The organism is Lachnospira sp., from assembly GCF_016290755.1.
In the GTDB taxonomy this organism is placed as follows: domain Bacteria; phylum Bacillota; class Clostridia; order Lachnospirales; family Lachnospiraceae; genus Lachnospira; species Lachnospira multipara.
Window position 1 is genome coordinate 1 of sequence record NZ_JAEEVD010000019.1, and the last position, 41,469, is coordinate 41,469.

Annotated in this window: 34 protein-coding genes and 1 pseudogene; 32 read left to right on the forward strand and 3 right to left on the reverse strand. The window is 36.5% G+C overall.

The genetic code is table 11. The features are described 5' to 3' along the window. Positions 1-280: 280 nt before the first annotated feature. The 9 genes from QVA17_RS06305 to yihA all read left to right on the forward strand — a co-directional run bounded on the left by QVA17_RS06305 (position 281) and on the right by yihA (position 11,583). On the forward strand, positions 281-1,438 hold the full coding sequence (locus tag QVA17_RS06305; RefSeq protein ID WP_287387127.1) for a putative bifunctional diguanylate cyclase/phosphodiesterase: 1,158 nt from the start codon (positions 281-283) through the stop codon (positions 1,436-1,438). A gap of 60 nt (positions 1,439-1,498) precedes the next feature. Next, positions 1,499-2,833 (forward strand): dihydroorotase, encoded by a 1,335-nt coding sequence (locus QVA17_RS06310; protein ID WP_287387130.1) that lies wholly within the window; start codon positions 1,499-1,501, stop codon positions 2,831-2,833. Between the two features lie 183 nt (positions 2,834-3,016). Next, positions 3,017-3,568 carry a DJ-1 family glyoxalase III gene (locus tag QVA17_RS06315; protein ID WP_074521753.1) on the forward strand — a complete coding sequence of 184 codons (552 nt, stop codon included), beginning with the start codon at positions 3,017-3,019 and terminating at the stop codon, positions 3,566-3,568. A gap of 5 nt (positions 3,569-3,573) precedes the next feature. Further along, positions 3,574-4,701, forward strand: coding sequence for a D-alanyl-D-alanine carboxypeptidase family protein (locus QVA17_RS06320; RefSeq protein WP_287387133.1), 1,128 nt, complete (start codon positions 3,574-3,576; stop codon positions 4,699-4,701). A gap of 140 nt (positions 4,702-4,841) precedes the next feature. Beyond that, a complete protein-coding gene (gene tig, locus QVA17_RS06325) occupies positions 4,842-6,131 on the forward strand; it encodes a trigger factor (protein WP_027432195.1) in 1,290 nt (429 codons plus the stop codon). A gap of 371 nt (positions 6,132-6,502) precedes the next feature. Continuing rightward, positions 6,503-7,087 (forward strand): ATP-dependent Clp endopeptidase proteolytic subunit ClpP, encoded by a 585-nt coding sequence (gene clpP / locus QVA17_RS06330; protein WP_027432196.1) that lies wholly within the window; start codon positions 6,503-6,505, stop codon positions 7,085-7,087. A gap of 24 nt (positions 7,088-7,111) precedes the next feature. After that, positions 7,112-8,383 carry an ATP-dependent Clp protease ATP-binding subunit ClpX gene (gene clpX, locus QVA17_RS06335; RefSeq protein ID WP_287387135.1) on the forward strand — a complete coding sequence of 424 codons (1,272 nt, stop codon included), beginning with the start codon at positions 7,112-7,114 and terminating at the stop codon, positions 8,381-8,383. A 98-nt stretch (positions 8,384-8,481) separates the two neighbouring features. Beyond that, positions 8,482-10,830: an endopeptidase La gene (lon, locus tag QVA17_RS06340; protein ID WP_027432198.1), complete on the forward strand. Its 2,349-nt coding sequence runs from the start codon at positions 8,482-8,484 to the stop codon at positions 10,828-10,830. A gap of 66 nt (positions 10,831-10,896) precedes the next feature. Further along, positions 10,897-11,583: a ribosome biogenesis GTP-binding protein YihA/YsxC gene (gene yihA, locus QVA17_RS06345; protein ID WP_287387137.1), complete on the forward strand. Its 687-nt coding sequence runs from the start codon at positions 10,897-10,899 to the stop codon at positions 11,581-11,583. A 121-nt stretch (positions 11,584-11,704) separates the two neighbouring features. Here the strand turns inward: yihA and QVA17_RS06350 are convergent, their stop codons facing one another. The 3 genes from QVA17_RS06350 to QVA17_RS06360 form a co-directional block, all read right to left on the reverse strand. Next, positions 11,705-12,220, reverse strand: a complete 516-nt coding sequence (locus QVA17_RS06350; RefSeq protein ID WP_027432199.1) for a DUF4364 family protein — start codon at positions 12,218-12,220, stop codon at positions 11,705-11,707. Positions 12,221-12,335: 115 nt separating this feature from the next. Continuing rightward, positions 12,336-13,322, reverse strand: a complete 987-nt coding sequence (locus tag QVA17_RS06355; protein WP_287387138.1) for a TIGR01212 family radical SAM protein — start codon at positions 13,320-13,322, stop codon at positions 12,336-12,338. Next, positions 13,322-14,473: an NAD(P)-dependent malic enzyme gene (locus QVA17_RS06360; RefSeq protein WP_027432201.1), complete on the reverse strand. Its 1,152-nt coding sequence runs from the start codon at positions 14,471-14,473 to the stop codon at positions 13,322-13,324. Before QVA17_RS06360 ends, QVA17_RS06355 begins: the two co-directional genes overlap by 1 nt. Before the next feature lie 322 nt (positions 14,474-14,795). On the opposite strand from QVA17_RS06360, the gene rho reads away from it, so the two are divergent. The 23 genes and pseudogenes from rho to QVA17_RS06475 form a co-directional block, all read left to right on the forward strand. Then, complete coding sequence (gene rho, locus QVA17_RS06365) at positions 14,796-16,721, forward strand: transcription termination factor Rho (RefSeq protein ID WP_287387139.1); 1,926 nt, start codon at positions 14,796-14,798, stop codon at positions 16,719-16,721. A 295-nt stretch (positions 16,722-17,016) separates the two neighbouring features. Then, positions 17,017-17,220: a 50S ribosomal protein L31 gene (gene rpmE, locus QVA17_RS06370; RefSeq protein ID WP_027432203.1), complete on the forward strand. Its 204-nt coding sequence runs from the start codon at positions 17,017-17,019 to the stop codon at positions 17,218-17,220. Between the two features lie 198 nt (positions 17,221-17,418). Beyond that, positions 17,419-18,975 (forward strand): DUF1385 domain-containing protein, encoded by a 1,557-nt coding sequence (locus QVA17_RS12525; protein ID WP_330635157.1) that lies wholly within the window; start codon positions 17,419-17,421, stop codon positions 18,973-18,975. A gap of 75 nt (positions 18,976-19,050) precedes the next feature. Beyond that, a complete protein-coding gene (gene prmC, locus QVA17_RS06380) occupies positions 19,051-19,917 on the forward strand; it encodes a peptide chain release factor N(5)-glutamine methyltransferase (protein WP_287387140.1) in 867 nt (288 codons plus the stop codon). A 94-nt stretch (positions 19,918-20,011) separates the two neighbouring features. Continuing rightward, complete coding sequence (prfA, locus tag QVA17_RS06385; protein WP_074521881.1) at positions 20,012-21,082, forward strand: peptide chain release factor 1; 1,071 nt, start codon at positions 20,012-20,014, stop codon at positions 21,080-21,082. A gap of 164 nt (positions 21,083-21,246) precedes the next feature. Further along, positions 21,247-21,696 carry a hypothetical protein gene (locus QVA17_RS06390; protein ID WP_027432206.1) on the forward strand — a complete coding sequence of 150 codons (450 nt, stop codon included), beginning with the start codon at positions 21,247-21,249 and terminating at the stop codon, positions 21,694-21,696. Positions 21,697-21,757: 61 nt separating this feature from the next. Next, positions 21,758-22,366 (forward strand): HdeD family acid-resistance protein, encoded by a 609-nt coding sequence (locus tag QVA17_RS06395; protein ID WP_287387142.1) that lies wholly within the window; start codon positions 21,758-21,760, stop codon positions 22,364-22,366. A 56-nt stretch (positions 22,367-22,422) separates the two neighbouring features. Then, the gene (locus QVA17_RS06400; RefSeq protein WP_287387143.1) at positions 22,423-23,070 is read left to right on the forward strand and encodes a ribonuclease H family protein; all 648 of its coding nucleotides are present in this window, start codon (positions 22,423-22,425) and stop codon (positions 23,068-23,070) included. 197 nt (positions 23,071-23,267) lie between these two features. Then, positions 23,268-24,176: a quinolinate synthase NadA gene (gene nadA, locus QVA17_RS06405; protein WP_287387144.1), complete on the forward strand. Its 909-nt coding sequence runs from the start codon at positions 23,268-23,270 to the stop codon at positions 24,174-24,176. Positions 24,177-24,202: 26 nt separating this feature from the next. Further along, positions 24,203-25,534, forward strand: a complete 1,332-nt coding sequence (locus tag QVA17_RS06410) for an L-aspartate oxidase (protein WP_027432210.1) — start codon at positions 24,203-24,205, stop codon at positions 25,532-25,534. A gap of 15 nt (positions 25,535-25,549) precedes the next feature. Continuing rightward, complete coding sequence (nadC, locus tag QVA17_RS06415; RefSeq protein WP_027432211.1) at positions 25,550-26,407, forward strand: carboxylating nicotinate-nucleotide diphosphorylase; 858 nt, start codon at positions 25,550-25,552, stop codon at positions 26,405-26,407. Between the two features lie 118 nt (positions 26,408-26,525). Then, entirely contained in the window at positions 26,526-27,086 is a 561-nt protein-coding gene (locus QVA17_RS06420; RefSeq protein WP_287387147.1) for a transcription repressor NadR, read from the forward strand. A 162-nt stretch (positions 27,087-27,248) separates the two neighbouring features. After that, positions 27,249-27,992 (forward strand): alpha/beta hydrolase, encoded by a 744-nt coding sequence (locus tag QVA17_RS06425; RefSeq protein ID WP_287387149.1) that lies wholly within the window; start codon positions 27,249-27,251, stop codon positions 27,990-27,992. Positions 27,993-28,009: 17 nt separating this feature from the next. After that, the gene (locus QVA17_RS06430) at positions 28,010-29,398 is read left to right on the forward strand and encodes a sodium-dependent transporter (protein ID WP_287387151.1); all 1,389 of its coding nucleotides are present in this window, start codon (positions 28,010-28,012) and stop codon (positions 29,396-29,398) included. 874 nt (positions 29,399-30,272) lie between these two features. Beyond that, positions 30,273-31,715: an aminotransferase class I/II-fold pyridoxal phosphate-dependent enzyme gene (locus QVA17_RS06435; RefSeq protein WP_027432215.1), complete on the forward strand. Its 1,443-nt coding sequence runs from the start codon at positions 30,273-30,275 to the stop codon at positions 31,713-31,715. Between the two features lie 14 nt (positions 31,716-31,729). Then, complete coding sequence (speE, locus tag QVA17_RS06440; protein ID WP_027432216.1) at positions 31,730-32,587, forward strand: polyamine aminopropyltransferase; 858 nt, start codon at positions 31,730-31,732, stop codon at positions 32,585-32,587. Positions 32,588-32,605: 18 nt separating this feature from the next. Then, a complete protein-coding gene (locus tag QVA17_RS06445; protein WP_074521768.1) occupies positions 32,606-33,865 on the forward strand; it encodes a saccharopine dehydrogenase family protein in 1,260 nt (419 codons plus the stop codon). Positions 33,866-33,936: 71 nt separating this feature from the next. Continuing rightward, positions 33,937-35,166, forward strand: a complete 1,230-nt coding sequence (gene nspC / locus QVA17_RS06450) for a carboxynorspermidine decarboxylase (RefSeq protein ID WP_287387157.1) — start codon at positions 33,937-33,939, stop codon at positions 35,164-35,166. A gap of 143 nt (positions 35,167-35,309) precedes the next feature. Further along, positions 35,310-36,443, forward strand: coding sequence for an agmatine deiminase (gene aguA, locus QVA17_RS06455; RefSeq protein WP_287387158.1), 1,134 nt, complete (start codon positions 35,310-35,312; stop codon positions 36,441-36,443). Positions 36,444-36,491: 48 nt separating this feature from the next. Beyond that, positions 36,492-37,130 carry a hypothetical protein gene (locus QVA17_RS06460; RefSeq protein ID WP_287387160.1) on the forward strand — a complete coding sequence of 213 codons (639 nt, stop codon included), beginning with the start codon at positions 36,492-36,494 and terminating at the stop codon, positions 37,128-37,130. Positions 37,131-37,151: 21 nt separating this feature from the next. Beyond that, positions 37,152-38,036 carry an N-carbamoylputrescine amidase gene (gene aguB / locus QVA17_RS06465; RefSeq protein ID WP_103953377.1) on the forward strand — a complete coding sequence of 295 codons (885 nt, stop codon included), beginning with the start codon at positions 37,152-37,154 and terminating at the stop codon, positions 38,034-38,036. A 9-nt stretch (positions 38,037-38,045) separates the two neighbouring features. Next, complete coding sequence (locus tag QVA17_RS06470; protein ID WP_287387161.1) at positions 38,046-40,676, forward strand: TetM/TetW/TetO/TetS family tetracycline resistance ribosomal protection protein; 2,631 nt, start codon at positions 38,046-38,048, stop codon at positions 40,674-40,676. Positions 40,677-40,753: 77 nt separating this feature from the next. Further along, positions 40,754-41,469: pseudogene (locus tag QVA17_RS06475) on the forward strand (SGNH/GDSL hydrolase family protein); the annotation flags it as partial.

A 41,469-nucleotide genomic window follows, 5' to 3' on the forward strand; every position in this document is an offset into this window, starting at 1 on the left:
TAAGGTTAAGGTTTGGATAGAGAGTGAGAAATCACTGAACAAAACGAGGGTTATTCTTTAAGGATAATCAAACGGATGAATATATTTAATGTGCAGTTTTGAATAAACAAGAACTTAAAGCTTAGAGATTTTTCTCTAAGCTTTTTTTCGTTTACAGAAAAGCTTAGAAAAGCCATAAACACAATTCTAATAAATACAAAATCCACTTTTCAAAATATAAATCAAGGAGTATAATAAATTTAAGCAATATTTTAAATTATATATACTTTAGAGGTTTTATATGGGAGATAGGGGAAAGAAATCTGAGACTGCCGAATATATGGCAGCAAAGAAGATTCTTGACTACGTTCTTAGCAATATTGAGTTAGGAATTATTGTAAGGGACGTGGAGTCTGGTAGAGTTGTATTTGCCAATGAAAAGGCAAGTTCTGATATTGCTATTGAGACAGTTATTAGAGAGACCTACGATGAAGCTATAGTGAATAACGGAAAGCTTAAAGAAGGCTTTAAATACAATAATGTCAAATATTATTCAAAATACGGACGTTGGTTCGAGGTTAGATTAAAAGAAATGGCATGGGTTGATGCTAAATCTGTAGTTGTTGCTACAGCCCTTGATGTAACTGATAGCAAACGCCAAGATAAAAGAAAATATAATAAACACGAGGAATTTATAAAAGAAGCAGTAGAGACAAGAAGAGATGAATTTGTGTTGTTTTATCAGCCTTTAGTGGATGCTAATACAAAGGAATGCATTTCCTGTGAAGCACTTATTCGCTGGGATTCTAAGTCTCTTGGATTTTTATATCCTGGCGATTTTATTCCTATGGCTGAATATTTAGGTCTTATTACAACTATTGGTGAGTATGTAATGGAGACTGCCTGTATTCAGTGTAAAGACTGGAATGATAGAGGTTTTAAGGATTTTAGAGTAAGTGTGAACCTATCAGTGGTTCAGCTTATGCAATTTGATATAGTGGATTCTATTAAGGAAATTATAGAGAGAACAGAAGTTGATCCTTCTAATATTTATGTAGAGGTTACAGAATCCTTTGCAATAAATGATATGGAAAGGGTTATAGCAATTTTAAAAGCCCTTAGGGGACTTGGAATTAAGATAGCTCTCGATGATTTTGGCACAGGTTATTCATCTCTTAATTATATAAAGAGATTACCACTAGATATAATAAAGATTGATAAAACCTTTATTGATGACTTAATAGAAGATGAGTATTCAAGAGCATTTGTTAAGCTTATTGTGGATCTTTCTAAGACTCTTAAAACTAAAGTTGTTGCCGAGGGCGTGGAGACCGAGGAACAATATATAATGTTAAGGGATTTTGGAGTAGATTATATTCAGGGCTTTTATTTTGGAAAGCCAATAGATGCTATAAGTTTCGAGAAGGAGAATTTATCTAAGCTTAAAAAGATAAGCTAAATGTGTATTAAAAAATATGCTAATAGAAATTACTAGAATAAAGAGGGGGAGATGGTAAAAATGAAGATTTTAATTAAGAATGGTAGGTTAATTGATCCAGCAAATAAGATTGACGACCAAATTGATATTTTAGTCGACAATGGTATTGTTAGCCAAGTAACTAACAATATTGATGAGGCTTTAGCTTCAGGGGAAGATGACACAATTATCGACGCTAGTGGACTTTATGTTTGCCCAGGATTTATCGATTTGCGAGTACATTTTCGCGAGCCAGGATATGAACATAAGGAGACAATAAGAAGCGGTTCAAGAGCAGCTGCAAGAGGCGGCTTTACAACAGTTTGTACAATGCCAAAGACCAAACCTGCTATGGATAGTGAGGAGAGAATTAGGGAGGCTATTGAAAAGGCTAAGGAAGTTACAGACATTAATGTTCTTCCTGTTGGTGCTATTACAGCAAGTGATGAAGGCCAGTATATTACTGATTTTGCAGGTATGAAGGAAGCAGGAGCTGTGGCAGTTTGTGAGGATGGAAATTCTATTATGGATGCAAGAATTGCAAGACAGGCACTAAAGCAGGCTGCAGAGGTAGACATTCCTGTATTTGCTCATTGCGAAGATAGAAATCTTATGGCTAGAGGTGTTATGAATGCCGGGGAGAGAGCCAAGCAATTAGGACTTTATGGCATTTTAGATGCAGTTGAAGAAACTATGGTGGCTAGAGACATTTTACTTGCTAAAGACACTAAGGCTAAGCTACACATTTGTCATTTATCAACAAAGACTGCCGTGGACATGGTTAAGCAGGCTAAGGATTTAGGTTTAAATGTAACAGCAGAAGTTACACCACAACATTTAATATTAACTGAGGACGACGTGGATGGCTCTGATGCAAATTATAAGAGTGCTCCTCCATTTAGAAAGAAAGAGGATAGAGACGCGCTTATTAAGGGTCTTAGACTTGGAATCATCGATGCAATTGCTTCAGATCATTCGCCACATCACTATTCAGAGAAGGCAGAGGGATTTGTGGAGGCACCATTTGGTCTTTCAATGCTTGAGACTTCAATTAGTTTAGTTATGACTGAACTTGTACAAAAGGGCTTACTTACACCAGTTCAGATGGTGGATAGAATGAGCGTTAGACCAGCTAAGATTATTGGTCTTGATAGAGGAAATCTAAAGGCTGGTAAGGTGGCTGATATTACAATCATTGATCCAAAGGCAAGCTATGTCATTGACTCTAATATGTTCGCATCAAAGGGCAAGAATACACCATTTGAGGGTAAGAAGGTAAACGGTAAGGTTCTTTACACAATTGTTAATGGTAGAATTATTTATTCTAACAAGGATGGCAATGAAATCATTATTGATAAGGACATTTTAAGAGACTAAATTTATATAAAAGGTTGAACTTATTTAGGGGATAAGGAAAAATTAGATATGTGTGTGGAAAAGAGGTTGTGAGATGTAAATTTCATGACCTCTTTTTCGTGAATATTCGCGTATTTTATTGAGAAAAATACTTAAAAATGGTATTCTAGTATAGGTGTAAATTACATCAAGGAGGAGATAACTATGAAGGTATGTGCATTTTTAACAGATAATTTTGAGACAGTAGAATGCCTAGCTGTCGTTGATATATTAAGAAGAGCTGGAATAGAGGTTGATACAATTTCTATTACTGCTAAGAAGGAGGTTGTAAGTGCTCAGGGCGTTACAATCGTGGCTGACTATTTATTTGGTAGCTATGAGTTTGACGGTACTGAGTTATTATTCTTACCGGGCGGCCCTGGAACTAAGAACTATTTTGACCGAAAGGTTTTACTTAACCTTTTAAAGGAACACTACGAGAATGGTGGCCGTTTAGCTGCTATTTGTGCGGCTCCTAGCGTATTTGGCAAGTTGGGTTTCCTAGAGGGTAAGAAGGCAGTTTGTTTCCCTGGCTATGAAGATAGCTTAGAGGGTGCAATTTGCCTTAATGATAGTGTAAATGTTGTCACTGACGGCAATATTACAACTTCAAGAGGCATGGGAACATCTATTGATTTAGGACTTGAGCTTGTAAAGCTTTTAATAGATGTTAATACAGCTAATGAATTAGCTAAAAAGATTCAGTATGAAAGGTAATTTAGATGGACGAGTATAATTTAGATGATGAGCTTGAGCTTGCTAGATTATCCGTTAAAAAGCGTGAGAAAGTCATTGCTGCTATAAAAAGAAAAAGAGCTAGACAGCTCCGAAGACAGAAATTTTTGCTAGTTTTAATACTCGGAATTATAACAGCTGGCATTACGTTTGTCGCCATTAAAGGCGGGGGTAGTGAAGTAAGAGGATTAGAAAGCGATAAAGGGCAAGAAGAACTTGCTGCAGATGAAATTGCAGTGGAAGAAGAGACAAAAGAGACTTATCCATACGCTAATATTTCAACTAATTATGTAGAAGTAACAGATGAAGATATAGATAGTGCTTATGGTGCTATTTTAGATGTGACTAATAATGAGATTATTGCTGGTAGACTTGCAGATTCTATTATTGAACCAGCCTCTATGACAAAGGTTATGACACTTATTATTGTATTAGAGAATATCGATGATATTGATAATACAACTTATACCTTTGATGATGCGATTTTAAGACCGTTAGTTAAAGATGGCGCATCAAGAGTTGGCTATGAAGGTGGCGAGACAGCAACAATTAAGGACTTGCTTTACGGCCTTATATTAACATCCGGTGCTGATTGTGCAGAGGGCCTTGCTATTGCAACGGCAGGTTCCACTGAAAACTTTGTGGCCATGATGAATGAAAAGGCTAGCGAATTAGGTCTTAAGAATACACATTTTATGAATACTTGGGGAGTCTCAGAGGATGGGCATTACACCACTTGTCAGGAGATGGCTATGATAATGTCTTATGTAATTAAGAATGAGACTGCTAGAGAAATTCTTGGAACTGAAACCTATACCACAGCAGGAACTAACAGGGTTCCTGAAGGTTATTATATAAGAAGTACTATGTGGACAAGAATGTATGGTACTGAAGTTACTGGTGTTCAGATTTTGGGCGGAAAGACAGGTTATACTGATACAGCAAGAAATTGCTTAGTAAGTTATGCTTCAAAGGATGGCAACATTTATATTTGTGTTACAGCCTACGGAAGTGGTAGATATAAGCCAATTTTTGACTGCTTTAATTACTACGGTAGATACTTGCCAACCTCGGCTACTACAGTTGATGAAAATGTTAGCGAAAGCACAAGCTAATAGCGGTTTAGCAGAGGAAATCAAATCTGGAATAATTTAAAATAAATTTTACTGGTAATATTAAAATAAGTATGCTATAATCCCATGGTATGCACTTTTAAGGTCTAGAAGTGACCTAATTTAAGGAGGATTTTATTAAAATGAGTTTTACAGTTGAAAATTTAGAAGAGAAAAACATGGTAAAGCTTGTTATTGAGTCAACTTCTGAGGAATTCGAAGCTGCTCTTAACACAGCTTATAATAAGAATAAGAACAAGATTAGCCTTCCTGGTTTCAGAAAGGGTAAAGCTCCAAGAGCAATGGTTGAGAAGATGTATGGCAAGGAAGTATTCTTTGAGGATGCTGCTAATGAAATTATTCCTGATGCATACGCTAAGGCTGCTGATGAATCAGGTTTAGAGATCGTTTCTCAGCCTAAGATTGACGTTACACAGCTTGAAGCTGGTAAGCCATTTGTATTTACAGCTACAGTTGCTTTAAAGCCTGAAGTTGAATTAGGTACATATAAGGGTATCGAAGTTTCTAAGACAGAAGTAGAAGCTACAGATGCTGATGTTGAAGAAGAATTAAAGAGAGTACAGGACCAGAACGCAAGAATCGTATCTGTTGAAGATAGAGCAGTTAAGGACGGCGATCAGACTGTAATCGATTTTGAAGGTTTTGTAGATGGAGAAGCTTTTGAAGGTGGTAAGGGTGAAAACTACTCACTTACAATCGGTTCACATTCATTTATCGATAACTTCGAAGAACAGCTTATTGGTATGAACGTAGGTGATGAGAAGGACGTTAACGTTACATTCCCAGAAGAATACCATGCTGAAAACTTAAAGGGTAAGGCTGCTACATTCAAGGTTAAGATCAATGAAATCAAGGAAAAGCAGCTTCCAGAATTAGATGATGATTTTGCACAGGATGTATCTGATTTCGATACACTTGCTGAATATAAGGATGATTTAAAGAAGAAGATCACAGAGCGTAAGGAAAACCAGGCTAAGGCTGTTAAGGAAGATGAAGCTATCGCTAAGTTAATCGAAGATTCTAAGATGGATATTCCAGAAGCTATGGTTGAAACACAGGTTAACAGAATGGCTCAGGATTTCGCTCAGAGATTACAGGCTCAGGGTCTTTCACTTGATCAGTACTTCCAGTACACAGGTGCTACAGCTGATAGCTTAGTAGATGAAATGAAGCCAGAAGCATTAAAGAGAATTAAGTCTAGATTAGTTCTTGAAGCTGTTGTTAAGGCTGAGAACATCGAAGCTACAGAAGAAGAATTCCAGGCTGAGTTAGAGAAGATGGCTAGCCAGTATGGTATGGATGTAGCTCAGATTAAGGATATCATGGGTGATTACGAAACACAGCAGATTAAGGAAGATTTAGCAGTTACTAAGGCTGTTGAATTAATCGTTTCTTCAACTGTTGAAAAGTAATTATTTCTTGAACGCAGTGTAAGCAATCCCCTGCTTCAAAAGCGTAAGCTTTAAGCGGGGGATTGCTTACTAGTGTCAGAAGGGGTTAAAGCCCCTTCTGACAGGTGGCACAAAGTGCCACTGCGTTCATGAGGAAGTAGCGAAGCGGATTCCGAATGTCCGCTTTACAGATAATCAAGATAATTAGTAAATTTATTTAGTTTGTAAATGAATAGGTAATAAGCACTAATTTTTATAAAAAGATAAAAATTAGTGCTTATTTTTATTTAAAATTTATGGATAGTTAGCTCTAATTGTTGTATAATTTAGTAAGTAGTTGATTATATCAAATAAATAAATAACGCTAATGAGGGCGTTTAAAGGAGGAAATAATGAGTTTCGTACCATATGTCATTGAACAGAATAGTAGAGGAGAGAGATCATACGATATCTATTCAAGATTATTAAAAGATAGAATTGTATTTTTAGGAGAAGAGGTAACAGATGTATCTGCTAACTTAGTAGTAGCGCAGATGCTTTTCTTAGAGGCTGAAGATCCAAGTAAGGATATTCATTTCTATATCAACAGCCCAGGTGGCTCAGTTTCAGCAGGTTTTGCTATCTATGATACAATGCAGTATATTAAGTGTGACGTTTCAACAATCTGTATTGGTCTTGCAGCAAGTATGGGTGCCTTCCTTTTATCAGGCGGTACAAAGGGTAAGAGACTTGCTCTTCCAAACTCAGAAATCATGATTCACCAGCCTTCAGGCGGTGCAAGAGGTCAGGAAACTGAAATCAGAATCGTAGCTGAGAACATTTTAAAGACACGTAACAAGTTAAATGAAATTTTAGCTGCTAATACAGGTAAGTCTGTAGAAGAAATCGCTAGAGATACAGAACGTGACAACTACATGTCAGCACAGGAAGCCCTTGCTTATGGACTTATTGATAGTGTAGTTGATAAGAGAAACTAATAAATTAAATAGGAGAGTACAAATATGGCAGGAAGAACAACAGATGATGGTGGTAAGCTTAGATGCTCCTTTTGTAATAAGACACAGGATCAGGTAAAGAAGCTTATTGCTGGACCTAATGGCGCTTACATTTGTGATGAGTGCGTAGGAATCTGCAGTGACATTCTTGATGAGGAGTTTGATGCTAGCGAGCTTGATGCCGTTGATGGATTAAATATCAACTTACTTAAGCCAAAGGAAATCAAGGAATTTCTCGATGAATATGTAATCGGCCAGGAAGAAGCTAAGAAGGTTTTAGCAGTTGCTGTTTACAATCATTACAAGAGAATTATGTCAGGAAGAGACCTAGATGTAGAGCTTCAGAAGAGTAACATTCTCATGCTTGGACCTACAGGTTCTGGTAAAACTTTCCTTGCTCAAAACTTAGCTAGACTTCTTAATGTTCCATTTGCAATTGCAGATGCTACAACACTTACAGAAGCTGGTTACGTTGGTGAGGACGTTGAGAACATTTTACTTAAGCTTATCCAGGCTGCAGACTATGATGTAGATAAGGCTCAGTACGGAATTATCTACATCGATGAAATTGATAAGATTACTAAGAAGTCGGAGAATGTATCTATTACAAGAGATGTCTCAGGTGAAGGTGTACAGCAGGCACTTCTTAAGATTTTAGAGGGTACAGACGCTTCAGTACCACCTCAGGGAGGACGTAAGCATCCACAGCAGGAATTAATTCCTATTAACACAACTAATATTTTGTTTATTTGTGGTGGTGCTTTTGACGGTCTTGAAAAGATCGTCGAATCAAGAATGGACCAGAGCTCAATCGGATTTAACTCTGAGCTTCATGAGAAGTCAGAAGAGACAGTTGGTGAGATGTTCCATAAGGTATTACCTCAGGATTTAATTAAGTTTGGTCTTATTCCTGAATTTGTAGGTAGAGTACCAGTTGTAGTAGCACTTGATTCCCTTGATGAAGATGCTTTAGTAAGAATCTTACAGGAACCAAAGAATGCTATTATTAAGCAGTATCAGGCTTTATTTAACCTTGATGAGGTTGAACTTGAATTTAGAGAAGATGCTGTTAAAGAAATCGCTCATAAGAGTTTTGAAAGAAAGACTGGAGCTAGAGGACTTCGTTCTATCCTAGAATCAGTTATGAACGAGATTATGTATGAGATTCCTTCAGATGATACAATTTCAAAGTGCATCATCACTAAGGAAGCAGTTGAGGGCACATCGAAGCCTTTAATTGAATACAGAACAGAACAGGTTTCAAAAAAAGCACAGTAAGTGATTAATAGTGATTGGCAGAGTCTATCTGTCAATCACTACTTTTATAATAATACAGAAATGAAATTATAATTTAATTTTTAAATGGGCAGGAAAGTATGAAAAATGTTAATTTACCGTTCATACCATTAAGAAATTTAACCGTATTACCAGGTATGACAATGCAGATAGATATAAGTAGGAAAAAATCAATTATGGCTACTAACAAATCAATGGGTCAGAATCAGACAATCTTTTTGGTAACACAGATTGACCATGAAGTTGTTGATCCTGACATAGATGATTTATATAAAGTTGGCTGTATTGCTAAGATAAAGCAGGTTGTAAAGCTACCTAACAAGATTTTACGAATTCAGGTAGAAGGACAACTAAAGGCTGAACTATGTGATATTGAGGATAGAGGGGATTATTGTTTGGCAAATGTAGCTCCTTTTGTGTCACATTTTTCAAAGCCAGATGAAGTAACTAATAAGGCTATGGTAATGGCGCTACATGAACTTATAAAGCGCTATGCAATCGCTGATTTGAAAATGAGTCGCGACCTTTTAAGCGATTGGCTTGCAATTAAGGATGCAAACAAGTTAATGGAAGCGATTTTAAAAGATTATCCAATGGACTATACTCAAAGACAGGTGTTTCTTGAAGTTACAGATATCAATGAGATGTATGAGCTTCTAGCTAAGACTATGCTTGAGGATTGCGAGGCTTTTGCTATTAGAGAAGAGCTTGCAATTAAAGTTAAGAATAGAGTGGATAAGAACCAGCGTGAATACATTTTAAGGGAGCAGATTGGAGTCCTAAATGAGGAGCTAGATGGAAAGCTTGTTTCTGAAATTGACGACTTTAAGCAAAAAATTGAGGCACTTGATGCAGCTGATTACGTTAAGGAAAAGCTTTTTAAAGAGCTTAGACGATTAAAGGAAGTTCAGGGTAGCTCTTCAGAAGCTAATGTGCAAAGAACTTATATTGAAAATTGTTTGGAACTTCCATGGAATGTACAAACAGTGGATAATAAGGACATTTTCAATGCAAGGGATATTTTAGATGAAGACCATTACGGCATGAAGGAAATTAAGGAGAGAGTTTTAGAGAGCTTAGCTGTAAGAAATATTACTACTAGGTCAGATGCTCCAATAATTTGTCTTGTAGGCCCTCCAGGAACAGGTAAGACATCTATTGCAAGAAGTGTAGCTAGAGCTCTTAATAAGAACTATGTAAGAATTTGCCTTGGCGGTGTTAGAGATGAGGCTGAAATTAGAGGACATAGAAAGACTTATATTGGTGCTATGCCAGGTCGTATTATTGATGCTTTGGTAAGTGCTGGCAGCAATAATCCACTTATGCTTCTTGATGAAATTGATAAGATGAGTTCAGATTACAAGGGTGATACTCAGTCAGCTCTTTTAGAGGTTTTAGATAGTGAGCAAAATACTCATTTCTTAGATCACTATATTGAGATGCCTGTAGACCTTTCAAATGTACTATTTATCGCAACTGCAAACGATTTATCAGGTATTTCTAGACCTTTACTCGACAGAATGGAGATAATCGAAGTAAACAGCTATACTGAGAATGAAAAACTTCATATTGCAAAGGAACATTTGATTAAGAAACAGATTAAGAAAAATGGTCTTATGCAAAAGGATGTTAAGTTTACAGATAAGGCTATAAATAAGATTATTACTAGCTATACAAGAGAAGCTGGTGTAAGAAATCTAGAACGTCAGATAAGTAAGGTATGCAGAAAGGCAGTAAAGAAGCTTTACGAGCTAGGTGCATTTTTAGAAGACGGAACAAGAAACAAGGATGTAAAGGAAGTTATCAGGGTTACAGATAAGAACCTTGAGGAGTTCCTTGGCAAGGAAAAATATAGAAGAGAAGTTAAGAACAAAAACTCTGATATTGGAATTGTAAGAGGACTTGCATGGACTGCAGTTGGCGGCGATACTCTCGAAATCGAGGTTAATACAATGCCAGGTAAGGGCGAGTTAAAGCTTACAGGTAGTATGGGCGATGTAATGAAGGAATCTGCTATGATTGCGCTATCTTACGTGCGAAGCATTACAGAGAAGGGCAAATATAAGGTTGACATCGATTTCTTTGAAAAGCATAATATACATATTCATATTCCAGAAGGTGCCACACCAAAGGATGGCCCATCGGCAGGTGTAACTCTTGCTACAGGTATTTTATCTGCGGTTACAGGTATTAAGGTTTTTGCAAATCTTGCCATGACAGGAGAGATTACTCTTAGAGGTAAGGTTCTTGCAATTGGTGGCTTAAAGGAGAAGCTTCTTGCAGCTAAGGCAGCTAAGATAACTAAGGTTTTAGTGCCAATTGATAACGAGAAGGACATTGAAGAGTTCGATGAGGAAATCCTTGAAGGCATGGAAATTGTCTATGTTAAGAATATGTTAGAAGTGTTAGATAACAGCTTAGATATTTAAGATGATTTAAAAGATGATTTTTAAGGGGTATTTAAGTTAGTATCTTACTAGTTAGAAGAGGTTAATATGGTTATTAAGAATGTAAATTTAGAGATTGTAATCGGTGTTACAAGTAAGATTCCAGAGACTACGCTACCTGAGGTAGCATTTGCAGGTAAGTCAAATGTTGGTAAATCTTCACTTATTAATGCCTTAATGAGAAGAAAGTCCTATGCTAGAACATCTTCTCAGCCAGGTAAGACACAGACAATTAATTTCTATAATATCAATGAGCTCATGTATTTAGTGGATTTGCCAGGTTATGGATACGCTAAGGTTTCCGAATCTGTTAAGGCTAAGTGGGGCAAGATGATTGAGAAATATCTTAGAACTTCAAAGCAGCTTAAGCAGGTTTTCCTTCTTATTGATATAAGACATGACCCATCAGCTAATGACAAGATGATGTATGATTGGATTGTTGAAAATGGATTTAGACCGATAATTGTTGCTACAAAGCTTGATAAGATCAAAAGAAGTCAGGTTCAAAAGCAGGTTAAGGCTGTAAGAAATGGACTAGGTCTTAGAAAAGAAGATGTGTTAATTCCATTTTCATCAGAGACAAAGCAGGGACTTGAAGAGCTATGGAAGTATGTGGATTCTTATGTCTTAGAGGATGAAGCAGTTGATGAGACTATTGATGAGATGGTTGATGAAACAAAAAATAGTAAGAATGCAGAAGTAGAAGAAACTACTGGGTCAGGCAGCGAAGATTAATAAAGTAAAGAAAGGTAAAATTACTGATTTTGCTTATATTACTGATATTACTGAAATAAAAAAGAAGGCTTACAAATATTAAACTTAGATTTAATATTTGTAAGCCTTTATTTTGCATTAACTACATAAGTTTGTTAATGATGAATTCATAGATTTCCTGGCTGTTCTCACGCCATTTCGCACAAATTGTTTCTGCCTGTTCCTCAAGTGGAACGTTAAGGGAAAGTTCGATGATGTTAATGTTACCTTCCTTAACCTTGCAGTCTGTCATATAAGTTCCGTCTGTTGTTCTGTAATAATCCGATGTTGTACCTGATTCGTTCTTTAAATTGTATTTATTAGTAATTAAATATTCATCGATTTCTTCTCTAATGCTACTAGATATCTTAGTATAAAAAAATGCAATAGTATCAACTCCGTCTTTAGTAAGTTGGTATTGTGTATTATTCTGATAATTTGATCTCTTAATAAAGGAATCTGCAACTAATGAATTAATTGTTTCCTGAAAAGTGAAATAATCAGTATATTGCTTCTCTAACATAAAGGTTGACATTTGACTATTAGTCAATGGAAAATTAACCTTGCTTAGCATGTAAAGAATCATTAACTTGTAAAGTGTTGTCGCATTGCCTTCCATAAATTTTTCCCCATCTCTTTAAATTGCATAAAATGCCATACTGATAAATAATATACTAACTTTGGCTAATTGACAATATCTAAAAGGTAAATATGCCTAATTTTAGCTAAATTAGTCAATATTTATCAAAATCTTCCCCCTGAATTATACATTTATCTATGAAATATTTATTCATAGAATTAAGAACAAGTTTCTTGTTAGCAGTCCACTGTGGCTCTACTAAAAGGCTCTTTGGGCCATCACCTGTTAGGCGGTGAATAACCATGTCCTTTGGAAGAATTCTTAGGGCTTCCCCTAATATGTCAAAATATTCCTCCATAGTTAATATCTTAAAGCCCGTAGATTTGTAGTCATCATAAAGATCAGTGCCCTTTAATACGTGAAGGAGCTGTAGCTTTATGCCTTGAATAGGCTGTTTAGACAAGAATCTTACCGTCTCTAAAATATCTTCCTTAGTCTCCCCTGGAAGACCAATAATTACATGAACTATAATTGGCACCTTTAAGGCATTTAGCTTCTTTACAGCGTCTGTAAAGCAATCAAGTTCATAGCCTCGTCTTATGTATTTAGCAGTTTTTTCATGAATAGTTTGAAGTCCAAGCTCAATCCAAACTGGTTTAATTTTATTACAACTATCAATGACTTCTAAGACGTCGCTATCAAGACAATCCGGTCTTGTAGCAATATCTAGTATCTTGATTTCTTCCCTATTAATTACATTTTTAAAAAGCTTATCAAGATAACTAGCACTTGCATAGGTATTAGTAAAGGATTGAAAGTATGCAATATAAGAATTTCCTTTATATTTATTCTGAACCTTTTCCTTTGCAAGCTCAATACTTTTATCAATATTTTCTAAAATGCGTCTCTGTCTTAAAGTCATGCCATCACTGGAGTCTGTGCCAGCCTCTATCGTTTTAGCGATAGAGACTGTAGCAGCAAAATCTCCAGAACCACCACGGCTACAAAATATACAGCCTCTAGTATCTAGCTTACCGTCTCTGTTTGGACAGGTCATGCCACCGTCTAGGGATAGGCGATACATTTTCTCACCGAAAGTATTCTTTATATATTCATTAAGTGAATAGTAATGAGGTAACATTATTTAATATGATCCTTTACAGCCTTAGCTACTACATCAGCAACTCGTGGGTCGAAAGCTTCTGGTAAAATGTTAACATCAGATAATTCTTCGTCTGAAACAAGATCTGCAATAGCTGTAGCAGCAGCAAGCTTCATTTCTTCAGTAATCTGGCTTGCTCTTCCTTCAAGGGCACCCTTAAAGATACCAGGGAAGGCAATAACGTTATTTACCTGGTTAGGGAAATCAGAACGTCCTGTTCCAACAACTCTAGCACCAGCAGCCTTAGCAACATCTGGCATAATCTCTGGTGTAGGATTAGCCATAGCAAAGAGGATAGAATCCTTATTCATAGTCTTAACCATGTCAGCTGTAACGATATTAGGAGCAGATACACCAACAAATACATCAGCACCAACTAAGGCATCAGCAAGGCTACCTGTCTTACCTTCAAGGTTTGTAACCTCCATCATTGATTCCTGCATCCAGTTAAGGTCCTTTGAAGCCTTTGAAAGGATACCAGACTTATCGCACATTGTGACATTTTTAAAACCATAAGTAAGTAAAAGCTTAGTAATAGCAACACCAGCGGAACCAGCGCCATTAACTACAACCTTAACATCTTCCTTCTTCTTATTAGTAACTTTAAGACCGTTAATGATACCAGCTAAAACTACGATAGCTGTTCCGTGCTGATCATCGTGGAATACTGGAATATCAAGTAATTCCTTTAAACGAGTTTCAACCTCGAAACATCTAGGAGCAGCGATATCCTCTAAGTTGATACCACCAAATGCTGGAGCAATATTAACAACTGTCTTAATGATTTCTTCAGTGTCCTGTGTATCTAAGCAAATAGGCACAGCATTAACTCCGCCAAATTCCTTAAATAATACAGCCTTACCTTCCATAACAGGCATAGCTGCATGAGCACCGATATTTCCTAATCCAAGAACTGCGCTACCATCTGAAACAACAGCGATAGTATTAGACTTGATTGTATATTTGTAAGCTGCCTCCTTATCCTTAGCAATAACTTTACAAGGCTCTGCAACACCTGGAGTGTAGGCAAGACTTAAGTCTTCTCTAGTTGCAATTTTCATTTTTGGAGTAGTTTCAAACTTACCATTCCATTCTTCGTGAAGCTGTAGGGCTTTCTGGGCATTTGTCATAATTAATACCAAACCTTTCTTAAATACTACATAGTGTGAAAACGGATAAATAGTGAGTTCACACAAGTTTTATCATAGCACATTTGTAAAATTAAAAAAAGAAAAAGAAAAAGGGCTTTTATTTTTGGAAACTATGTTTTATAATCAAGTTGATAGTTTTTACATAGGAGTTCGAATGGTTTCTTATATTTCGAACATTAATCAAAGCAAAAAATTCATTTATTTTCCCAAACTAGAGCTAATTAAAGAACTTTGTAAGTTATAGGGTGAATTGGCATTTTTGCCTTTATTATTATAAATTTTCAATCGAAAGAGAGGTTTTATGGTGAAAGAAAAGTTAGAAGAACTTTCTTTGGTTTCCTTAAAACAGATCGCTAAGGATTTAGGAATAAAAAATGTATCTACATTAAAAAAAGGTGCCTTAGTTGATATTTTAACGGAAACTGCACAGTCAGATTCAAGAGTGGAGGATCTAGTTTCAAACTACGATGGAGTTAAAAAGACTAGAAAGTCTAAGACAGTGGTTACGGAAAGCGAAACAAAAACTGAAGGCGAAGACATTTCCACAAGTACAGAAGATTACGATGGAGATGCAGTTACAGATCTTTTGAAAAATGAAACACAGCAGCAGCGTTACGAGCGTTACGAAAGATATATTACGCCGGCACAGGAAGCAGAAAGTAAGCCTGTAGCTAAGGAAGAAAAGCACATTACAAGATATGTTGCAAAGGATGCTCAAAGAAGTCCAAGAAAGAGTTATTATAAGAGTCCACAATACGACAATCAAAGACAGGACAATTATTTTAGATACGATAATCAAAGACAAGATAATACAACAAGATACGACAATCAAAGACAGGACAATTATTCTAGATTCGATAATCAAAGACAAGATAATACAACGAGATACGATAACCAAAGACAAGATAATACAATAAGATATGACAATCAAAGACAGGACAATTATTTTAGATACGATAATCAAAGACAAGATAATACATCAAGATACGATAACCAAAGACAAGATAATACAACAAGATATGACAATCAAAGACAAGACAACACACAAAGATATGACAATTATAATAAGGCTGTAGTTAATACAGATATTAAATTAGAAGCAGATGAAACATTAGCTAATGGTATCCTTGAAGTTTTAAATGATGGATACGGCTTTGTTAGATGTGAGAATTTCCTTCCAGGTGACGACGATGTTTATGTATCACCAACTCAGATTAGAAAGTTTAACTTAAAGACAGGTGATATTGTTGTTGGTCCATGTAAGTTAAAGTCAACAACTGATAAGTTTAAGGCTCTACAGTATTTAATTTCAGTTAATGGATTAGATCCAAGCGTAGCACAGGAAAGAGTTGCCTTTGAGAAATTAACACCAATTTTCCCTAATGAAAGAATCCATTTAGAGCAGGGTTCAAGCTCATTAGCTATGAGAATGGTAGATTTAATCAGCCCAATAGGTAAGGGCCAGAGAGGTATGATTGTTTCTCAGCCTAAGTCAGGTAAGACAACACTTTTAAAGCAGATTGCTAAGGCAGTTGTAAGAAACAATCCAGAAATGCATTTAATCATCCTACTTATTGATGAAAGACCAGAAGAAGTTACAGATATGAAGGAATCTATTGCTGGTGATAATGTAGAGGTTATTTATTCTACATTTGATGAACAGCCAGATAATCATAGAAGAGTTTCAGAAATGGTTATTGAAAGAGCTAAGAGATTAGTTGAGCAAAAGCAGGATGTAATTATCTTACTTGATAGTATTACAAGACTTGCAAGAGCTTATAACTTAACAGTACAGGCCTCTGGCCGTACTTTATCAGGTGGTTTAGACCCAGCCGCTCTTCATATGCCAAAGAAGTTCTTTGGTGCAGCTAGAAATATGAGAGAAGGCGGAAGCTTAACAATTCTTGCAACAGCCCTTGTAGATACAGGAAGCAAGATGGATGATGTTGTATTTGAAGAGTTTAAGGGAACAGGTAACATGGAATTAGTTCTTGATAGAAAGTTATCTGAAAGAAGAATTTTCCCAGCCATCGACGTTATTAAGTCTAGTACAAGACGTGAGGATTTATTGCTTGATAATGATGAGCTTGAGGCAGTTAATATTATGCGTAAGGGCTTAAATGGCAGCAGAGCAGAAGAATCCGCTGAAAGAGTTATTGACCTATTTACTAAGACTAGAAATAACGCAGACTTTATTAATAGAGTTATTAAAGAAAGATATGTTTAAATCCAAGTAAAAAATAATCCTAAAAAGAAATTTTAGATTGTATTTTATCCTAAACAATAAATAAAAATAGGCGCTGATAGTGGTATTTCTTGCTTATTTATGCTATAGAATAGATAGAAAAAATACTTGCATAACTAATATCTGTATGATAGAATATAAAAGCTGTTTATCGATAGATACTAAGTTATCGTTGTATACAAAGTTATCATTCGATGCAAGTTATCGCATGGCAACATGCTATCAGTCGATAACCAATTATTAGATAAATTATTCTTAATTGTAAAGAGGTGAAATCATGAGAGAAGGTATCCATCCAGAGTATTACCAGGCTAAGGTTGTTTGCAACTGTGGTAACGAATTCGTAACAGGTTCAACAAAGGAAGAGATCCACGTAGAAATTTGTTCTAAGTGTCATCCATTCTACACAGGTCAGCAGAAGGCAGCATCAGCTCGTGGACGTATCGATAAGTTCAACAAGAAGTATGGTGTTAACAACTAATATTAAAATATTAAAGATTGAGGTGTATGCCTCAATCTTTTTTAGTTTATAAAAACTTTAGGACTATTCGCAGGGATGGCTTTTCTTAGGCTTGATTAAAGCCTCTAACTAATGTTATTATAAATATGTTTGTTATTGAATAAATTTTAGCTAATGTTAGCTTATAATAGATAGCTAGAATATTTGGAGGACTAGATAATGAAATTGTCAGGCATTGGTGGTCAGGCAGTCATAGAGGGTATTATGATGCGCAACAAGGATAAGTATTCCGTTGCAGTCAGAAAGCCAGACCAGGAAATTGAAGTCATTGTAAAAGATTGCAAGATGACCACACAGAAATATAAATGGTTAAACTACCCAGTAATTAGAGGTATCTTTAACTTCTTTGATTCGTTATTTACAGGAATAGGTGTAATTAACTATTCATCAACATTTTACGAAGATCCATCAGAACAGGAAAAGACAAAGATTGATGAGATTGGTAAGAATATTTTTAAGGATAAGTTTGAATCTATCCTTATGGCAGTAACAGTTATTATATCTATTTTCTTAGCTGTTGGCTTATTTATGATTCTACCATTTGCAGTATCAAGATTATTGTCAAATTATGTGGCTTCAAAGGGCTTGTTAAACTTCTTTGAAGGCATTGTAAGAGTATTGATTTTTATTCTCTACCTTGTGGTAATTTCTCAGCTAAGTGACATTAAGAGAACCTTTATGTATCATGGTGCAGAGCACAAGTGTATTAACTGTATCGAGCATGGTGCAAGACTTACACCAGAGAATGTTAAGAATAGTTCTAGATATCACAAGAGATGTGGAACAAGTTTCCTATTTGTTGTAATGTTTATTAGTATTGTTTTATTTATCTTTATTAGAGTGGAGAATACAGCAGCACAGATTATTATCCGTGTGCTTTTAATCCCTTTAATTGCTGGCCTTTCTTATGAATTAATCATGTGGGCTGGAAAGAATGACAATAAGTTTACAAGAGCTTTGAGTAAGCCAGGTATGTGGCTTCAGAGACTTACAACTAAGGAACCTGATATGGATATGATCGAAGTTGCTATTAAGGCAGTGGAGAAGGTATTTGATTGGGAGAAGTTCTTAGTTGAAGAGTATTATGAAGGTTCAGAAAATCTCGTGGAAGATATTGAAAATTCTGAAAGAGAGCTTTCAATTTCAGCAGCTCAGGTTGGAAAGAGACATAGAACTACACGTTCCATCGTTGTTGAGAATAAAGAAGAGGACGAGAAGGAATTAACAGCGGAAGAGAAGTATATCAAGGCTGCTAAGGAATTTGAGGCTACGCAGCAAGGCGATAGCTTAGAGTCTGTTTATGAGACAATTAATGAGCTTGAAGAAGCTGAGGGTAATCCAGCTAATCACAGCGCAGGCAATTATGAAAGTGCTAACTTTACTACAGTAACTAAGCCTTTAGAAGAAGTAGCAGAAGATACTGAAGCTTCTATTGAAGACGACTTCGTATTTGAAGAAGTAGAAGAAGTTCCAGCTAAGGATTCTTTTGAAAATGTAAGCACTAACGAGACTTCAGAAACAGCCCTAGAGGATGATTCCTTTGAATTTGAAGAAGTATCAGCTGATGCAGAGGGCGACCTTGATTTAGCTATTGAAGATTTATCAGAAGAAGATGATGATGCAGGCTTTGAATTTGAAGAAGTAGAAGAAATCGAAGCTAAGGCTGAGTCAGAAGAAGTTGAAATGCCAGCTTTTAAGACAAGACATAGAGATTAAGCGAATAATTAAATTACGAATTAACAAAAGGACTGTATATATTTTTTACAGTCCTTTTTGATAGAAAGGATAAATATGACTATAAGGGAAGAGATTCTTAATGCCAGTAGAATATTAGAAGCAGCTAATATTGAAAATGCTAGCTATGACGCTAAAGAATTAATGCTTCATTGCCTTAATATTTCCTCAACTGACTTCTTTTTAAAAAGAGAAGAAAGCATAGATGAAGATACAAAGTTAAGATATGAAGCCCTAATAAATAGAAGAGTTAGCCATGAACCCTTACAACATATAACAGGAATCGCCTACTTTTACGGCCGAGAATTTAATGTAAATAGTAGTGTGCTTATTCCAAGATACGACACAGAAAATTTAGTGGAGCGAGTGCTTAAGTTAGTTAAGAGAGGCGACCACATTTTAGATATGTGCACAGGCTCAGGTTGTATTATTGAGACAATTGCCCTAGAGTCTAGACTTACTAGAGAAGAAGCAGTATTTCTAGGAGTTGATATATCCAAGGAAGCGCTTAAAGTAGCAAGGGCCAATAAGGAAAAGCTTGGGGCAGATGCCGTAGATTTTATGCAAAGTGACCTTTTTGAAAACTTAAATGATAATTTAAGAAATTCTTTTGACATCATTGTTTCAAATCCTCCTTATATTAAGACTGCTGTAATAGAGGAGCTTGATAAGGAAGTTAAGTTACACGACCCATATATTGCCCTAGATGGCAGTAGTGATGGACTAAAGTTTTATAAGAAGATCACTGAGGAAGCGATACATTTTCTAAAAAAGGATGGATATCTTGCTTACGAAATCGGTAGTGACCAGGCAGAGGAAGTAAGGGATATTATGGCTTCTAAGGGCTTTGTAAATATAGAAGTTTATAAAGACCTTTCAGGACTTGATAGAGTAGTGATAGCTAAATTGGAGGACGGCCTCTAACTAAAACATCTTGCATAGTTTCTTTACTAATGTTAGAATAAATATTCGTGTGAGTTAAATTAGGTTATTGAAAGGTTAGGTTAATCTTATGGATATGTTTGATAGACTTGAAGATACAGTTAATAGATATGAAGATATTAATGCAGAACTTGCAAACCCTGATGTAGTTAATGATCAGGCTAAGTTTAGAAAGTTAATGAAGGAGCAGGCTAATCTTACTCCTATCATTTCTGCATATACAGAATATAAAACTAATAAGCAGAATGTTGAGGATAGCTTAGCTATTCTTGATGAAGAATCAGATGAAGAATTAAAGGATTTAGCTAAGGAAGAATTAGCAGAATCTAAGGCTAGAATCGCAGAACTTGAGACTGAGCTTAAGATTTTACTTCTTCCTAAGGACCCTAACGATGATAAGGATATCATTATGGAAATTAGAGCAGGTGCCGGTGGTGAAGAAGCAGCACTTTTCGCAGCAGAATTATTCCGTATGTATACTCATTATGTTGAGTCTAAGGGCTGGAAGGTTGAGGTTTTATCAGGTGATGAAACAGGTATCGGTGGCCTTAAAGAAATCGAATTTATGGTTAAGGGCCAGGGAGCATACTCAATCATGAAGTATGAATCAGGTGTTCATAGAGTTCAGAGAGTTCCAGTTACAGAATCTAATGGTAGAATCCAGACTTCAACTGCATCTGTAGCATGTATGCCAGAGGCTGAAGAAGTTGATATTCAGATTAATGAGAAGGATATTAGAATTGATGTTATGCGTGCTTCTGGTAACGGTGGTCAGTGTGTCAATACAACTGATTCAGCTGTACGTTTAACACATTATCCTACAGGTATTGTTATTTATTCTCAGACTGAAAAGTCTCAGATTCAGAATAAGGAGAAGGCTTTTGCCTTACTTCGTGCTAAGTTATACGACTTAGAAACACAGAAGGCTCATGATGCTGAAGCAGATGCTAGACGTAGCCAGATTGGTACTGGTGATAGAGCTGAGAAGATCAGAACATATAACTTCCCACAGGGTAGAGTTACAGACCATAGAATCGGTCTTACACTTTATAAGCTTGATAAGATTATGGATGGTGACATTCAGGAAATCATTGATGCTTGTATCGCAGCAGATCAGGCAGCTAAGCTTGCTAAGATGGGCGAATAATAATTTAGAGAATAATAATTAGATAAGATTTTAGCTAGGTGCTTTAGTACCTAGCTTTTTTAATATCATGATTTTTGATGTTATGATTTTGCTTTCTTGTTATCAAACTTCATTTCTTGTATAATATATAAATAATACCTATAGTTTTTGTAAGAGGTAAATTTATGGCATTATATAGAAATGTTACGGATAGAGGCGTTAAAAAGCCCTTAGACATAACGGGTCATATCCAGAATAAAATGCTAAAAAAGAATATAGGTGATTTAAGACGATTAGGAGCAGATATCTCAAATTCCAGATTTAAAGATATGGATATAGGCTCCGATAAAGTCATGCAACAATATATAAAAGAGCTGGTGACATTTCTTGAAAGCTACGATTTTTCAAGGCTTGATCAAAGACTTGCCAACGTGCAATTTAGCGCAGCACTAAATACAGCCAAAGAAATGGATGAAAAAGCTAAGGAACTTGGTATTAATCCTATATCAAAGCTACTGGGGGATATTATTAAAGACGTGAAAAAAAGAGATGATTCCTCAGCAAGACAGGAACTATCTTTAATTAATAAGAAGCGTAATGCTATCTTAGTTAAATTAGGTAGAAATAAAATTTAATATAGATTATTTCTGCAAGAGTAGAAAACTAGAAAGACAATTAATTTCAAGGAGGCATTTAATGGACAAGATTTTACAAAAAATCAAGACAGTAATTAACGAAATAATTTTGTTGTCTATTGCGTTAATAGTTGTGGGGGTATACTTAATTATTGAGCCTATGGGAGCTCAGATTGTTATCTGTAGAATATTTGGCGCACTATTTTTAGTATGGGGAGTTCTAAGAGTAATTACTTACTTTAAAACAGATAAATCAGTAATTTTTGCATCCTTTGGTTTGGTGCAGGGCTTAACACTTATTTTCTTAGGACTATTTTTTATCATAAATCCTGTGGAAATAGCAGCATTTTTTGGTATAATTCTTTCTATAGTTGTTATGATTAATGGCGTGTTAATGATTCAATATGCAATAGAATTAAAAAGACTAAATTCTCCTTCTTGGTGGCTTGAAATTCTCTCGGGAATTTTAATGCTAATTTTAGGGGTAGTAGCCTTAGTTAATCCTTTTGCAACAAGTGCAACACTAATGGTATTTATCGGTGTTATCTTAATTTATGAGGGCATTGTAAATTTAGTTTCAGTCCTTAGAATCACATCCATTGCAAAGCAAGTAGAATACGAAGTAAAGGATGCAGTTAATAAGGTTAAGGATGAATTTAGACCAAACTAGGAAGCTATGCTACTAGGGTTTCAAATTTATTAGAAATTTTATTAACTAGAAAAGATATGGCAAAGAAATATTACGCAGTAAAGGCAGGCAGAAAGCCTGGAATTTATGAAAGTTGGGATGAATGTAAGGCCTTGGTTACAGGCTTTAAGGGAGCAATATATAAGAGCTTTACAAGTCTAGAGGAGGCAAAGGCCTTTATGGAGATAGGCTATGAGACAGCGACAGGCACTAAAGCTCCTAGCTCTAATAAGGCTAATAATGAAAATGTCACAAGACCCGAGACTATTGATGACAATTACGCCTTCGTGGATGGCTCTTTTAATATTGCCACTGGAGTTTATGGCTATGGCGGATTTTTAATAGTGGGTAAGGAAAAGTACGTGTTACAAGGATCAGGAAGCGATAAAGAGATGGCTTCAATGCGAAATGTATCAGGAGAAATCCTAGGTAGTATGGCAGCTATTAAGAAAGCTATAGAACTTGGCTTATCAGAAGTCTACATTTATTTTGACTATATGGGAATTAGAGCCTGGGCTCTTGGAGAGTGGAAGAGAAACAAGACCGGCACAATTAAATATTACGACTATATTCAATCGGTAAAAGATAAGATAGATATACATTTTATCAAGGTTAAAGGCCATTCCGGAGTGGAAGGTAATGAAGAAGCCGATAGACTGGCAAAAGCAGCAGTGGGAATCCAATAGGATTCCCATTTTTTTTACACACTTAACAGTTTTTCTTTACAACTGTCTTGTCAGTTGTAAAGTTTAGTGGTATAGTCATTACAACGTTTAACCTTAAACGTTATTAGCAGATTAAACGGGGCTTTAGGTATAGTTATTAGGAAACCTAACTAATAACTATACTGACAAGCAAAGAAAGGACTGCGGATGGGAGATTTATGTCAATAGTAGATGATATTTTAAAGCTTAAAGAGGAAAAGAACGCCGTAATTTTAGCTCACTATTATGTAGACGAGGAAATTCAAGAGATAGCTGATTACGTTGGCGATTCATTTTACTTAAGCAAGGTAGCAACTAAGGTAGACCAGGATAGAATAATCTTTGCAGGTGTAGAGTTCATGGGTGAAAGTGCTAAGATTTTAAATCCTAACAAGAGAGTCTTTATGCCAGATGCATCAGCGGACTGTCCAATGGCTCACATGGCAACAAAGGAAGAGATTTTAAAGATGAGAGATGAGTACGATGATCTAGCTGTAGTCTGTTACATCAATTCAACAGCAGAACTAAAGACATATTCTGATGTCTGTGTCACATCTTCTAATGCCGTTAAGATTGTGAAGAGCTTGCCTAATAAGAACATTTTCTTTATTCCAGATCAGAACCTAGGTCGTTTCGTGGCTGAGCAGGTTCCAGAGAAGAATGTAATTCTTAATAACGGCTTTTGCCCAAGACACGTAGCAATCACAAAGGAACATGTATTAAATGCTAAGAAGGCACATCCTAATGCAAAACTTGCAGCACATCCAGAATGTACAAAGGATGTACTTGATGAGGCAGATTACATTGGAGCTACATCAGGAATCATTAATTATGTAGTAAATTCTGAAGAGGAAGAATTCCTTATTGGAACAGTTGATGGTGTACTTGCAGAAATCAATAAGAAGGCACCTGATAAGAAGTTATATTTATTAAAGCCAGATCAGATTTGTATCAATATGAAGAAAGTCACTCTTGATAAGATTTTAGATTGTCTAGAAGAGGACTGTAACGAAGTCTTTGTTGATGATGAAACAAGACTTAAGGCCTTAGTTCCACTTGAGCGCATGCTTGAACTTGCAGCCAAGTAGGAGCTATAAAAGAAAGGGGTATATTTATGGAGAACAAGACAGATATTTTAATCGTCGGATGTGGATGTTCAGGACTATATGCAGCCCTTAATTTACCAGCGAGCAAAAAGATTACAATTATTACTAAGTCCGACCTAGAAAGCTCAGATTCCTTCTTAGCTCAAGGTGGAATGTGCATGTTAAAGGACAAGTCGGATTACGAATCATTTTTTGAGGACACCCTAAAAGCTGGTCATTATGAAAATGATAAGAAGTCGGTAGAAATCATGATTAAGTCATCACCTGAGGTCGTAGAGGACCTACTAGAATACGGTGCAGACTTTAATAAGGATGAGAAGGGAGACCTTGCCTACACTAAGGAAGGCGCTCACTCTACTAACAGAATCATTTATCATAAGGATGTAACAGGTAAAGAAATTACATCAACACTTTTAAGAAAAGTTCAGACATTGCCAAATGTTACATTTTATGAAAATACAAGAATGCTTGATATTATAGAAAAAGATCAGGTATGTGTTGGCGCAGTAGTTAAGGACGCTAATGGGGAACTTGTAAAAGTTGAGGCAGAGACAGTAATTCTTGCCACAGGCGGAATTGGTGGAATCTATAAGCACTCAACAAACTTTAAGCACCTTACAGGAGATTCTCTTGCAATTGCCCTTAAACATGGCATCGAATTAAAGAATATTAATTACGTGCAGATTCATCCAACAACCTTTTATTCAAAGGATGACAAGGAAAGAAGCTTCCTAATTTCAGAATCTGTAAGAGGTGAGGGCGCCCTTCTTTATGATAAGAATGGCAAGCGTTTTGTAAATGAATTGCTACCTCGTGACCTTTTAACAGAGGAAATTAAAAAGCAGATGGCAAAGGATAAGACTGAATTCGTTTGGGAAGACCTACGTACAATTCCTAAAAAAGAGTTAGAGGAACATTTTCCTAATATAATTGCTCACTGCAAGGAAGCAGGCTATGACGTATTTAAGGAGCCAATTCCAGTAGTTCCAGCCCAGCATTATTTCATGGGTGGAATTAAAGTTAACTATGAATCTAAGACTAATTTTGAAAATCTTTACGCTGTAGGCGAGACAGCTTGCAACGGCGTACATGGTAGAAATAGACTAGCTAGTAACTCATTACTTGAAAGTCTTGTATTTGCAAAAAGAGCAGCCCTTGATATGACAAACAAGGAGCTTGATTCTAAGGCAAGTCTTATTGTAAATAACGCAGATAAGATTATTGCTGAGGTGGATTTAGATAAGTATAAGGACGAAGAGGCTCTAAATGAGACTTACAAGAAACTAGTTAAAGATAAGATAGATGAGGAAAATAGAATTTATAAAGCTTTAAGAGCTTAGAATGGGAGATTATTTATGTTTGATGAAGTAACATTAAGACTTAACGTTGATCCTTTAATTTTAGGAGCGTTAAAGGAAGATATTACAAGTGAAGACGTTACAACTAATAGTGTAATGCCAACAAAGAAGCAGGGTAGCGTAGATTTAATTGCCAAGGAAGAGGGCGTTATTTGCGGCCTTCAGGTATTTGAAAGAACCTTCAAATTACTTGACCCTGAAACAGTAGTTAGCTTTAGCGTAGAGGATGGCGACAAGGTAACTAAGGGACAAAAGATTGGTCAGGTAGATGGCGATATTAGAGTTTTACTTTGCGGCGAGAGAACAGCCCTTAACTATTTACAGAGAATGAGCGGTATTGCAACTTATACTAATAGCGTGGCTTCTTTACTTAAAGGTACTAAGACAAAGTTACTTGATACAAGAAAGACAAGCCCTAACAATAGAATTTTTGAAAAATATTCTGTAAGAGTTGGTGGCGGCAATAACCACAGATACAACCTAACAGATGGTGTTTTACTTAAGGATAATCACATTGGGGCAGCAGGCGGCGTAAAGGAAGCAATCCTTGCAGCTAAGGAATACGCTCCATTTGTAAGAAAGATTGAAGTTGAAGTTGAAAATCTTGACATGGTTAAGGAAGCTATTGAAGCTGGCGCAGACATTATCATGCTTGATAATATGAGCCATGAAGATATGGAAAAGGCCATGAAGATTATTGATAAGAAGGCAGAGGTTGAGGTTTCTGGAAATGTAACAAAGGAAAACATTGAAAGACTTACAGACCTTGGAGTAGACTTCATTTCAAGTGGTGCCCTTACTCACTCAGCACCAATTATGGACTTATCTTTAAAGAATCTTCATCCAACAGAGTAATATCTAGAAAATGAGCTAGACTTTAGAAAAAGTCTTAACCTTATAATTAGCCTTGTTGAAGATTTTGGGATAATTAATTATAATTATTCTATAATAGGATTTAGAAAGGATTAGCCAGATGAATGGTGAAGATAGAAGAAAAGGTATTGTTGATATTTTAAAAAAATCAGATAAGCCTATGTCTGGTGAAGCTTTGGCTAGAAGATTCGATGTAAGTAGACAGGTCATAGTTCAAGATATTGCCTTGATTAGAGCTAAGAACATTGATATCTATTCCACTAATAGAGGATACGTAATTAGTGCTAAGAATGAGGAATTTTCTAGGGTATTTAAAGTTTATCATACCGATGATGATGTGGAGACAGAGCTTAATGCAATCGTGGATTTAGGCGGCTGGGTTAAGGATATCTTCGTATATCATAGAGTTTACGGCGTTTTAAAGGCCGATATGAATATTCATTCAAGACGTGATATAAAGGAATATATGGAAGAGATTAAAAGCGGAAAAAGCACCTTGCTTATGCATATAACTTCCGGATATCATTACCATACAATTGTAGCATCAGATGAAAAGACTTTAGAATATATATGGGATGAGCTTCAAAGATTAGGATTTATAGCCAAACTACAGGATTATGAGCCAGTAGATTTTTGGAGTAAAGAAGAGACAACAATATAGGACTAAGAACAATAAAGAATATGGACTAGGAAACTATTCGTAAAAAATAGTTTTCTAGTCCTTTTTTTAGTATATAATATAATTTACTAGCTAGTAAGATTTTTCTTACTAGCTTTGGAGCGGAAAATCAAATCCGCTCTTATTTTATTGAAGGAGATTTATATGAAGAAAGCAAGAATTATTCGAAGAGTCTTAATAAGCGTTTTGCTTGTTATAGCAGTATTGTTTACAACTTTTTTTGTCTACACAGCCGATTATTATAAGGCCAGTGAAAATGTGGACACTTGTTTAGAATCAGATGATGACGTAAATGTATATATGCTTGATAGTAACGATATGGTATTTAGTCCCACAGGAGATGTAAAGGCAGGAATTATCTTTTATCCCGGAGGAAAGGTAGAGTACACTTCCTATGCACCATTACTTCATGAACTAGCCAGTGAAGGGGTTTTATGCATTTTAGTAAAGATGCCAAGAAACTTAGCTATTCTTGGAATTAACAGAGCGGATGGCCTTAAGGAGAATTTCCCTGAAATAACAGATTGGTATATGGCAGGCCACTCTCTTGGGGGAGCTTGTGCTTCTATGTATATAAGTAAACATAGTAGTGAGTACACAGGCCTTATCCTACTTGCAGCTTATTCCACTAAGGATTTGTCTAAAACTAATATAAATGTATTGTCAATTTATGGATCTGAGGATGGTGTACTAAAAAAAGATTCTTATGAGAAAAATAAGTCAAATCTGCCTGACAACTGGGTTGAAGAGGTCATACAAGGTGGATGCCATTCATTTTTTGGAAGTTATGGCTTGCAAGATGGCGACGGAAACGCTACTATAACTAACAAGGATCAAATTGATATAACAACAGGTTTTATAATTAATTTCATATCCGAACAAAGCTAATTGGAGGACATTTACTTATGGAGAAAAGAAAAACTTTTGGTGGGTCAATAGGATTTGTATTGGCCGCAGCTGGAAGCGCAGTTGGTCTTGGAAATATATGGAGATTTCCATACCTAGCAGCAAGAGATGGAGGAGGACTATTCCTTGTTGTATATATTGTGCTTGCACTTACCTTCGGATTCACCTTAGTAACCGCCGAAATTGCAATAGGAAGGAAAACTAAGCAAAGCCCCCTAACAGCATATGGTGTATTGAATAAGAAGTGGACATGGCTTGGATGGTTATCAAGCATCGTGCCTTTTATCATATTACCTTATTATTGTGTAATTGGTGGATGGGTATTAAAGTACCTAATTGCATTCATAACAGGACATGGCGTTGACGCAGCTACAGAAGGTTATTTTACTGATTTTATTACTAGTAAAGCAGAACCAATCGTTATGATGTTTATATTCTTATTATTAGTTTGTATTGTAATTTACTTGGGCGTAAATAAAGGTATTGAATCCTTTTCAAAGATTATTATGCCAATATTACTTGTATTAGTTGTGGGAATTGCTATATTTTCATTAACAATTAGTAAGACAGATGACAGCGGCGTAGTAAGAACTGGTGTACAGGGATTAAAATATTACGTAATTCCTAACTTGGATGGAATAACAATCAAGAAGTTCTTTACAGTAGTAATGGATGCTATGGGACAGTTATTCTATTCATTATCAGTAGCTATGGGTATCTTAATTGCCTATGGTTCATATGTAAGAGATGATGCTAACTTACCAAAGTCAATTAACCAGATTGAAATCTTTGATACAGTAGTAGCTTTCCTTGCAGGTGTTATGATTATTCCTGCAGTTTATGTATTTTCAGGAACAGAGGGTATGTCTTCAGGACCATCCCTTATGTTTGTAGCATTACCTAAGATTTTCGCATCAATGGGTAAGATTGGAAATCTAATCGGTGTCGTATTCTTTGCAATGGTACTCTTTGCAGCCATTACAAGTGCTATGTCAGTACTTGAGGCTATTGTATCTGGCATGATTGATAGCGATAAGAACTACAATAGAGGTCAGGCAGTAATTATTGAATTCTTTATTGCATTCATTCTTGCTTGCCTTGTATGCTTTGGTTACAATGACCTTTACTTTGAATTCAAGCTTCCAAACGGAGCAGTAGGTCAGATCCTAGATATTATGGATTACATTAGTAACAGTATCTTAATGCCAATAGCAGCTATTGCTACATGTATTTTAGTAGGCTGGGTAATTAAGCCAAAAGCTATTATTGAAGAAGTAGAAAAAAGCGGAGATAAGATGGGCAGAAAGGGCTTATTCACAATTATGATTAAGTATATAGCTCCAGTTTGTCTATTTATCCTATTACTTATGAGTCTTGGTGTTTTTTAGTATTAAATAAAAAGGAAATTAAAGGAGTGAGTTATGAGGTAGACCCTTGTGGCTCACTCTTTTTTTAGAGATAAAATTTGACACTAAAGGTAAAATTTGCTACAATGTTGCGCGTATGAGAAGTAACCCTTTTCATGCAAATATGACCACTTTTTAAATTTAATTTAAAAAGTTAAGCCTAACGGACAGGCGGGTCGGTTGCCGGTGTGGTAAACCCACGTTATTGATTGAGCAAAAGCTCTGTTTTTTAAGTTGATTACTTTATAATCGGTGCTAATTAGCACATCATCTTGTTAAACGGTCAATAAAGAGTAACACGTATTTGCATGTAATGCTATAGGAATTCTCTACATTTTATAACAGACTGATATTGAGGTGATTGTGCGAGTATGCATGGTCGCCTCTTTTTTAGTGACTAAAACTTTAGTGACTAAAACTGTGCAGCAGCACGCTTTGCATGCTAGCATGCAAAAGCGGTGCTATTGCACAGTCAAACAGAAATGAGCAAGTAGACGCAAGGCGTCGGATTGCGAATTTCTGCAGCATCATGAGAGTGCGAAGCACGAAATGATGCGTAGGTCACTAAATAGTAGAGGGATGTGCCCTAACAACCAGCGACAAGGCAAAGCCGGAGTCGCGTCCGGCCAAAACAGCCAGCTGCAAGGCGAAGCCACTTGCAGCGTCATAAAAGAAGTAAGCCAAGCGGCTACGCCCTAACAACCAGCGACAAGGCAAAGCCGGAGTCGCGTCCGGCCAAAACAAGCAGCTGCAAGGCGAAGCTACTTGCAGCGTCCGGAGCAAAAAAGCCCTCCGGCTTTGCAGCGTCCGATAACACAACTTAAAAAACAGAAATTATAAAGAGGAGGCAAGTACTATGCTAGATCAGACAAGAGCTCCTATATACGAGGCATTAGAAAAATTAAGACGACAAAGAGTAGTTCCCTTTGATGTTCCTGGGCATAAACGAGGAAGAGGTAACCCAGAACTAGTAGAATTACTTGGTGAGCGTTGTGTTGGAATAGATGTAAACTCCATGAAGCCACTAGATAACTTAAGTCATCCAATCTCTGTAATCAAAGATGCGGAAGACCTTACAGCTAGTGCTTTTGGGGCAGAGAATGCATTTTTAATGGTAGGTGGAACAACTTCAGCTGTGCAGGCTATGATTCTTTCAGTCTGTAAGCGAGGTGATAAGATCATCTTACCTAGAAACGTACATAAGAGCGCAATTAATGCATTAGTACTTTGCGGTGCGATTCCAGTATATGTAAACCCTGAGGTTAATAAGGATTTAGGCATCTCTCTTGGAATGGAAGTTTCAAGTGTGGAGGAAGCTATAAGACAGAATCCTGACGCTGTGGCAGTACTTGTTAATAACCCAACTTATTATGGTATTTGCTCAGATATTAAATCTATAGTTAAGATTGCTCACGAAGCAGGAATGAAGGTGCTTGCCGATGAAGCTCATGGTACACATCTTTATTTCCAGCCTGACCTACCAATTTCAGGTATGGCAGCAGGAGCTGATATGTCAGCAATTTCCATGCATAAGTCAGGAGGAAGCTTAACTCAGAGTTCAATTTTACTTACTAATAAAGGAGTTAATGCAGACTATGTAAGACAGATTATTAATCTAACACAGTCTACATCAGCTTCATATTTATTACTATCAAGCCTTGATATTTCCCGTAGAAATTTAGCCCTTCGCGGGGAGAAATCATTTTCAAAGGTAATGGAAATGGCCGAATATGCAAGAAAGGAAATCAATAGCATAGGTGGCTATTATGCCTATGGTAAGGAATTAGTTAACGGTACTAGCGTATATGATTACGATGTAACAAAGTTATCAATTCACACATTAGGTATTGGACTTGCAGGTATTGAGGTGTATGATTTACTTAGAGACGAGTACGATATTCAGATAGAATTTGGCGATGTAAGTAACATTTTAGCTTATATCTCCATTGGCGATAGATTACAAGATATTGAAAGACTTGTTGGTGCCCTTGCAGATATTGCAAGAATTTATAAGAAGGACAAGACTGGTATGCTAACAGGTGAGTTTATTAGCCCAGTGGTTGCTAAGTCACCTCAGGAAGCTTTCTATGCCAACAAGATATCTCTTCCACTTAGGGAAACTAAGGGAAGAATTTCTGGTGAAAATGTAATGTGTTACCCACCAGGAATCCCAATCCTTGCACCAGGCGAGGAAATTACAGAAGAGATTATTGAGTATATCGAGTATGTAAAGGAAAAGGGATGTTCTATGCAAGGAACAGAAGATCCTGAAGTTAATAATTTAATGGTTTTGGTTTAGGAAGGTTTTAAGATATGGAAATGTGGTTTTCTGAACTTCACACATCTAATGTGAAGATATCAATGAGAATTGAAAAGCAGCTATTTTCTGGAGTTTCAGATTGCCAAAGAATCGATGTATTGGTATCTGATGAATTTGGCAAGATTTTAGCACTAGATGGTGAGATACTTTTTTCAGAGAAGGATGAGTTTATCTATGATGAAATGGTAACTCATGTACCTATGTCGGTTCATCCAAATGTTAAAAAGGTTCTTATCATTGGTGGAGGCGATGGTGGCGTTGCCACAGCCCTTACACAATATAAAACAATCGAACAAATTGATGTTGTAGAGCCAGACGAGATGTTTGTGGAAGTCTGTAAGGAGCACTTCCCAGAGCTTGCCTGTGGTCTAGAAGATGAAAGAGTTAATGTCTATATTCAGGATGCTCTTAGATTTTTAAGAAGCAAGTCAGATGAATATGACTTAATTATAAATGATGCAACAGACCCTTTTGGTTACACAGAAGGACTCTTTACTAAGGAATTTTATGGCAACTGCTATAAGGCCTTAAAGGAAGACGGTATAATGGTTTACCAGCACGGAAGTCCATTTTATGAGGAAGACAAAGAAGAATGTGTGAAAATGCATCGTAAGGCCTATAAGGCTTTCCCAATCAGCAGAGTTTATCAGGCACACATTCCAACATGTCCATCCGGTTATTGGTTATTTGGATTTGCATCTAAAAAATATCATCCAATTAACAACTTTAAGCCAGCAGAATGGAAGAAGCTTGGTATCAAGACACGTTACTACACAACCAATCTACATAAAGGCGCATTTATGCTTCCAAAATATGTAGAGGATATGCTTGAAGAAGAAGAGAGAGACTAATTTTAAGGAGGATTAATAATGAGCCGTTTATTAATTATTGGCTGCGGTGGCGTAGCTCAGGTTGCTATTACAAAGTGTTGTCAGAATAGCGAAGTATTTACAGAGATTTGTATTGCCTCAAGAACAGTATCTAAGTGTGAGGCTTTAAAGGAAAAGTTAGAAAAGAATACAACTACAAAGATTACAACTGCTAAGGTAGATGCAGATAATGTAGATGAATTAGTAGCTTTAATTGAAAGCTATAAGCCAGAGGCTGTACTTAACCTTGCCCTTCCATACCAGGATTTAACTATTATGGATGCTTGTCTTAAGACAAAGGTTAACTATATTGATACAGCTAACTACGAACCAGAGGATACAGAAGATCCTGAGTGGAAGGCTATTTATGAAAAGAGATGTAAGGAAGCAGGATTTTCTGCTTACTTTGATTACTCATGGCAGTGGGCATATCAGGATAGATTCAAGGAAGCTAATATCTTAGGCCTTCTTGGTACTGGTTTTGACCCAGGTGTTACATCAGTATTTACAGCTTATGCTAAGAAGCACTACTTCGATACAATCGAAAGCGTAGATATCCTTGATTGTAACGGTGGTGATCACGGTTATCCATTTGCTACAAACTTTAACCCAGAAATCAACCTAAGAGAAGTTTCAGCTCCAGGTTCTTACTGGGAAGATGGACATTGGGTAGAAATCCCAGCTATGTCTATTAAGAGAGAATACGATTTCCCAGAAGTTGGTATGAAGGATATGTATTTACTTCACCACGAAGAAATCGAATCTCTTGCAAAGAATTATCCAGAGATTAAGAGAATTAGATTCTTTATGACATTTGGTCAAAGCTACCTTACACATATGAAGTGTTTGGAAAATGTTGGCATGTTAAGAACAGATCCTGTTAATATTAACGGTGTTGATATCGTTCCAATTCAGTTCTTAAAGGAATTATTACCAGACCCTGCAACACTTGGCCCAAGAACAGTAGGTAAGACAAATATCGGTTGTATCTTTAAGGGTAAGAAGGATGGTAAGGATAAGACAATTTATATCTATAATGTATGTGACCATCAGGAATGCTACAAGGAAGTTGGCTCACAGGCTATTTCTTATACAACAGGTGTACCAGCTATGATTGGTGCTATGATGGTGGTAACAGGTAAGTGGAATGGAACAGGCGTATTTAACGTAGAAGAATTTGATCCAGATCCATACATGGAAGCACTTAATAAGTGGGGCTTACCATGGGTTGTTGATGAGAATCCAGCTATTGTAGAATAATAATAAAACTAATTGGAAACTAGTAGCGTCACTAGGCGGGCGTTACTAGTTTTTTTAGAAGGGAGTAAGAAATGAACATAAGAGACTTAAAAACTCCAGCTTACGTAATAGATGAGAATAAATTAGAGGAAAATTTAAAAGTGCTTGAAAGTGTTGAAAAGGCAGCAGGATGTAAGATTTTACTTGCACAAAAAGCCTTCTCAAACTTTTACACCTACCCTTTAATTTCAAAATATATTAGTGGAACTACAGCTAGTGGCCTTTATGAAGCCCGTCTAGGTAAAGAAGAGATGGGAAAGGAAAACCACGTATTTGCACCAGCCTTTAAAGATGAAGACATGGAAGAACTAGTTAAGATTTGTGATCACATAGTCTTTAACTCAATTTCTCAGTTAGAACACCATAGACCAGTTTGGCAAAAAGCAGGGGTTAGCGTAGGTTTAAGAATCAATCCTGAATTTTCTACACAGGGAGACCATGCAATTTATGACCCATGCGCTCCAGGTTCTAGATTTGGCGTGACTTTAAAGAAATTAGAGGAAGCACTAGAAGCTAATCCAAGGCTACTAGATGGTGTGGATGGAATACATTTTCATACTCTTTGTGAACAGGATTCAGATGACCTTGAGGCCACACTAGAAGTGGTTTTAGATAAGTTTGATTTTGTCTTAAAGGGAAGAAAATGGATAAACTTTGGCGGTGGTCATCATATAACAAGAGAGGATTATGACATCGAGACTTTAATTAGATGCATAAATCAGGTGAAGGCTAGATATAACTGCGAAGTTTACCTTGAACCAGGAGAGGCCATTGCCCTTAATGCAGGTTACCTTGTAACCACTGTTCTTGATAAGGTGGATAACGGCATTGAGACACTAATCCTTGATGCATCGGCAGCTTGTCATATGCCAGATGTCCTTGAGATGCCTTATGTTCCACCCCTTAAAGATGCGCTTAAGGTGGAGGATACTGACCTTGATATTTGGACTATTAAGAAAATGTACAAAAATGGCATATCTCCAGTGAGAGCCATGGGTAAGCAAATCATGGAAGGTTACAGTCATGTCTATAGACTTTCAAGCTTTACCTGCCTTGCAGGAGACATTATTGGAGACTACTGCTTTAAGGGTGAGATAAATATAGGTGATAAGTTAATCTTTGAGGATATGGCAATTTATTCTATGGTTAAGAATAATACCTTTAATGGCATTCCTCTTCCAAGCATTGCTACTATGAAGGACGGAGATTGTAGAATAATTAAGGAATTTGGCTACGAAGACTTTAAGGGAAGATTAAGTTAGAAAAGGTCTATAAAGCTTAGATTTAAGATCATAGAAATTTTATGAAACTAAATTTTCCACAACTAAATAGATTATGATAAAATTAATATGCACGGTTTGTGCATATTAATTTTTTAATCCCATCACACATTTATGAGGTTACAATGAGAATAGATAATAAAGCATGTATGGCAGAATATAGAATGCCTGCAGAGTATGATAGACATAAGGCAACCATTATGATTTGGCCCGTTAGACCAGGTTCTTGGCCTAATGGTGGTGTAAAGGCTAAGGAAGTCTTTACTGAAATTGCAAGACATATTGCAAGACATGAAGAGCTTATAATGGTAGCAAGTAAGGAATATGAAGAAGAGGTTAAGTCTTATCTTTTATCTAAGGATGATGAGGCTGATCCTGATTTAATAAATAAGAACATTAAGATAGTAATTGCAGATACTAACGATGCTTGGGCTAGAGATACATCTCCAATTTTTGTAAAGAAATTGGGAGACAACAAAGCTGTTTGTGGAGTAAACTTTTCCTTTAATGCTTGGGGCGGGGACTATGACGGTTTGTATGCCCACTGGGAAGAGGATGATAAGCTAGCTATTAACATTTGCAATGAATTAGGATATGACTATTTTGATGCAGCCCCTTTCGTCTTAGAAGGTGGCTCAATTCATACAGATGGTAAGGGTACTTTAATAGCGACAGAAAGCTGCCTACTTAGTCCTGGTAGAAATCCTAAATTATCTAAGCAGGAAATTGAAGAGGTCCTTAAAAAGACCCTTGGTATGAAAAAGATTATTTGGATTCCTTATGGAATTTATAATGATGAGACTAACGAGCATGTGGACAATGTCTGTGCCTTTACCTCAGAAGCTAATGTGGTTTTAGCTTGGACTGATAAAGAAGACGATCCACAGTATGCAATGTCTATGGCAGATTTAAAGGTTTTAGAAAATGAGACCGATTGCGATGGGCTTCCTCTAAAGGTTCATAAGTTATATATCCCAGATATTCCTGTAACTATTAAGGAAGAGGATTTATTAGGTTATGAATTTGAAGAGGGCGAGGATGAAAGAGAGTTAGGCGAGAGATTAGCAGCAAGCTATGCTAACTTTTATATTGCCAATGGAATCGCTTTAGTTCCTCAGTTTAACGATAAGAAAGATGCAGATGCAATCGCTCTTTTACAGGCATTAATGCCTGATAGAAAAGTAATAGGAATCTATGCAAGAGATATTATTGTAGGTGGTGGTAACATCCACTGTATCACAATGCAGATTCCAGAATAGAGGGGCTTGCCCTATTATTTAGAAAGGTGCGTAAAGACGCAAAAAGATATGAATAAGTATAGTAAATTTAAAGTGGCATATTGTTTAAACATTTGCCTAGTTGTATTGGGAATTGTAGGTTTAATCGTAAGCATACATAGTAACGGACTTGGATTATTTTCATATTACACACAGGATAGTAACATCCTTGGTTTACTCTCAAGTTTGTGCTTTGTAATCACAGGCTATGAAGGCTTTAAGAGTGGTGAAGTAAAGACAAATAACTTCGTTTCTAAGTTTAGATTTATGGCTACATCATGTATGTGCCTTACTTTCTTAGTAGTTGTATTTGTTTTAATTCCACTTGCAGGATTTAAGTGGACAGGCTGGTATTTATTTGGTGGTGCTAACCTTTACTACCACACACTTTGCCCAATCATTAGCTTTATAAGCTTTACATTCTTTGAGGATGTAGTGAATTTAAGATTTGTAAATACAGCAATTAATTTTATCCCAACTGTAATTTATGCAGCAGTAACAATTACTCTTAATGCCCTAAATGTTATGTATGGACCATATCCATTCTTAAGAGTGCATGAACAGTCAGTACTTGCTTCAGTAATTTGGTTTATTGTTATTGTAGGCGGTTCATGGGGATTATCGATTTTAGTTTACATTTTAAAAAAGAAGAATTTAAAGGCAGCCTAAATTTAATTCTAAAGGAGATTTATGAATAAAAGAGAAGTAAAGGTGGCAGCAGTTCAGTTTGCCTGTACAAGAAATGTTGATGAAAATATAGCTACAGCCGATAAGTACGTGCGAGAAGCCGCTAAGGCTGGAGCTAATATTATCCTTATTCCGGAACTTTTTGAAAGACAGTATTTTTGTCAGGAGAGAAGATACGATTATTATGACTTTGCTACAAGTATAGAGGATAATAAGGCAGTGAATCATTTTATAGAAGTCGCTAAGGAATTATCAGTTGTAGTAATTGTAAGCGTTTATGAAAAGGATATAACAAGATTATTTAATAGCGTTGTAGTTATTGATGCTGATGGAACTAATCTTGGAACATATAGAAAGACTCATATTCCAGATGATCACTATTATCAGGAAAAATTCTACTTCACACCTGGAGATACAGGCTTTATGGCCTTTGAAACTAAATTTGCAAAGATTGGTGTGGGAATTTGTTGGGATCAGTGGTTCCCAGAGACTGCTCGTTCTATGGCACTTTTAGGTGCAGAACTTTTATTTTACCCAACAGCCATTGGCAGTGAGCCAATCTTAGAGCTAGATAGTATGCCACACTGGAGAAGAGTTATGCAGGGTCACTCAGCAGCTAATTTAATGCCAGTTATTGCAGCTAATAGAATTGGACGTGAGGACGTTACTGCAAGCGAAGCTAACGGAGGTCAGACATCAAGTCTTAACTTCTATGGTTCATCCTTTATTACTGATAACACAGGTGAAATTGTTGAGGAACTTGGAAGAGATGTGGAAGGTGTAATCTGCCACAGCTTTGATTTAGACGAGTTAGAAAAGGATAGAATGTCATGGGGCCTATTTAGAGATAGAAGACCAGACATGTATAAAATAATATCAGAAAAGTAGGAATAGAATATGAAGAAGCTTACGATTGGAATGCTTGCCCATGTAGATGCTGGAAAAACCACACTTTCAGAGGCCATTCTTTTTAAAACAGGAGTTATACGTAAGCTTGGTAGAGTTGATAATGGTGATGCCTTTCTTGACACGGACGAAGTGGAAAAGAATAGGGGTATCACCATTTATTCTAAAGAAGCCAAGTTTAACTATAAGGACCTTGAAGTCAATTTAATAGATACCCCAGGACACGTGGATTTTAGTGCAGAGATGGAGAGAAACCTTTGGGCATTAGATATTGCAGTTATTGTAATAGACCAGGCAGATGGTGTTATGGGACATACAGAGACAGTATGGAATTTGCTATCTAAATTTAAGATTCCTACTTTTATTTTTGTGAATAAAATGGACCAGGCAGGGGCTAGTAAAGAAAGAGTCTTAAAGATTTTACAGAATAGACTTTCCACTAACTGTATTGATTTTAATAAAAAGGATATGGAGGAAATCTCCTTTGCATCAGATGAAAGTTTAGATGAATATTTGGAAGCTGGGGAAGTTTCAAAAGAAACTATTGTGTCTGAAATTTACAAAAGACATCTCTTTCCAGTGCTTTTTGGTTCAGCACTAAAACTAGAGGGTGTAGAAGAATTACTGGATGCAATTAATGATTATAGTAAGGATACTTATAGCGGCAAGGAAGAGCTAGACTTTGGCGCTAGAGTTGTAAAGATAACTAGAGAAAATAACGATAGATTGGTACATTTGAAATTAACTTCTGGTAGCCTTCAGGCAAAAGACATGATTGGTGAGGAGAAGGTAAATCAAATTAGAGTCTATAATGGTGATAAATTTAGCCCTGCAAAATCGGTATCTGCAGGAGATGTCTGCGCAATAGTGGGCTTAAATGAAGTAACTGCAGGCCAAGGTCTTGGTATTGAAAATCTAGCAAATACCGCAGTGATAGCACCAGTCCTTGAGTATAAGATGATTCTACCAAAGGATAAGGATCCATTAGTTATGCTACCTCTCCTTAGACAGTTAGAAGAGGAGGAGCCAGCTCTAAATATTAGATGGAATGAAGAATTTAGAGAAATTATTGTTAGTCTAATGGGTGCTGTGCAGCTTGAAATTCTAACAGGACTTATTAAGAAGAGATTTGGCGTTGAGGTTTCCTTTGGAACTGGTAGTGTGGTTTATAAAGAGACTATTAAGGGCAGCAGCTATGGTATTGGCCACTTTGAGCCTTTAAGACACTATGCAGAGGTACATTTAAAGCTAGAAGAAGGCGAGCGAGGTTCTGGCCTTATATTTAAAACAGAATGTAGCGAAGACTTACTTGATAAGAACTGGCAAAGACTGGTTTTGACACATTTGCAGGAAAGAAATCACAAAGGTGTCTTAATTCGCGCCAACATAACCGACATGGTTATAACTTTGGTAAATGGTAGAGCCCACCCTAAGCATACAGAGGGCGGTGACTTTAGACAGGCTACCTATAGAGCTATTAGACAGGGCCTTATGAGGGCAGAGTCTGTGATTTTAGAGCCTTACTATGCTTACGAGATTAGGCTTGATAGAGCCTATATTGGCAGGGCTATGACAGATATTGAGAGAATGGGCGGCAGCTCTAATTTAATAGATAATGGAGATGAGTGCTTAATTCAAGGTGAGGCGCCAGTAGTAGCCATTGGAAATTATCAGGCTGAGCTTAATACTTACACTAAGGGCACGGGCCGCATTAGCTTACAGATGGCAGGCTATAAGGAGTGCCACAATAGTGAGGAAGTAATTGAGGCTAAGGCTTATGATCCTGAAAGAGATACAAGAAACCCTGTGGATTCTGTATTTTGCGCCCATGGTTCAGGCTATACTGTGCCATGGTTTGAGGTTAGAGACCACGCTCACTGTGAAATTATTGAAGAAAATGGACATACAACAGGAGATGTATCACTTCGACCAATAAATGCTAAAGCTGCCTCAAGAACAGTGTCTGATGAGTGGATTGGAACCGAGGAAGTAGATAGAATCCTATCTGAAACCTACTACTCTAATAGTAAGTCAGATGCTGCTAAGGAAAGAAAGAGAAAGAAAAATGAAAATAATGGGGCAAGATATGTAACTGCCTGGGGAGACTCTTCTAAGGAGAGTTTGTATTCTGAGAAGTATGTAGGTAAGGACTTGACTCTTTACGGCAATAAAAACAAGGAAGGTGCAAAGAATTACCTACTTGTGGATGGCTATAATATTATTCATGCATGGCCAGAACTTGATGAATTGCAAAAGACTAATTTTGATGGGGCAAGGGGTAGACTCCTTGATATTATGCAGCATTATCAGTCTCTAATTCATTCAGAGCTTATTGTGGTTTTTGATGCCTATAAGGTAAAGGGACATCAAGAAGAGTTTGTGAATCTTAATAACATTCATGTGGTTTACACTAAGGAAGCGGAAACTGCAGATCATTACATAGAAAAATTTGCCCATGAAAATGGCAGAAAAAGAAATGTAACAGTGGCAACCTCTGATGGAGTGGAACAGGTGATTATTAGAGGTCAGGGATGCATTTTAATGTCTGCAAGGGAATTGCTTGAAGATGTGGAGAAGAGAGAAGAGGAACTTCGAAAGAATTTCTTAAATAAACACTTCTAATATTGATAAAACTTTTTCAATGTATTAATCTTATAAATGCGCAATTTTAAATTGCTTTGGCAATAAAGGAGAGATTTATGAGTAAGTTATGGGTTGTTGGAGATTCTACACTTAGTAGTTTTGAAGACAAGTATTATTATCCAAGATATGGATACGGAACAAAATTGGGAGAATACCTAAATGATAAGGTAGAAGTGGTAAACATTGCACTTTCAGGTAGAAGTTCTCTTTCCTTTACTAAAGAAGAAAATTACGAAACATTGATGAATAATATGGAGTCTGGAGATTTCCTACTTATGGGCTTTGGCCATAATGATGAGAAGGCTGAAGTAGACAGATTTAGAACTGCAGTGGGAGACTATAAGACAGAAGGAAGTTTTGCAAACTCACTATATGTAAACTATATTGAACCTGCAAGAACAGCAGGAGTGGTGCCAATTCTTGCTACACCTATTGTTAGACGTAAGACTGAGGATAATTGGAGCAATGTTCAGCTTCACATCACTGAGGATAACGGTGATTTTAAGGGTGGCGACTATCCAGAGGCAGTAAGAAAGCTAGCAGCAGATACACATGTTGCCCTAGTTGATATGACAGAGATTACAAGAAAGTTTTATGAGGAGCTTGGAGTTGAGGAAACTGCTTATCTTCACGCTTGGTCTTGTAATAACATGGTAAGTGTGGATAACACTCACACTAATGTATGGGGCGCCTACGTCAATGCATTCTTTGTTATGAAGACTATTAAGGAGCTTGGAATTGCTGGTCTTTCTGAAAATGTAATAGACCTAGC

Excerpts from the sequence above, each read along its gene's own strand:
- QVA17_RS06305 (WP_287387127.1), top strand. The coding sequence starts at position 281 with ATGGGAGATAGGGGAAAGAAATCTGAGACTGCCGAATATATGGCAGCA.
- QVA17_RS06310 (WP_287387130.1), top strand. The coding sequence starts at position 1,499 with ATGAAGATTTTAATTAAGAATGGTAGGTTAATTGATCCAGCAAATAAG.
- QVA17_RS06315 (WP_074521753.1), top strand. The coding sequence starts at position 3,017 with ATGAAGGTATGTGCATTTTTAACAGATAATTTTGAGACAGTAGAATGC.
- QVA17_RS06320 (WP_287387133.1), top strand. The coding sequence starts at position 3,574 with ATGGACGAGTATAATTTAGATGATGAGCTTGAGCTTGCTAGATTATCC.
- tig (WP_027432195.1), top strand. The coding sequence starts at position 4,842 with ATGAGTTTTACAGTTGAAAATTTAGAAGAGAAAAACATGGTAAAGCTT.
- clpP (WP_027432196.1), top strand. The coding sequence starts at position 6,503 with ATGAGTTTCGTACCATATGTCATTGAACAGAATAGTAGAGGAGAGAGA.
- clpX (WP_287387135.1), top strand. The coding sequence starts at position 7,112 with ATGGCAGGAAGAACAACAGATGATGGTGGTAAGCTTAGATGCTCCTTT.
- lon (WP_027432198.1), top strand. The coding sequence starts at position 8,482 with ATGAAAAATGTTAATTTACCGTTCATACCATTAAGAAATTTAACCGTA.
- yihA (WP_287387137.1), top strand. The coding sequence starts at position 10,897 with ATGGTTATTAAGAATGTAAATTTAGAGATTGTAATCGGTGTTACAAGT.
- QVA17_RS06350 (WP_027432199.1), bottom strand. The coding sequence starts at position 12,220 with ATGGAAGGCAATGCGACAACACTTTACAAGTTAATGATTCTTTACATG.
- QVA17_RS06355 (WP_287387138.1), bottom strand. The coding sequence starts at position 13,322 with ATGTTACCTCATTACTATTCACTTAATGAATATATAAAGAATACTTTC.
- QVA17_RS06360 (WP_027432201.1), bottom strand. The coding sequence starts at position 14,473 with ATGACAAATGCCCAGAAAGCCCTACAGCTTCACGAAGAATGGAATGGT.
- rho (WP_287387139.1), top strand. The coding sequence starts at position 14,796 with ATGGTGAAAGAAAAGTTAGAAGAACTTTCTTTGGTTTCCTTAAAACAG.
- rpmE (WP_027432203.1), top strand. The coding sequence starts at position 17,017 with ATGAGAGAAGGTATCCATCCAGAGTATTACCAGGCTAAGGTTGTTTGC.
- QVA17_RS12525 (WP_330635157.1), top strand. The coding sequence starts at position 17,419 with ATGAAATTGTCAGGCATTGGTGGTCAGGCAGTCATAGAGGGTATTATG.
- prmC (WP_287387140.1), top strand. The coding sequence starts at position 19,051 with ATGACTATAAGGGAAGAGATTCTTAATGCCAGTAGAATATTAGAAGCA.
- prfA (WP_074521881.1), top strand. The coding sequence starts at position 20,012 with ATGTTTGATAGACTTGAAGATACAGTTAATAGATATGAAGATATTAAT.
- QVA17_RS06390 (WP_027432206.1), top strand. The coding sequence starts at position 21,247 with ATGGCATTATATAGAAATGTTACGGATAGAGGCGTTAAAAAGCCCTTA.
- QVA17_RS06395 (WP_287387142.1), top strand. The coding sequence starts at position 21,758 with ATGGACAAGATTTTACAAAAAATCAAGACAGTAATTAACGAAATAATT.
- QVA17_RS06400 (WP_287387143.1), top strand. The coding sequence starts at position 22,423 with ATGGCAAAGAAATATTACGCAGTAAAGGCAGGCAGAAAGCCTGGAATT.
- nadA (WP_287387144.1), top strand. The coding sequence starts at position 23,268 with ATGTCAATAGTAGATGATATTTTAAAGCTTAAAGAGGAAAAGAACGCC.
- QVA17_RS06410 (WP_027432210.1), top strand. The coding sequence starts at position 24,203 with ATGGAGAACAAGACAGATATTTTAATCGTCGGATGTGGATGTTCAGGA.
- nadC (WP_027432211.1), top strand. The coding sequence starts at position 25,550 with ATGTTTGATGAAGTAACATTAAGACTTAACGTTGATCCTTTAATTTTA.
- QVA17_RS06420 (WP_287387147.1), top strand. The coding sequence starts at position 26,526 with ATGAATGGTGAAGATAGAAGAAAAGGTATTGTTGATATTTTAAAAAAA.
- QVA17_RS06425 (WP_287387149.1), top strand. The coding sequence starts at position 27,249 with ATGAAGAAAGCAAGAATTATTCGAAGAGTCTTAATAAGCGTTTTGCTT.
- QVA17_RS06430 (WP_287387151.1), top strand. The coding sequence starts at position 28,010 with ATGGAGAAAAGAAAAACTTTTGGTGGGTCAATAGGATTTGTATTGGCC.
- QVA17_RS06435 (WP_027432215.1), top strand. The coding sequence starts at position 30,273 with ATGCTAGATCAGACAAGAGCTCCTATATACGAGGCATTAGAAAAATTA.
- speE (WP_027432216.1), top strand. The coding sequence starts at position 31,730 with ATGGAAATGTGGTTTTCTGAACTTCACACATCTAATGTGAAGATATCA.
- QVA17_RS06445 (WP_074521768.1), top strand. The coding sequence starts at position 32,606 with ATGAGCCGTTTATTAATTATTGGCTGCGGTGGCGTAGCTCAGGTTGCT.
- nspC (WP_287387157.1), top strand. The coding sequence starts at position 33,937 with ATGAACATAAGAGACTTAAAAACTCCAGCTTACGTAATAGATGAGAAT.
- aguA (WP_287387158.1), top strand. The coding sequence starts at position 35,310 with ATGAGAATAGATAATAAAGCATGTATGGCAGAATATAGAATGCCTGCA.
- QVA17_RS06460 (WP_287387160.1), top strand. The coding sequence starts at position 36,492 with ATGAATAAGTATAGTAAATTTAAAGTGGCATATTGTTTAAACATTTGC.
- aguB (WP_103953377.1), top strand. The coding sequence starts at position 37,152 with ATGAATAAAAGAGAAGTAAAGGTGGCAGCAGTTCAGTTTGCCTGTACA.
- QVA17_RS06470 (WP_287387161.1), top strand. The coding sequence starts at position 38,046 with ATGAAGAAGCTTACGATTGGAATGCTTGCCCATGTAGATGCTGGAAAA.